The organism is Pseudomonas sp. RL_15y_Pfl2_60 (assembly GCF_963970595.1).
GTDB lineage: Bacteria > Pseudomonadota > Gammaproteobacteria > Pseudomonadales > Pseudomonadaceae > Aquipseudomonas.
In genome coordinates, this window is the sequence record NZ_CAXAOE010000003.1 from 228941 (window position 1) to 286611 (window position 57671).

The 57671-nt window shown below is 55.9% G+C and carries 49 protein-coding genes (2 of these 49 running past the window's edge); 22 read left to right on the forward strand and 27 right to left on the reverse strand.

The window, feature by feature from the left end; translation table 11 throughout:
* On the forward strand, positions 1 to 1132 hold the 3' portion of the coding sequence (locus tag AACY26_RS09990; protein WP_339513549.1) for a BCCT family transporter. It extends 530 nt beyond the left edge of the window; 1132 of the gene's 1662 nt are visible here — the last part of the coding sequence; its start codon lies off the left edge, out of view; the stop codon is at positions 1130 to 1132.
* A gap of 76 nt (positions 1133 to 1208) precedes the next feature.
* On the opposite strand, the gene AACY26_RS09995 is transcribed toward AACY26_RS09990, so the two are convergent.
* Both AACY26_RS09995 and AACY26_RS10000 read right to left on the reverse strand, forming a co-directional pair.
* A complete protein-coding gene (locus tag AACY26_RS09995) occupies positions 1209 to 1946 on the reverse strand; it encodes a 3'-5' exonuclease (RefSeq protein ID WP_339513551.1) in 738 nt (245 codons plus the stop codon).
* Positions 1943 to 3877 (reverse strand): DUF294 nucleotidyltransferase-like domain-containing protein, encoded by a 1935-nt coding sequence (locus AACY26_RS10000; protein WP_339513553.1) that lies wholly within the window; start codon positions 3875 to 3877, stop codon positions 1943 to 1945. The genes AACY26_RS09995 and AACY26_RS10000 overlap by 4 nt, the downstream gene beginning before the upstream one ends.
* A gap of 416 nt (positions 3878 to 4293) precedes the next feature.
* Here AACY26_RS10000 and zigA point away from each other — a divergent pair, with 416 nt between their 5' ends.
* Positions 4294 to 5499 (forward strand): zinc metallochaperone GTPase ZigA, encoded by a 1206-nt coding sequence (zigA, locus tag AACY26_RS10005; protein WP_339513555.1) that lies wholly within the window; start codon positions 4294 to 4296, stop codon positions 5497 to 5499.
* Between the two features lie 157 nt (positions 5500 to 5656).
* Here zigA and AACY26_RS10010 read toward each other — a convergent pair whose 3' ends face one another.
* A complete protein-coding gene (locus AACY26_RS10010; RefSeq protein ID WP_339513557.1) occupies positions 5657 to 6010 on the reverse strand; it encodes an NADH:ubiquinone oxidoreductase in 354 nt (117 codons plus the stop codon).
* Between the two features lie 119 nt (positions 6011 to 6129).
* Between AACY26_RS10010 and AACY26_RS10015 the strand changes: the two genes are divergently transcribed.
* Positions 6130 to 7119, forward strand: coding sequence for a CobW family GTP-binding protein (locus AACY26_RS10015; protein WP_339513559.1), 990 nt, complete (start codon positions 6130 to 6132; stop codon positions 7117 to 7119).
* Between the two features lie 31 nt (positions 7120 to 7150).
* Complete coding sequence (locus tag AACY26_RS10020; protein ID WP_339513561.1) at positions 7151 to 8035, forward strand: alpha/beta fold hydrolase; 885 nt, start codon at positions 7151 to 7153, stop codon at positions 8033 to 8035.
* A 12-nt stretch (positions 8036 to 8047) separates the two neighbouring features.
* Here AACY26_RS10020 and AACY26_RS10025 read toward each other — a convergent pair whose 3' ends face one another.
* From AACY26_RS10025 to AACY26_RS10045, 5 genes are all read right to left on the reverse strand, one after another.
* Positions 8048 to 8458, reverse strand: a complete 411-nt coding sequence (locus AACY26_RS10025; RefSeq protein ID WP_339513563.1) for a DUF3301 domain-containing protein — start codon at positions 8456 to 8458, stop codon at positions 8048 to 8050.
* Between the two features lie 87 nt (positions 8459 to 8545).
* The gene (locus tag AACY26_RS10030) at positions 8546 to 9028 is read right to left on the reverse strand and encodes an acyl-CoA thioesterase (RefSeq protein ID WP_339513565.1); all 483 of its coding nucleotides are present in this window, start codon (positions 9026 to 9028) and stop codon (positions 8546 to 8548) included.
* 121 nt (positions 9029 to 9149) lie between these two features.
* Positions 9150 to 9908, reverse strand: coding sequence for an SDR family NAD(P)-dependent oxidoreductase (locus tag AACY26_RS10035; protein WP_339513567.1), 759 nt, complete (start codon positions 9906 to 9908; stop codon positions 9150 to 9152).
* A 280-nt stretch (positions 9909 to 10188) separates the two neighbouring features.
* The gene (locus AACY26_RS10040) at positions 10189 to 11556 is read right to left on the reverse strand and encodes a glutamine synthetase family protein (protein WP_339513569.1); all 1368 of its coding nucleotides are present in this window, start codon (positions 11554 to 11556) and stop codon (positions 10189 to 10191) included.
* A gap of 52 nt (positions 11557 to 11608) precedes the next feature.
* Positions 11609 to 13000, reverse strand: coding sequence for an aspartate aminotransferase family protein (locus AACY26_RS10045; protein WP_339513571.1), 1392 nt, complete (start codon positions 12998 to 13000; stop codon positions 11609 to 11611).
* Positions 13001 to 13134: 134 nt separating this feature from the next.
* Between AACY26_RS10045 and AACY26_RS10050 the strand changes: the two genes are divergently transcribed.
* Positions 13135 to 13914, forward strand: a complete 780-nt coding sequence (locus tag AACY26_RS10050; protein WP_339513573.1) for an SDR family NAD(P)-dependent oxidoreductase — start codon at positions 13135 to 13137, stop codon at positions 13912 to 13914.
* 63 nt (positions 13915 to 13977) lie between these two features.
* Positions 13978 to 14628 carry a GntR family transcriptional regulator gene (locus AACY26_RS10055; protein ID WP_339513575.1) on the forward strand — a complete coding sequence of 217 codons (651 nt, stop codon included), beginning with the start codon at positions 13978 to 13980 and terminating at the stop codon, positions 14626 to 14628.
* Positions 14629 to 14790: 162 nt separating this feature from the next.
* On the opposite strand, the gene AACY26_RS10060 is transcribed toward AACY26_RS10055, so the two are convergent.
* The 4 genes from AACY26_RS10060 to uvrD all read right to left on the reverse strand — a co-directional run bounded on the left by AACY26_RS10060 (position 14791) and on the right by uvrD (position 19810).
* Positions 14791 to 15198 (reverse strand): SMI1/KNR4 family protein, encoded by a 408-nt coding sequence (locus tag AACY26_RS10060; RefSeq protein ID WP_089360143.1) that lies wholly within the window; start codon positions 15196 to 15198, stop codon positions 14791 to 14793.
* 273 nt (positions 15199 to 15471) lie between these two features.
* Positions 15472 to 16311 (reverse strand): Tim44 domain-containing protein, encoded by an 840-nt coding sequence (locus tag AACY26_RS10065; protein ID WP_339513578.1) that lies wholly within the window; start codon positions 16309 to 16311, stop codon positions 15472 to 15474.
* Positions 16312 to 16497: 186 nt separating this feature from the next.
* A complete protein-coding gene (locus AACY26_RS10070; protein WP_339513580.1) occupies positions 16498 to 17592 on the reverse strand; it encodes a TRAP transporter substrate-binding protein in 1095 nt (364 codons plus the stop codon).
* Between the two features lie 28 nt (positions 17593 to 17620).
* Entirely contained in the window at positions 17621 to 19810 is a 2190-nt protein-coding gene (gene uvrD / locus AACY26_RS10075) for a DNA helicase II (RefSeq protein WP_339513582.1), read from the reverse strand.
* 300 nt (positions 19811 to 20110) lie between these two features.
* Here uvrD and AACY26_RS10080 point away from each other — a divergent pair, with 300 nt between their 5' ends.
* Positions 20111 to 20785 (forward strand): hypothetical protein, encoded by a 675-nt coding sequence (locus tag AACY26_RS10080; protein WP_339513584.1) that lies wholly within the window; start codon positions 20111 to 20113, stop codon positions 20783 to 20785.
* A gap of 2 nt (positions 20786 to 20787) precedes the next feature.
* Here the strand turns inward: AACY26_RS10080 and zwf are convergent, their stop codons facing one another.
* Positions 20788 to 22227, reverse strand: a complete 1440-nt coding sequence (zwf, locus tag AACY26_RS10085; protein ID WP_339513586.1) for a glucose-6-phosphate dehydrogenase — start codon at positions 22225 to 22227, stop codon at positions 20788 to 20790.
* Between the two features lie 174 nt (positions 22228 to 22401).
* Between zwf and hexR the strand changes: the two genes are divergently transcribed.
* Both hexR and AACY26_RS10095 read left to right on the forward strand, forming a co-directional pair.
* Complete coding sequence (gene hexR, locus AACY26_RS10090) at positions 22402 to 23271, forward strand: transcriptional regulator HexR (RefSeq protein WP_339513588.1); 870 nt, start codon at positions 22402 to 22404, stop codon at positions 23269 to 23271.
* A 219-nt stretch (positions 23272 to 23490) separates the two neighbouring features.
* Positions 23491 to 23715, forward strand: a complete 225-nt coding sequence (locus tag AACY26_RS10095) for a PA3496 family putative envelope integrity protein (protein ID WP_339513590.1) — start codon at positions 23491 to 23493, stop codon at positions 23713 to 23715.
* A 282-nt stretch (positions 23716 to 23997) separates the two neighbouring features.
* Here the strand turns inward: AACY26_RS10095 and AACY26_RS10100 are convergent, their stop codons facing one another.
* Positions 23998 to 24981, reverse strand: coding sequence for a LysR family transcriptional regulator (locus AACY26_RS10100; RefSeq protein ID WP_339513591.1), 984 nt, complete (start codon positions 24979 to 24981; stop codon positions 23998 to 24000).
* A 206-nt stretch (positions 24982 to 25187) separates the two neighbouring features.
* On the opposite strand from AACY26_RS10100, the gene AACY26_RS10105 reads away from it, so the two are divergent.
* From AACY26_RS10105 to AACY26_RS10120, 4 genes are all read left to right on the forward strand, one after another.
* Complete coding sequence (locus AACY26_RS10105; RefSeq protein WP_087518845.1) at positions 25188 to 26603, forward strand: acetyl-CoA carboxylase biotin carboxylase subunit; 1416 nt, start codon at positions 25188 to 25190, stop codon at positions 26601 to 26603.
* Between the two features lie 11 nt (positions 26604 to 26614).
* Complete coding sequence (gene oadA / locus AACY26_RS10110; RefSeq protein ID WP_339513594.1) at positions 26615 to 28420, forward strand: sodium-extruding oxaloacetate decarboxylase subunit alpha; 1806 nt, start codon at positions 26615 to 26617, stop codon at positions 28418 to 28420.
* Between the two features lie 172 nt (positions 28421 to 28592).
* Positions 28593 to 29501 (forward strand): glutaminase B, encoded by a 909-nt coding sequence (glsB, locus tag AACY26_RS10115; RefSeq protein ID WP_339513596.1) that lies wholly within the window; start codon positions 28593 to 28595, stop codon positions 29499 to 29501.
* A gap of 49 nt (positions 29502 to 29550) precedes the next feature.
* Entirely contained in the window at positions 29551 to 29856 is a 306-nt protein-coding gene (locus AACY26_RS10120) for an NIPSNAP family protein (protein ID WP_339513598.1), read from the forward strand.
* A 41-nt stretch (positions 29857 to 29897) separates the two neighbouring features.
* Here AACY26_RS10120 and AACY26_RS10125 read toward each other — a convergent pair whose 3' ends face one another.
* Complete coding sequence (locus AACY26_RS10125; protein WP_339513600.1) at positions 29898 to 30704, reverse strand: NYN domain-containing protein; 807 nt, start codon at positions 30702 to 30704, stop codon at positions 29898 to 29900.
* A 185-nt stretch (positions 30705 to 30889) separates the two neighbouring features.
* Between AACY26_RS10125 and AACY26_RS10130 the strand changes: the two genes are divergently transcribed.
* The gene (locus tag AACY26_RS10130; RefSeq protein WP_339514097.1) at positions 30890 to 32161 is read left to right on the forward strand and encodes a serine hydrolase domain-containing protein; all 1272 of its coding nucleotides are present in this window, start codon (positions 30890 to 30892) and stop codon (positions 32159 to 32161) included.
* A gap of 69 nt (positions 32162 to 32230) precedes the next feature.
* On the opposite strand, the gene AACY26_RS10135 is transcribed toward AACY26_RS10130, so the two are convergent.
* On the reverse strand, positions 32231 to 35143 hold the full coding sequence (locus AACY26_RS10135; protein WP_339513603.1) for an autotransporter family protein: 2913 nt from the start codon (positions 35141 to 35143) through the stop codon (positions 32231 to 32233).
* Positions 35144 to 35284: 141 nt separating this feature from the next.
* Here AACY26_RS10135 and AACY26_RS10140 point away from each other — a divergent pair, with 141 nt between their 5' ends.
* On the forward strand, positions 35285 to 35695 hold the full coding sequence (locus AACY26_RS10140) for a GFA family protein (RefSeq protein ID WP_339513605.1): 411 nt from the start codon (positions 35285 to 35287) through the stop codon (positions 35693 to 35695).
* 18 nt (positions 35696 to 35713) lie between these two features.
* Here AACY26_RS10140 and AACY26_RS10145 read toward each other — a convergent pair whose 3' ends face one another.
* The 3 genes from AACY26_RS10145 to AACY26_RS10155 all read right to left on the reverse strand — a co-directional run bounded on the left by AACY26_RS10145 (position 35714) and on the right by AACY26_RS10155 (position 38757).
* On the reverse strand, positions 35714 to 36172 hold the full coding sequence (locus AACY26_RS10145) for a GNAT family N-acetyltransferase (protein ID WP_339513607.1): 459 nt from the start codon (positions 36170 to 36172) through the stop codon (positions 35714 to 35716).
* 54 nt (positions 36173 to 36226) lie between these two features.
* Positions 36227 to 37219 (reverse strand): asparaginase, encoded by a 993-nt coding sequence (locus tag AACY26_RS10150; protein ID WP_339513609.1) that lies wholly within the window; start codon positions 37217 to 37219, stop codon positions 36227 to 36229.
* Positions 37220 to 37323: 104 nt separating this feature from the next.
* Positions 37324 to 38757, reverse strand: a complete 1434-nt coding sequence (locus AACY26_RS10155; RefSeq protein WP_339513611.1) for an alanine/glycine:cation symporter family protein — start codon at positions 38755 to 38757, stop codon at positions 37324 to 37326.
* 157 nt (positions 38758 to 38914) lie between these two features.
* On the opposite strand from AACY26_RS10155, the gene AACY26_RS10160 reads away from it, so the two are divergent.
* A complete protein-coding gene (locus AACY26_RS10160) occupies positions 38915 to 39727 on the forward strand; it encodes a helix-turn-helix domain-containing protein (protein WP_339513613.1) in 813 nt (270 codons plus the stop codon).
* Positions 39728 to 39745: 18 nt separating this feature from the next.
* Here the strand turns inward: AACY26_RS10160 and AACY26_RS10165 are convergent, their stop codons facing one another.
* Both AACY26_RS10165 and AACY26_RS10170 read right to left on the reverse strand, forming a co-directional pair.
* Positions 39746 to 41014, reverse strand: a complete 1269-nt coding sequence (locus AACY26_RS10165; RefSeq protein WP_339513615.1) for a dicarboxylate/amino acid:cation symporter — start codon at positions 41012 to 41014, stop codon at positions 39746 to 39748.
* A 317-nt stretch (positions 41015 to 41331) separates the two neighbouring features.
* A complete protein-coding gene (locus tag AACY26_RS10170) occupies positions 41332 to 42756 on the reverse strand; it encodes an aspartate ammonia-lyase (protein WP_339513617.1) in 1425 nt (474 codons plus the stop codon).
* 244 nt (positions 42757 to 43000) lie between these two features.
* Here AACY26_RS10170 and AACY26_RS10175 point away from each other — a divergent pair, with 244 nt between their 5' ends.
* Positions 43001 to 43912: a LysR substrate-binding domain-containing protein gene (locus tag AACY26_RS10175; RefSeq protein ID WP_339513619.1), complete on the forward strand. Its 912-nt coding sequence runs from the start codon at positions 43001 to 43003 to the stop codon at positions 43910 to 43912.
* Between the two features lie 124 nt (positions 43913 to 44036).
* On the opposite strand, the gene AACY26_RS10180 is transcribed toward AACY26_RS10175, so the two are convergent.
* The 3 genes from AACY26_RS10180 to AACY26_RS10190 form a co-directional block, all read right to left on the reverse strand.
* On the reverse strand, positions 44037 to 45137 hold the full coding sequence (locus tag AACY26_RS10180) for a polyamine ABC transporter substrate-binding protein (RefSeq protein WP_339513621.1): 1101 nt from the start codon (positions 45135 to 45137) through the stop codon (positions 44037 to 44039).
* Between the two features lie 2 nt (positions 45138 to 45139).
* Positions 45140 to 46198, reverse strand: a complete 1059-nt coding sequence (locus tag AACY26_RS10185; RefSeq protein WP_339513623.1) for a histone deacetylase family protein — start codon at positions 46196 to 46198, stop codon at positions 45140 to 45142.
* A 146-nt stretch (positions 46199 to 46344) separates the two neighbouring features.
* Complete coding sequence (locus AACY26_RS10190; protein ID WP_339513625.1) at positions 46345 to 47337, reverse strand: AraC family transcriptional regulator; 993 nt, start codon at positions 47335 to 47337, stop codon at positions 46345 to 46347.
* A 310-nt stretch (positions 47338 to 47647) separates the two neighbouring features.
* Between AACY26_RS10190 and purE the strand changes: the two genes are divergently transcribed.
* From purE to AACY26_RS10210, 4 genes are all read left to right on the forward strand, one after another.
* On the forward strand, positions 47648 to 48139 hold the full coding sequence (gene purE, locus AACY26_RS10195; protein WP_339513627.1) for a 5-(carboxyamino)imidazole ribonucleotide mutase: 492 nt from the start codon (positions 47648 to 47650) through the stop codon (positions 48137 to 48139).
* Between the two features lie 22 nt (positions 48140 to 48161).
* On the forward strand, positions 48162 to 49244 hold the full coding sequence (locus AACY26_RS10200; protein WP_339513629.1) for a 5-(carboxyamino)imidazole ribonucleotide synthase: 1083 nt from the start codon (positions 48162 to 48164) through the stop codon (positions 49242 to 49244).
* Between the two features lie 173 nt (positions 49245 to 49417).
* A complete protein-coding gene (locus tag AACY26_RS10205) occupies positions 49418 to 49663 on the forward strand; it encodes a GlsB/YeaQ/YmgE family stress response membrane protein (protein ID WP_339513631.1) in 246 nt (81 codons plus the stop codon).
* 142 nt (positions 49664 to 49805) lie between these two features.
* Positions 49806 to 50342: a DUF3299 domain-containing protein gene (locus AACY26_RS10210; protein WP_339513633.1), complete on the forward strand. Its 537-nt coding sequence runs from the start codon at positions 49806 to 49808 to the stop codon at positions 50340 to 50342.
* Positions 50343 to 50386: 44 nt separating this feature from the next.
* On the opposite strand, the gene AACY26_RS10215 is transcribed toward AACY26_RS10210, so the two are convergent.
* Positions 50387 to 51673 (reverse strand): glycosyltransferase, encoded by a 1287-nt coding sequence (locus AACY26_RS10215; RefSeq protein WP_339513635.1) that lies wholly within the window; start codon positions 51671 to 51673, stop codon positions 50387 to 50389.
* 310 nt (positions 51674 to 51983) lie between these two features.
* On the opposite strand from AACY26_RS10215, the gene AACY26_RS10220 reads away from it, so the two are divergent.
* The gene (locus AACY26_RS10220; protein ID WP_339513637.1) at positions 51984 to 53258 is read left to right on the forward strand and encodes an OmpP1/FadL family transporter; all 1275 of its coding nucleotides are present in this window, start codon (positions 51984 to 51986) and stop codon (positions 53256 to 53258) included.
* A 93-nt stretch (positions 53259 to 53351) separates the two neighbouring features.
* On the opposite strand, the gene AACY26_RS10225 is transcribed toward AACY26_RS10220, so the two are convergent.
* Entirely contained in the window at positions 53352 to 54485 is a 1134-nt protein-coding gene (locus AACY26_RS10225; RefSeq protein WP_339513639.1) for a T6SS immunity protein Tli4 family protein, read from the reverse strand.
* Positions 54482 to 57671, reverse strand: partial view of a phospholipase D-like domain-containing protein gene (locus AACY26_RS10230; protein ID WP_339513641.1) — the 3' portion only. 89 nt of this gene lie beyond the right edge of the window; only the last 3190 of its 3279 coding nucleotides appear in the window; the start codon falls outside the window, past its right edge — the gene reads right to left on this strand; the stop codon is at positions 54482 to 54484. Before AACY26_RS10230 ends, AACY26_RS10225 begins: the two co-directional genes overlap by 4 nt.

Here is a 57671-nt window from a genome sequence, read left to right on the forward strand (position 1 = left end):
CCCATTGGGCGGCGCGGTAGGTGATGCACAGGCGGCTGCGAAACTGGGCATGGCGGCGACGATTTTCCACTGGGGCCTGCACCCTTGGGCAATCTACGCGATTGTGGCCTTGGCGCTTGCGCTGTTCTCGTTCAACAAGGGCTTGCCGCTGAGCATCCGCTCTATTTTCTACCCGCTGCTGGGTGAGCGCGTGTGGGGCTGGCCGGGTCACCTGGTTGATATTCTCGCGGTATTTGCCACGTTGTTTGGTCTGGCCACATCCTTGGGTGTGGGTGCTGAGCAAGCACTGGCAGGGCTTAACCACTTGTTCGGCATGCCGCTTACCGACACCAGCAAGGTATTGTTGATCGTTGGCATCACCGGTATTGCCTTACTGTCTGTTTTGGCAGGGCTGGATAAAGGCGTTAAGGTTCTTTCCGAGATCAATATGGGCCTGGCGCTGCTGCTGCTTGGCTTCATCATTGTGGTCGGGCCTACGCTGGCGATTTTCACCGGCTTCTTCAGCAATCTGGCGGCGTACGCCACCTACCTGCCTGCGCTGTCGAACCCCTTTGGCCGTGCGGATGCCAACTTCACCCAGGGCTGGACGGCGTTCTACTGGGCATGGTGGATTAGCTGGTCGCCATTCGTGGGTATGTTTATTGCCCGTGTGAGCCGTGGTCGTACCGTGCGTGAATTCCTGATTTCGGTGCTGCTGGTGCCGTCGCTGGTTTCGGTATTGTGGATGACTGCATTTGGCGGCACTGCAATTGGCCAGTTTGTGACCGAGGGCTTTGCCGGGGTCAAGGATGCTGCACTTGAGCTGAAGCTGTTTGCCATGCTGGCTCACTTGCCCTTGGCTGAAATCACATCCTTTATCGGTATCATTCTGGTCATCGTGTTCTTTGTCACCTCATCGGACTCAGGTTCGCTGGTAATCGACACCATCACCGCAGGCGGTAAGGTCAACGCACCGGTTCCGCAACGTGTGTTCTGGGTGATTACCGAAGGCGTAGTGGCGATTGCCCTGCTGCTTGGCGGGGGGTTGGGTGCCTTACAAGCCATGGCGGTGTCAACGGGACTACCGTTTACCGTTGTGCTGCTGGTGGGTTGTATTGCCATTGTCAAAGGCTTGATGTCCGAACCGCGTTAACGCGTTCAGGCTTCAAGCAAAGGCGCCCCGGCAACGGTGGCGCCTTTTTAATGGATGGAGTTTGATCAAGCAGCCATTAGCACCACAAATCACCAATGGCTGTATCCGGCGAGTAATTCGTGGCTATCTGCGCTTGCAACAGTTCAGCCGTGGCCAGTGCATCGGTCAATGCATGGTGCGCCTGATAAAGGGGTAGGTTGTAGCGCAGGCGGCTGTCTGCAAGGCGAATCGAGGTGGGCTGGCGTCCACGCAAACGATCCCACCAGCTTGGCTTACGCTGGCTGCCATGAATCCTGGCCTCAAGTTCCATGGTGTCAATGACTGGAAAGTGCAGGCTTTCACCAACGGCTTGTTGCAGCGCGTGATCGAGGAATGATCGTTCAATATTGCGGTAATGCACGACCACCACACAGCCCGACATGGCCTCCAGCAACTCCCCCAGAACCTGCTCAACACGCGGTGCATAGCGGATGTCCGAGTGGGTAATGTGATGGAAGGTAATCGATTCGCTACTCAGTTCTGATTTTGGCTTGACCACCCAATACCGCGCCTGGCTGCAGTGAATGCGCTGGAGGTTGAACGGAATCAAGCCAAGACTGACGATGCAATGATTTTGCGCATCAAGGCCTGTGGTTTCGACATCCAGCGCGAGCAGTGGTACCTGATCGAGCGGGGTATCAGCGCTGACCATAGGTGCTCGATAAAATCGCGCTAAGCGTGGGTCGCGGGCGTGTTCGGCCAGCATTTGATACTGCTCTTGCCACTGCGCGGCCAGTGGCTTTGGCGCTGGCTCGCGAGGCAAAAACACGCTCATCGTTGCGCCCCTGAAGGCTTGGGTTTTTGCGGCGCATTGTAGGGGTAGCGAAAACGCATGAAGTTTTGCGCCTGGCTCAGCACCTGAAAGGCTTCCTTGAGATTGTGCCGTTCAGTCGAGGTGAATTTTTCCGGCTCAATATAGTTGTCTGCTTCTTTACCTTCGGTCAGGGCCAAGGCTTGGTGGCGGATGCGCACCAGCGACAAGAACTCCAGTGCATAACGCAGATGACTGATGGCTTCTGGCGTGATCAGCTTGGTTGCAGCGATCGCGTCCAGGCGGTCCAGCGAGTTCTGAGCTTTTGAGCCACAGGCCAAGGCGTGTACACGTATTAAGTCGGTCAGGGGTGCCGTGCCGCGACCCTTGAGATTGATGATGTGCTTTTGTTGGCCGTCGGTTTCCATCACGAACTGTCGGAAGAACCCAAGCGGCGGTGTACGGTTCAAGGCATTACGGGCCAGGGCTGCAAGGAATCTTGGACTGTCGCTTGCACGTTCAGCCAGCAGATCCTTAAGTGTTTCAACCAGTTCGGCTTCGCCGTAGAGGCTATCGAGATCAAAGAAAATGCTGCTGTTGAGTAGTTTTTCCGGATTTGGATTGTCGATCCAGTCGTTGAAGTATTGCTTCCATACATGCAGAGGTTGGCGCCATTTGCTGTTGGTGGCCATGATGCCGCCTTTGCAATAGGTGTAGCCGCACGCTGCCAAGCCATCGCTGACAAAGGTTGCCAGCTTGAGGAAGTACTCATCATGCAACTTGGCGTCGAAGCTGTCGTCGAGCACCAGGGCGTTGTCCTGGTCGGTAACGATCAACTGTTCATCACGTGCCATCGAGCCCAAGGCCATAAAGCTATAAGGCACCGGCGCGGGGCCCAATTCTTGTTCAGCCAGTTCCAGCAAACGCTGGCTGATACTGCGCCCAACCCCCGACATGGCGCTGCCGATCATGTGTGCGCTGGCATCCTCGTTGGCCATGCGGATGAAGGTGGCGCGTATATCGGGTAGCAGTTTCTCCAGCTCATCAACGGATTGTTTGTTGAATACGTTATTGACCAGATACAAGCTGCTTTGTGACTCGTACTTGATGATGTCGGCCAATGTCACGACGCCAACCGGGCGGCGTCGATGCACCAACGGCAAGTGATGAATGTTATTACGCAGCATGCACAAGATGGCCTCAAACACAGAATCATCTGACTGCAACGTGATTGGATTCTTGGTCATCACCTCGGCGATCGGCGTATCGGCGGACAAGCCTTCAGCGACCACGCGGGTGCGAAAGTCGCGGTCGGTAATGATGCCAACCATGACGTGCATTGCCTGATTGGCAACCGATGTCAGGCGTGAGTTTGGCCACTCAACGGTTGGATCAACGATCAGCACCGAGGAGACGTTGTGCGCATCCATTACCTGTGCGGCCTCGCGCACCGTGGCGCTGATATCAACGGTCACTGCAGGGCGATCGATCAGCTTGCGCACTTTGATCTTCATCAGGTCATTGGTTTTGCCTTGCGAACTGACGGCTGCTTTTAGTCGAGACTGTCCTTCTGCCTCGACAAAGTCAGCAAAGCTGTCGTTGTTTTCACACAGCTTTTCGAACACCTGGCCTGAGATGAAATAAATCAGGCTGTCTTCAATTGCCCGTGCGGGGAAACGCACCTTGTGGTTACGCAGCAGACCAAATTGGCCAAAAATATCCCCTTCGGTCAGGCGGTTGTACAGCTCACCGGTGCGCCGATAAACTTCGACTGCGCCGCTGCGAACGTAATGTAAGTCTTTGATTTCAGAACCAAAAGTAAATATGTCGGTTCCAGCTTTGTAATATCCGACTTCAGTATTTTGCGCCAGCTCATCAAGACTTTCATCGGGCAACCCTTCAAAGGGAGGGAACCGGCTCAGGTGATCGCGTATTTCCAATAATTCAATTTGCATGCAAACCTCGGCATTGTCCTTCTTGCTTCGGGTGGCTTGAGTGCAGGTGCAAACCTTCGGCTGCCCTGTACTTGGCATCTAGACATTCTAGAGCAAGCGCCTGTTCAACCTGTAATTAACTTGCTACCAGGCAATACCTGGCCTGTCCTGTCAGCAGGCCCGTTTGCTGGGGTTCCACGTGGAACCCCTATTAATCCTGGGCTTCAGCATCTTTTGCCTTGTTCACTGGAGGCGGTGTCGTTCGCGGGCTCATAAAGTTTTTGATTAATGTTATGTTATAACGTCTAATGCGTTATTAAAGTATGCACAACCCTGGGATCCTGTCGGCCAAGGCCGCAGCGCTCAGAGCTATAGATACAACTGAAAACAGCGCCGCAAAGTGCGCCTGGTTAGCCAGAACAATGAGGATCCGCACCATGCCTAATCGTCTACCCGTCACCGTGTTATCCGGATTTTTAGGAGCAGGTAAAAGCACCTTGCTTAACTATGTGCTGAAGAATCGCGAAAACCTGCGGGTCGCGGTGATCGTCAATGACATGAGTGAAATCAACATTGATGGCGGTGAAGTCCAGCGCGATGTCAGCCTTAATCGAGCCGATGAAAAATTGGTCGAGATGAGCAATGGTTGCATCTGCTGCACGCTGCGCGAGGATCTGTTGGAGGAAGTAGCGCGCCTGGCTCGCGATGGTCGTTTTGATTATTTGTTGATCGAGTCCACCGGCATTTCCGAACCGCTTCCGATTGCAGAAACCTTCACCTTTCGCGATGAGCAAGGTCAAAGCCTGGCTGACCTGGCGCGTCTGGATACCTTGGTCACTGTCGTTGACGGGGTTAATTTCCTGCGTGATTTCCACCAGGCTGAAAGCCTTGCCAGCCGTGGCGAGTCGCTGGGCGAGGATGATGAGCGAGCGATCACCGACTTGCTGGTGGAGCAGGTTGAGTTTGCGGATGTGATTCTGATCAGCAAGACCGACCTGATCAGCCAGGCCGAGTGTGAAGAGCTGATGGCAGTCTTGCGCGGCCTCAATACCCAGGCCGAGATTCTGCCAATGAGCATGGGTGAAATCGCCCTGCACAAGATCTTGCACACCGATCGTTTTGACTTTGAACGTGCAGCGCAGGCACCGGGCTGGCTGAAAGAGTTACGTGGTGAACACAGGCCAGAAACCGAGGAGTACGGTATCGCATCGACGGTATATCGCGCACGCAGGCCATTTCATCCACAGCGTTTTTTTGAGTTTGTCAGCGGCGAATGGAGCAACGGTCGCTTGCTGCGCTCCAAGGGCTACTTCTGGCTGGCCAGCAAATTTCAGGAGGCTGGCAGTTGGTCGCAGGCTGGAGGTCTGCTGCGTCATGGTTTCGCCGGGCGTTGGTGGCGGTTCGTTCCGCAAGATCAATGGCCCGTGGATGATGAATCGACCCAGGCTATCCTCAAGAACTGGGACAGCAAATGCGGCGATTGTCGTCAGGAGCTGGTGTTTATCGGGCAGGATATCGATCTGCCAAGGCTCAATGCAGAACTCGACGCCTGTTTGCTGACTGATGCAGAGATGGCGTTGGGCAGCGAGGCGTGGCTGCAGCTACCAGACCCATTTGGCCCTTGGTTTGCAGACGTCGCCTAAGTGCGGGAACACTTTTTAGCAGGCAAAAAAATAGGCTGCTTTATGAGCAGCCTCAAGCACCTTAAAAGTGTCAGTGCGTGATCTGACACCTGGAGTTTTGGTACCTGTGATTATTTAATACGGATTAGATGACAAGCTGATTACAGCGCCCAGCAACTCAGCGCGCCATCCATACGCCTTTGCTTTGCTTTTCGCAAAACGGCTTGAGGAATGCGCTGTCGCTGGCGACGCCGTAGTAATGAATATCTTGCTTGTATAGCGTTCCGCCAACAGTCGCGTTGCGGCATACGCCGTAGGCACCGGCTGGGCATTGCTCAACAAAGTCGACAGCAACTTTCTGGCCCTTTAGCTCTGGCTTGCAAAAGCCTGTGCGAAACAAGTTGGTTGGGATGCTACGGTTTTGCTGGCAAACTTTGACATCCAGTCGTTGCGCCTGGCTATGCACAACACAGGCCTCACCCCAGGCCAGGCTTGATACTACGCACAACAAAACGGCTGCTAGGCAACGCATTGAATACCTCCCCGAACTAGTTGCTGGCGACTTTATCACGCTACTTTTTATGCGTCTGCGAGATGATGCCGCTAGCCTGATTAACAGGCACTCCGACAGCGGTTGAACTGAACGAAATGATGCTTAAAAACATTCCGACTCACCTGATCGCCGGCCCCTTGGGTGCGGGCAAGACCAGCTTGATCCGCCAGTTGCTGGGGCAAAGGCCTGTGGGCGAGCGCTGGGCCGTGTTGATCAATGAGTTTGGCCAGATAGGTCTGGATGCAGCCTTGTTAACCACAGACACTGATGGCGTAGAGCTCGGTGAAGTGGCGGGTGGCTGCTTGTGTTGCGTCAACGGCGTACCTTTCCAGGTTGGGTTGGGCCGGTTGCTGCGCAAGGCCAAGCCAGACCGGTTATTTATCGAGCCTTCCGGCCTTGGTCATCCCCTGCAATTACTTGAGCAGTTACAAGCCGCGCCTTGGAAAGATGTGCTGGCCGTGCAGCCGCCGGTGCTGGTGCTTGATGCCCAGGCCTTGGCCCAAGGTGTTGCCTTGCCTGAAAGCCAGCAGGCAACCCTGAGCAGTGCCGGGTTGATATTGCTCAACAAGTCGCAGTCCCTAACTGCTGTAGACAAGACGCGGATACTCAGCCAACTGCCAGAACGGCCGATCATCTGGACTGAGCAGGCTCAACTACAGTTGCAGCAACTACCAGGCTCGGTCGCCCAAGGCTCCACTGCTAGCAGTGCCGCCGTATTGCCGCAAGGCTCGGCGCCGCTGGTTGAAGTATGGCGGGAAAGTGACCAACCGATTCGCCAGGTTCACCATCAAGCAGAAGGCTGGAGCATTGGCTGGCGCTGGCATCCAAGTCAGCAGTTCGAGCTAGCGCGCTTGGAGCAATGGTTGATGGCGCTACCTTGGCGGCGGGCCAAGCTGATTGTGCAGAGTAACGCCGGTTATTGGTCTGCCAATGCATTGGACAATCAGCCGGTGCGTTGGCAGCAATCCGAATGGCGCAAGGACTCACGTATTGAGTTGATCTTCAAGCAAGAGCAGGACATCGATGCACTTGATCATGGCCTGCGCGGCTGCCTGATTGCAGTTCACCCAAAAGAGGCGAGCCGTTAGACTGCGTGTCCGAATCGGTAAGGCAATAACCATGCAGTTGTTTCCCTGGTCCCACGCAAACTCCGCTGGCTTCACTTCACGCGGTTGGTACACAAAGCCATCGGGTAAGCCTGTGCTGCACTTTCTGCATGGCAATGGCTATTGTGGGCGTGTCTACGAGCCGATGCTGGCGTATCTGTCTGAGGACTTTGATCTTTGGCTGTGCGACGCCCAGGGCCACGGTGAGAGCGATCACGGCGGCCGCTTTCATGGTTGGAACCGTAACGCCGAACTGGCGGTTGAGGCGTGGAATACCGTCGGTCGCGAGTGTTTCGCCGATGCGCCGCTATATGCCGCCGGGCACAGCTTTGGCGGTGTGCTAACCAGCCTGATCCTGGCTCAGCATCCAGCGTTGTTCAAGCGTGCGGTCTTGCTTGATCCGGTGCTGTTTTCGGCGCCGATGATTGGGGTCATGGCGTTGTCGGATGTGGTCGGGCTGAGTCGTCGCACCGGGATGGCTGCAAAGGCGGTCAAGCGGCGTAAAGTCTGGCCAGATCGCGCTACGGCCCATAGCTTGTTGCAAGGGAGAGGAATGTTTCGGGGCTGGACCGATCAAGCATTCAGCGCTTACATCAAGCATGCTCTGAAAGACACCGATGCAGGGGTTGAACTCAAATGTCAGCCAAGCCGCGAGGCCGATATTTTCAGCTCCTATCCGCGCCGGTTATGGGCATCGCTGGCAAAAATAGTGACGCCGACAGACGTTATTTACGGCCAGCGCAGCTATCCATTCGTGGCTAAGTCAGTGGTGCATTTGTGTGCCAGCAACGGCCATGTACGCGGCCAGATTGTCGAGGGCGGCCACTGTTTTATGCAGGAGTTTCCGCAAGCCAGCGCCGAGCGCGTCAGTCAGTTCTTGCTCGCGCAAGGCGCCTGAGCGCTCTGAGCGTTATTGCGGGGGTGTGCGCCGCTCACGGCGCCATTGATCAAGCTCAATCACCTGCGGAGGCTGACGCACAATCTGCTGGCTTTCGCTTTGTGGTTCGCGAAATGGATGTGGCGCAAGTTCAATGCTGCCAAGGTTAGGCCCGAACATGATGACTTGGCCGGCGTGCCGTTGTTCACCCGTGACGGTGAATTCGAAGCCATAAACACGGGCGATACGCTTGCGCCCCTTGGCGTCTTTTAGCAGGGCGATCTTGCGAAATGCGACGTTTTCATCAAGCAGATCAATGTCGGCTTTGTCGCAGTATTGCTTCACCAGAATCAGCGTGCGTTCACGTAACCCATGGGCATGCCAAAACCAGGCGCCGATGGTGGCGAGCAGCATCAGCACGAAGATATTGCCAAGGGTCAGCATGGTGAAGCTCCAGTTGAGCGGGGCAGGGCAGACAGAGGTGTATCTTGCCAGCCAGGCCCGGCGTTGTCTGCTGTTGGATTACTTGGCCTAGCCTTGTTCCTTGAGTTGCTTGTAGCGGTGTTCCATTTCCTGGCGAATTGCACGGCGTTGCTGGCCCTTGGTGAAGCGGCGCTGTTCTTCGGGGGTTTCTGGCTGGCGCGGCGGTACTTTCATCGAGCGCCCCTGCTCATCGACCGCGACCATGGTGAAAAAGCAACTATTGGTGTGGCGTACCGAGCGTTCGCGAATATTCTCCGTCACCACCTTAATACCGACTTCCATTGAGGTGGTGCCGGTAAAGTTGACCGAAGCGAGAAAGGTCACCAGTTCACCGACGTGAATCGGCTCGCGAAAGGTCACCTGGTCGACCGACAGGGTCACGACATAGCTGCCTGCGTAGCGACTGGCGCATGCATAAGCCACTTCATCCAGGTACTTGAGCAGAGTGCCACCGTGGACTTTGCCAGAGAAATTCGCCATGTCTGGGGTCATCAGCACGGTCATCGACAGTTGCGCATTTCCGGGAGCCATTGGCTGAGAGTCCGTATAGGTCAGGAGAGGTGATTCAAGCATATTGCAGCTGTGAATCAATAGTCAGTAGGTATTGGCGAGCCGCGCGCCACAGTCGCGGCGCGCGGTTGCTGGATTGCGCTTATTTTCCGGCGGACAGACCAAAGTCGATAGCCATGTCGGCACCGGTGATGGCTTCAGCTTCTGGCTGGCAGAGAAACCAGATCATCTCGGCGACTTCTTCCGGACGCAGGAAACGCGCCTCGCGGCCTTGTGGGTATTGGCTGAGCAGCTCGCGCTTGTAGGCATTCGGGCTGCCGTTGCCGTAGCGCTCGGCCTGATAGTCGAGCATTGGCGTGGCGATGTCGCCAGGCGAGACGGCATTGACCCGCACCCCGAATTCAGCGAGTTCAAGGGCCATGGTCTTGCTGAGCATCACCAGCCCGGCCTTGCTGGCACAATAGGCGGCTGAACCACGGTATGCCTGGCGCCCGGCGTCACTGGCAATATTGACGATACAACCGCGACTTTCTTTCAGGAACGGAGTCGCTGCCTGGCTCAGGTAGAAGGCTGCCTTGAGGTTGACGCCCATTACCAGGTCGAAATCTTCCTCGCTGAATTTCTCCACCGGGCCTTCGCGCCAGACACCAGCAGCGTTGATCACCGCATCAATACGCCCCGCGCTGGCGAGCACGGCGGCAATCAGGTCATGACAATTCTTGGCGCTACGCAGGTCTGAGGTCGCGCTGTAATCCAGCGGCACCAAGGTATTGAGTGAATGTAAGCCACTTTTGTCGACATCAGTGGCAGTCACTCGCCAGCGACTTTGCGAAAAGCGCTTGGCGATGGCCCGGCCGAGTCCGCCAGCGGCGCCAGTGATCAGGACGACAGGTGTGCTCATAGTGACATTCCTCTAAGTTGGGGTCGTTCCATGTTGTTGCAGTCAGGCAACATGATGCGTGCCATAGGCCTTCTTGAGCAAATTTTGTGCACGCATCTGGCCTTACGATCTTGAGCATATAGGTTGCAGGGCGTTTTGACTGGCTGCAGCGGTTTAAATTCCAGCAAGCTGATCCAGGGCAACGGCGAGGGTTTTACTGCGCGAGGTTAGCGTGTCTTTACTGGCGAAGCATGTCGTCGCGTTCTGATTGCCATGATGGTTGACCTTGCTGGAGTTGAACTCAGGCGTGGGTCAGATACCAGCGCCAGTCCTGCTCGCCGACTTCACCCATGAACTGGCTGAACTCTTGCCACTTGATGGCAAGATAAACCTTGAGAAATTCCTCGCCCAAGGCCGTTTTCGCCCAGCTTGAAGCTTCCAGTGAGCGCAGTGCTGTCAGCCAGTCGGTCGCCAGTGCTTCGTGGTTTTGTTCGTAGCCGTTACCGATCACTGGCGACCCCGGATCGATTTGCTCCTGGATGCCTTTGTGGATGCTACCGAGGATTGCCGCAGCGGCCAGATAGGGGTTGGCATCGGCGCCACAGATACGATGTTCGATATGCCGGCTATTGGCCGGGCCACTTGGTACGCGGAAGGATACGGTGCGGTTGTTGACGCCCCAGCTCTTCGCCAGTGGCGCGTAGCTGTTGGCCGCAAAGCGGCGGTACGAGTTGGCGTTCGGGCAAAATATCGCGAGCGTCTCGTTGAGCGTTGCCATCATGCCACCCACCGAATACTTGAGCAGATCGGTGCCGTGCGGATCGTCGCTGGCATAGAGATTATTGCCCTGCTCGTCGGCGAGGCTGACATGCAGGTGCAGCCCACTGCCCGACGAGTCGCCAAAGGGCTTGGCCATAAAGCACGCCTGCAAGCCATGACGGCTGGCAACGCCCTTGACCAATCGCTTGTAGCGCATCCCTTCATCAATCGCCTGCAAGGCATCGAAGCGGTGTTCAAGGGTTAATTCAAGTTGGCCCGGCGCGAATTCCGAGATCGCCGTGCGCAGCGGCAAACCTTGTGCCTCGCAGGCGGTGTACAGGTCATCGAGGAAGGGTTGCAACTGTTCAAGTTCATACACGCCATAAACCTGCGGCACTTGTGGTCGCACGCCGTTGCTCTGCAGTGCAGCCTGCGGCCGACCATTGGCGTCGCGCTGCTTATCCAGCAGGTAGAACTCCAGTTCAACTGCCATGACCGGGTGATAACCCTCGGCCTTGAGCCGGTCTATTGCCCGGATCAGCACATGGCGCGGGTCTGCCGGTGCAGCCGGTAAGCCGCGCTCGGGATGCATGCTCACCTGTAGTTGAGCGGTTGGTACGTTGCGCCATGTCTGCAGGCACAGGCTGCCCGGCAGCGGATAAGCCCAGCAGTCAGCGTCGGCGACTTCCCAGACCAGTCCGCTGGACTCGACATCTTCACCATTGATGGTCAGCGCCAGAATCGAGCTCGGCAGGGCGCGACCGTTTTGATACATCGCCAGTAGCTCATCGCGGTGTAACAGCTTGCCGCGCGGAATGCCGTTGGCGTCGAACAGCATCAATTCGATGCTGCGCACCTGTGGATTTTTTTCGAGGAAGTCTTGGGCTTCATCAATCTGGGCAAATTGCATGCTTTTCTCACAGAAGGTGCAGGGCAGCATTGATTAGTTGGGTGATGCGGGCTTATTCGCGGGCACCGGGAATTGCCAGCAGTTCAGTCAGTGCTTCATTCAAGGTGCTGATGAGCCGGTCCACGTCGTCGGCGCTGGTGTCCGGGCAGCACAGCGTCATGTTGTGGAACGGGGTGATCAGAATGCCCCGGTTGATCAGATACAGATGCAGGGCCATTTGCAGTTCATCGTGGAATGCCGCTTCGGCCTCGGCCCCGGTTTTCGGCGAAACCGCGCAGAACTGGAACTCGCTGCGTGCACCCAGCTCGGTCACCGACCACTGCAGCTTGTGCTTGTTGATCAGCTCGCGGAAGCCATCCGCCAGACGCTTGGCCAGTGGCAGCATTTGGGCGTAGGCGGCTGGCGTCATTACTTGCTCGAGGTTGGCGCGCATGCAATGCATAGCCAGTGCGTTGGCCGAAAGGGTGGTGCCCATGCCGCTGTGGCCATGGCCCGGGTTGTCTTCGCTACCGCCTTGCTGTACCTGTTGCATCGCCTCGGCCATCGGTGCGCTGCAGCCGAAAATCCCGCAGGGCATGCCGCCGGCAATTGGTTTTCCGACCACGAAGAAGTCCGGGTCAAGCTTCCACAACTGCGTGCAGCCACCTATGTCGGTAGAGATGGTGTGCGTCTCGTCTATGATCAGCAGGCTGTTGTACTTACGCGTCAGTTCGCGGCACTTGTGCATAAAGCCCGGCTCGGGCAAGACCATGCCGATGTTGGTCATTGCCGGCTCACACAGCAGTGCACAGACATCACCCTGGGCAAGAGCGGCTTCCAGCGCTTCGACGTCATTGAATGGAATTGAGCGGCTGAATTGCGTGAGGTCATAGGCCTGGCCAACCAGTCCCGGGCGATGCACGGTTTCACCGTTGCGGCTGCGCACCATTACGTCATCCACGGTGCCGTGATAGCAGCCATCAAACACCAGCAATACCTTGCGTTTGGTGATAGCCCGCGCCCAGCGCAGCACGTAGCGGTTGGAGTCGGTTGCGGTGGCTGTAACTTGCCAATACGGCAGGCCAAAGCGCTCGGCCAGTAACTCACCACAGACCACGGCATCTTCGCCGGGCAGCATGGTGGTCAGGCCGCGCTCGGCTTGTTCGGCCATGGCGCGGGCTACTGGCGTAGGCGAATGGCCAAACATGCTGCCGGTGTCGCCTAGGCAGAAGTCGGTGTATTCATGACCATCAACGTCATAGAAGCGAGCTCCTTTGGCGCGCTCGACAAACAGTGGTACGGGGGTCGACCAATCAGCCATCCAGTGCATCGGCACGCCACCGTACAGTGAGTTGCGTGCGCGCTCCGCCAGTGCGACAGACTTGGGGTTACGGGCTAGAAATCGCTCGCGCTCACGCTGGCTGAATGCTTCTACGGCGGATGGGCTGATGCCGCTGGCTGTCATGATTGAACACCTCGTTCTAATTTTTAAACACCTTATATTTGTGATCACAATTATGTCAATCTATGTTTAATTGACTGCACAAGTGTGGTTCTATTGCCCATATTTCACTAAATATGTGATCACAAAGGTGTGAGATGACCGAATCGGCATGGCAAGGACAGGTGGCGCTTATCAGTGGTGCAGGCAGCCCGGACGGAATTGGTATTGCCATCGCCAGGCGCCTGGGGCGTGAAGGCGTCAAGTTGATCATCACCGCCAGCAGCGCTCGAATTGCCGAGCGCGTGGCTGAGCTGCGTCTGGAGGGGTTCAGTGTAGAAGGCAGCCCGGCCGACCTCACCGATCAGCTCCAGGTCGAGCAACTGGTTAGCTGGGCCGAGCGTGTCTGGGGACGTATCGATATTTTGGTTAATAATGCTGGCATGGCGATGCAGGGCAGCCCTGAACCCTTCTCGGAGCTGGCGAGTACCGACCTGGCTACCTGGAACTTGTCGATCGCACGTAACCTGACCACAGCATTCCTGTTGATTCGTGGTGTTTTACCCGGCATGCAGGAGCGTGGTTACGGGCGCATCGTCAACATCAGCTCGACCACCGGTACCCGGGGGAGTAATCCGGGTGAGTCCGCATACAGCGCGGCCAAAGCCGGGATGATCGGCATGAGTATGGGGCTGGCGTTGGAGGTCGCCAAGCAGGGCATTACAGTCAATAGCGTTGCGCCCGGCTGGATTGCAACCGGCTCAACCACCCAGGAAGAAGTCGAGGCGGCCAGGTACACACCAATCGGTCGTGCCGGTAAGCCCCAGGAGGTGGCCAGCGCCGTGGTATTTTTAGCCTCCCCGGAAGCCAGCTACATCACTGGAGAAGTGCTGGTGGTCGATGGCGGTAATTGCATCATCGAAAACAAGGCCCCTTAACCATGAATAACTGCTTGTTGACCTTCAGCCAGTTGCCCGCGCCGCCCATTATCGAGGTGGTTGATGAGTGACAACCTACAAGAAACGCTTTACCAGAACATCCGCCAGGCGCTGCTAAGCGGGCAGTTTATGCCGGGCGAGCGCTTGAAGATTCGTGATCTCGCCGCGCAGTGGGGTTCCAGCCCGATGCCTGTTCGCACCGCACTGCAACGTCTGGTGTCCGAGGGCGCACTGGAGGGCGCGCAGCAGCGTTCGGTGCGTGTGCCGTTAATGACCAGTGAGCGTTTTGAGCATATCTTGCAGGTTCGGCTTAACCTCGAAGGTCAGGCTGCCGAGTTGGCTGCTGAGCGCATTGGCACCGAGCAGATTGCCTGTTTTAGCCGGTGCATTGAGCAAATGGACTTAGCGCTGCAGGCCCGTGACCTGGGCAAATACCTGCATGAGAACAGCCAATTTCACCTGATGTTGTATAGCGAGTGTGGCAACCCGATTCTGTTGCGGATGATCGAGTCGCTTTGGCTGCAAGTCGGGCCGTTCTTCAACCGGCTGTTTACCGAGGCCGACCTGGCGCCGCGCCTGAATGACTTTCACCGCCATGCGCTGCAGGCACTGGAGGCCGGTGATAGCCAAGGCGTGCGCCATGCAGTCGAGCAGGATTTAAGTTACTTCGGGCGTTTCTTGCTTAACCTGCTGGCGTTGGAACCTGCTGAATAATCAGCCAAGTGCCTAATGATTCGCGTTGCTCACTCCTTCGGGGTCGCAGCATGGGCTGCCCCGGCAATACCTAGCGCAGTAGGTTTTCAGGGGTTCGCTAAGCAAAAAAGCCCTTGAAGCGAATTGCTCGAGGGCCTTTGCCTGTTATGTGGCGAATGCTAATCAGCTTTCCAGCCAGACATCGCGGACCCAGTGCCAGACCGATTCCCAGTTCTCTTCACTGAGTTCTTCGGTGTCCTGCTCCCAGAGAACTACGGTGCCATCTTCTTCAACGCAGTAGTAATTGCCGCGATCTTCGCAGATCGGCACCAGTTCCCGGGGAACGCCCAGCGACCAGGCAACCGAGGCAACTTCGGGCAGGTAGGTGTGTGATTGCGGGTCTGTTGCAGTAACAGGCTCAAGGCGGCCATAGACTACATCGCTGACCTTGAGCAGGAATTCACGTAGCTCATAAGGCAGGTGGATCAGGATTTGCTCCTGAATCTCGACTAGCAATTCTTCATCAGGCAGCTCAAGCGGCACTGGAACCGGTTCGTTCAGTTCGCGTAGTTGATCAATAACTTCTTCCACGGGCGGGCTCCTGGACGGTTGATGGCTAGCTGTAGGATTGCAGAGCTGGGATCGCTTCGGCAATGGGCGCTTTATACAGTAGCCAAGCGCAGGCAAACAGCCTAATTGTGCATGCAATTTTGCCGAGTGGAATATGTGCCGGTTTTGATTTCGAGGTCGCTGCGCTAAAACCGCGGTCGGTTCAGTGGCAGTGTGATCCAGTCCGGGGCTGGTGCGCTGCAACCGCTGGTAGCTTTGCGCCACTTCAGAAGGTTGCAACGCCCAAGGCTGGATTTATGCGTTCTGGCGGATGCCTGCAACAATCCACGGCTGGTTCTCGCCAGTGACCCGCTCAAGACGCCAGCTTTCGCTAAAGGCCTCACCTTGATCGAAGCGCGAAGTTTTGGCGATACCGCTGAACGTCAGGGTGGCGATGGTCTTGTCGCTCTGGTCATCGACACCATCAAGCTGCACCACGAGGTCGTCGATATAGGTGGCCTGGAAGCCATCACCCAAATCGGCCCGCTCACGCTTGAGGAACTCAAGCAACTGCGGCGTTACGAACTCGCTGATCTGCTCCATTTCATTGGCGTCCCAATGCTGTTGCAGGTTCATAAAGTGTTCACGGCCAGCGGCGATAAAGTTTTGCTCGATGAACCACGCAGGTGCATTGATCACCGGCTTGGCCGCAGCCTTATTGCCGAAGATCGAAGCTGCAGGTGCGTTATTACCTGCCATTTCACGCTGCATGGGCGCGCCATTAGCTGTTTGTGGCTGGCTGGCCTGACGCCGCGCGGCGAGAAAGCGAAAGATCAGAAAGGCGATCAGACCAATGATCAGGAAATCAAAGATCTGCATGCCCTGGAAACCATCGCCCATAAACATCGAGGCTAACAAACCGCCCGCAGCCAAGCCGGCCAACGGGCCAAGCCAGCGCGAAGCGCCGCTTGCTGCAGCGGGACGGCCAGCTGCGGCTGCACCGGCATTGGGTTGTGATTGCGGCGCAGCCTGGCGGGTTTGATGACTAGGCGCCGAGCCGAATGATTTGCCGCCGCCAAAACGCTTGGCGTCGGCGTGGAGGCTGAAAGTCATGGCCATGCAAAGCACCATGGCGAGGCTGATGAAACGTTGCATGTGGATGTGTCTCTTGGTGGTAAACAAGTATTGAGTCTATGCGCGGGATACTGCGCCAGCGGCTGCTGGATGACTAGCGAGAGTATGTTTCGGGTTTTTTCTGCGCTGAGCACTCAATGCAGGGGCGAGGCACCGATGCCCTCAACACATTATGTGCACAGAGCATCGGCTTAAGAAGGCTCAGTCTCAGCGCCAGTTGTACAGCTCTTTTTCAGAGACTTCGTGCATTGGCGTGACCTGTTCCTGGAAGGCCTTCATTGAATTCCAGATGCGTGTGTTCAACTCACTTTGCCCGGCCAGTTCATCCAGTACCGCGCTGGATTGCTCTTTCATTGCAGCGAGTACTTCATCGGGGAAGCGCTTGAGCTCTGTGCCTTGCTTCTTCAGCTCAACCAGGGCTGTGGCGTTGTGATAAACGTAGTCGTCCATCATGTCCTGGTTCGCGGCCAGCGTGGCTTCGGTGAGGATGGCGCGCAGGTCTTGCGGCAAGCTGTCGAGGGCTTTCTGGTTAACCAGCAATTCCAGCACTGCTTGCGGCTCTTGCCAGCCTGGGAAGTAGTAATACTTCGCCGACTTGTTCAGGCCAAATGCCAGGTCGTTGTACGGGCTGACCCAGTCGGTTGCATCAATCGCACCGGTTTCCAGTGCGGTGAAGACTTCGCCACCCGGCAGGTTGACCGTGGTAGCGCCTAAACGGCTGAGCACTTCACCACCGAGCCCCGGCATGCGGATTTTCAGGCCCTTGAGGTCGTCGAGCGAGTTGATTTCCTTGTTGTACCAGCCGCCCATCTGCATGCCGGTATTGCCCACGACCATGGGTTTGACGCCGTAGGGCGCATAGGCTTCGTCCCAGAGTTTCTGGCCGTCGCCCTTGCTCAGCCAGGCATTCATCTCGCTGGCGGAGAGGCCAAAAGGCACGGCAGTGAAGAACTGCGCTGCGGGGACTTTCCCTTTCCAGTAATACGCCGCGCCGTGGCCAAGCTCAGCTGTGCCGCGTGAGACGGCATCAAAGACTTCAAGCGCGGGTACCAACTCGCCTGCGGCGTAAACCTTGATGCTCAGGCGCCCATTACTCATGGTCGCTACGCGTTCTGCCAGGCGTTCGGCCGCCGTGCCAAGGCCGGGGTAGTTCTTGGGCCAGGCGGTGACCATCTTCCAGTGGAAGCTTTGGGCTGGCTTACTGGTTTCAGCAGCGGTGGTCTTGGCTTCTTCTTTGCAGCCAGCCAACCCCATGGTGGCCAATAGTGCGACGGCAGCGCCGAGCAAATTGCGGCGATTCATTGTTTCTTTCCCCTGTGTGCGGCTGTTTTTATAACGCGTCTAATTTGGCGTAGCTGAGCATCAGCCACTTGCTGCCTTCATCTTCAAAATTAACTTGTACCCGTGCCTGCGCGCCGGAGCCCTCAAAGTTGAGGATGGTGCCCTCGCCGAATAGCGCATGGCGCACACGTTGACCGAGGCTGAATGCGGTTTGTGGGATTTCACTGCCAGCGAACATCGAACTGCTGCTGGTGCCCTGGCTGCTGCCACCGTACGGACGGCTGACGCTGTTGGACAGGCGCACTTCCTGGATCAATGCAGGCGGGATTTCACGCACGAAACGCGAGACTTTATTGTAGGTCTCGCTGCCGTACAGGCGCCGCGTTTCGGCGTAGCTGATCACCAGTTTTTGCATGGCACGGGTGATGCCAACGTAGGCCAGGCGGCGCTCTTCTTCGAGGCGACCGGGTTCTTCAAGGCTCATCTTGTGCGGAAACAGCCCTTCCTCGACGCCGACCAAGAATACCTGCGGAAACTCCAGGCCCTTGGCGCTGTGCAGGGTCATCAGTTGGATGCTGTCTTCATGCTCGGCGGCTTGGGTATCACCGGCCTCAAGCGAGGCATGGCCGAGAAAGGCTTGCAGCGGCGTTTGCTCGTCATCTTCGTCGTTCTCGAAGCTGCGCGCGGCGCTGACCAGTTCCTCAAGGTTTTCAATGCGGGCCTGGGCCTTTTCGCCTTTTTCAGCTTGGTGGTAAGCGATCAAACCACTTTGCTCGATAACGGTCTGGGCCATCAGGTGCAGCGGCATTTCCAGCACTTTGGTGGCGAGGTTCTCAATCAGTTCGATAAAGCCTGCCAACGCGCCAGACGCCCGCCCCGGAAGCAGTTTGCCAGCAACCATCAACTGGATGGCTTCCCACATCGCTACATCATTGCTGCGGGCAAACTCGCGGATGGTTTCGACGGTTTTTTCGCCGATCCCGCGTGCCGGCACGTTGATGATCCGTTCCAGTGCCGCATCATTGCCACGGCCATCAAGCATGCGCATGTAGGCCATGGCGTTCTTGATTTCGGCGCGTTCGAAGAAGCGTTGGCCGCCATAAATGCGGTAAGGGATTTTCTCGCGCAGCAGCGCTTCTTCAAGCACCCGCGATTGGGCGTTGGAGCGGTACAGAATGGCGATTTCGCTACGCTTGAGGCCGTCTTTGCGCAGCGCATCTTCAATCGACTCGACCACATAGCGCGCTTCATCGTGTTCGTTGAAGGCCGCATAGAGGCTGATGGGCTCGCCATCGGCGTCTTCGGTCCACAATTCTTTACCCAGGCGCCCTTGGTTATTGGCGATCAGCGCATTGGCTGCCTTGAGGATGCCAGCCGTGGAGCGGTAGTTTTGCTCCAGGCGGATAACTTCTGCGTCGGCAAAGTCGTTGGAGAACTGCTGGATGTTTTCGATCTTGGCGCCGCGCCAGCCGTAAATCGACTGGTCGTCATCACCCACCACCATAAAGCTGTCGCCGCCTTTGGCAAGGATGCGCAGCCAGGCGTATTGCACAGCGTTGGTGTCCTGGAATTCGTCCACCAGGATATGTCGGAAGCGGCGCTGGTAGTGCTCCAGCAGGCCCGGCTTGTCGCGCCACAAGTCCAGCGCACGCAGCAGCAGCTCGGAGAAGTCGATGACCCCAGCCCGCGCGCAAGCTGCTTCATAGGCTTCGTAGATCTTCAGCATGGTAGCGAGGAACAAGTCGCCACCGGGCTGGGTGTGTTGTGGGCGCAGGCCTTCGTCTTTCTGGCCGTTGATAAACCATTGCGCCTGGCGTGGTGGCCAGCGCTGTTCGTCCAGGCCAAGCTCGCGAATTACCCGCTTGACCAAGCGTTGCTGGTCGTCGGAGTCGAGAATCTGGAAGTTTTCGCTCAGGCCAGCTTCCTGCCAATGAGCACGCAATAAGCGATGGGCCAAGCCGTGGAAGGTGCCGACCCACATGCCAGCCGGGTTGGCGCCGAGCATCTGCTCGATACGCGCCCGCATTTCGGCGGCGGCCTTGTTGGTAAAGGTGACCGACAAAATGCTGTGGGGCGAGGCGTTTTCAACCTGGATCAACCAGGCGATACGGTGCACCAGCACGCGCGTTTTACCGGAGCCAGCACCAGCCAGGACTAATTGACGGCCAAGGCTGGCCGCTACGGCCTGGCGTTGTGCGTCATTCAGGGAGTTGAGGAGAAGCGAGAGATCATCATGCATCGCAGCATTCTAGGGGGCTGGCGCACGTAGGGCAAACCACTGTTCAAGCAATCAGTCCGGGGTTTGCGCGAATAACGTGAAAATGCGTCTGTTATGAGCCGATTCAAGCCATTTTCACGGCCTTTGGGAAGTGTCAAATAGGATCATTCATTTGCTATCGATTGGTCGGTTACGGCAAGCACAAAGTTGTGATGTTAATTGGCAATTCGCCGAGTTGAATGGGAGTCAGGCGTGCTGATTGATCCCGGCTCAGGCGTGACAATGAAATGATTAAATAGAGTTGGCTTTAAGGAAGATGCCATGTCCGGTTCTGCGCAGATCAACGTTGCTGTACGTCTATTGATGGCCTGTAGAGGCAGAATTCCACGGCCATTTAAGCGGGCGATACTCGGACGAATCCGGCCCAAGCAGGCTGCGGAACTCATCACCCAGTTGTCGACCGAGCAATTCTCCCGCCTCACCCAAAGCATGCCCATGCCGCTGATTGCCCAGGTGGTCAGGTACCTGCAGCCACAGGCCATACGCGATGACTATATGATCCTGCCCGAGGAGTTCCATATCGAGCTGACCCAGGAGTTGTGCAGGATTTCCGCATTCTCAACAGCGGCGGACTTCGCCAACTTTCTCTCTGCGGCGCAATTGAAACTGTTGTTCTTTGCGCTTAATAACGAAGCCTATGTGGTGTCGATTCTCGAACACATGCAGAACCTGCCGGTTGCCGGGCAGGGGCTGCGTGGTTGTTCCACAGACTTTTTATCGCGTTTGGTCGAAGAGGCTGCACAACGGCGCAATATGGAGGCTGTGGCGCGGGTAATCGGCATGCTGTCTATGCAGCGCCAGGCCAGTGTTTGCGCCAGGCTCAGCCCACTGGCATTGATTCAACTGCTGCCAAAACTATTGCCCTTGAGCAACAATCAGTTGAGCCGCTATTTGCCGCCGAAATTAGTGGAGGTTATCGAGGCGCGGCCTCACTGAGCTTACATCCACTTACGACCATGGCGCTCAAGCAGGTGCTGCACTTGTTCTGGCCCGTTGCTGCCTGCGGGATAGGGTCGCGGATGCTGATAATGCTGTTGCCAGCCCTTGATGATCGGGTCAATCCAGCGCCAGGCAGCCTCGACCTCATCACGGCGCATAAACAGTGTTGAGTCACCTTCAATCACATCAAGCAGCAAGCGTTCATAAGCATCCCAGCGGCGCTGTTGCTTGAATGCGGTTGCCAGGTTCAGATCAAGCACGACCGGTTCAAGCTTCATGCCTTTGCCTGGGTTCTTGGCCATCATGTGCAGGCTGATGCGCTCCTCCGGTTGCAGGCGAATCAGTAGCTGGTTGGCATCACCCTCGCCAAAGAGTGCATGGGGCACGGGCTTGAATTGAATCAAGATTTCCGAGGTCTTTTCACTCAGGCGCTTGCCAGTGCGCAGGTAAAACGGCACCCCGGCCCAACGCCAATTTTCGACTTGGGCCTCAATCGCGACGAAGGTTTCGGTATCGCTGTCGTTATCGACATTTTTTTCGAAGTAATACGCCGCAACTTGCTGGTTGCCAATTTGGCCGGCGCTGTATTGCCCGCGCACGGTCTTATCGCGAACATCCTGGCCGGTTATTGGTTTCAGGGCTTCGAGCACCTTGACCTTTTCGTTACGCACCGACTCCGCGTCAAAGCGCACCGGAGGCTCCATGGCAACCAGACAAAGCAGTTGCAGCAAATGGTTCTGGACCATGTCGCGCATTGCCCCGGCGTGTTCGTAATAATTGCCGCGATTTTCGATGCCAAGGGTCTCGCAGACGCTGATTTGCACGTGATCGACGTGCGCGGCTCGCCAGATGGGCTCAAACAGCATATTGGCAAAGCGCAGTGCCATCAGGTTTTGCACGGTTTCCTTGCCCAGGTAATGGTCAATGCGAAACACCTGAGACTCGTCGAATACGCAGCCCAGCGACGCATTGATGGCTTGTGCCGACTGCAGGGAATGGCCGATGGGTTTTTCCAGCACGATGCGCGAATAGGGGTCGGCCAGGCCTGCGGTTTTCAGGTAGGCGGCGATGGCTTCAAACAAGTTGGGTGCAGTGGCGAGATAGTAAACCCGTATCCGTGCGTTGGTGTCGCCCAGGTAGCGCTTCAAGCGAGTGAAGTCGGCACTTTGCGAGGCGTCCATGGCGAAGTAATCGAGGCGGGCGCTGAAGGTTTGCCAGCATTGCGGGTCGAAGTCTGCCTTGGCGATTTGTACACGGCAGTGGCGCTGCGCGAGTGCTTTGTAGTCATCACTGCTGTGTTTGCTCCGCGCCAAGGCGATGATTCGCATATCGGCGTGCAAGCGACCGTCGCGATGCAGGTGATAGAGCGCTGGAAGCAGTTTATGCAGGGCCAGGTCACCGGTGCCGCCAAAAACCAACATGTCACAAGCAATACTCAAAATCGCAACTCCAGCTCGGTTAAACAGTGCGGGACAGGCATTCATGTAGTATAACTACAAAGTCACTACACCAATGATTACATCGCCGTGTCGTTAGGCCTGCACCCTGTGCGGTTTCCCCCCTGGCCAGGTCCCTGACGACTCATATGCCTGTTAAATACCGAGTCTACTCTTGTGAATTTGTTGCAGCACATCACTCAATCGCGCCATTTGCTGCGTAAATCCGAGCTTAAAGTGGCTGATCACGTGCTACTTGATCCCGCCGCTGTCATGCATAGCTCCATGGCCGAGCTTGCGCACAGCGTAGGCATCAGCGAGCCCACAATCGTGCGATTTTGTCGGGCGATCGGCTGTACCGGTTTTCAGGATCTCAAGCTGAAGCTGGCGCAAAGCCTTGCTGCAGGTGCCAGTTTTGGCCAGTTTGCCATCCATGAAGATGACTCGGTCTCTGACTTCAGTCTGAAGATCTTCGACACCACCCTGCACACCTTGATGGAAGTGCGTGAAAAGCTCGATCCGCAAGCCTTGCAGCAAGCAATTGCAGCCTGTGCCAATGCCCAGCGAGTCGAGTTTTACGGCTTTGGTGCATCGGGTGCGGTGGCGGCTGACGCCCAGCACAAGTTTTTCCGTTTGCTGCTCACTGCCGCCGCGTATTCCGATCCGCACATGCAGGCGATGTCGGCAGTCACGCTCAAGCCCAACGACGTAGCGATCTGTATCTCCCAGTCGGGGCGCTCCAAGGACCTGCTGGTAACGGCCAATCTGGTGCGTGAAGCCGGTGCCACGCTGATCACCTTATGTCCGAGCCAGACGCCTCTGGCTGACCTGGCCAGCGTCAACTTGGCGGTAGATGTCCATGAAGACACCGAAATCTATACCCCGCTGACTTCGCGTATCGCTCACCTGGTCGTCATTGACGTACTCGCCATGGGCGTTGCCATGGCCCGTGGCCCAGGCCTGGTCAATCACCTCAAGAGCGTTAAGCGCAGCTTGCGTAGTCTGCGTTTGTCGCCCAAGTCGGTGCGAGCCTCCGAGGATATCTGAGCCCTTCTCGCTCAGGACGGCAAATCCCACTGCATGGGCTGCAGCGCCTCTATCTCGGGGCGGGTATTGTGTGGCATCGGCTGCTGGATGCTTTGTTCTAGGGAGTGTTGCGCGCGGGTTGCTTCGTCTCTGTTCACCGCAACTTCACTGTTTTGCCGCAAAGTTGTCATGTTTTATGGCGAATCTGAGGCTCCTGATATTCAGTCTGGGAGTCTGATCATGTCGCGCTATATGGATGAATCGCAGCCGTACGTTAACAGCCAGGCCAAAGCTCGGCGTAAATTGGTTGATCAGCGCCGTATGGAATACCGTCGTGCCATTGAGAGCTACTCCGAGCAGCGCCTGCTGCAACAGGAGCTGTCCGATTACCCTGAATTGATTGCCGTCAACTATATCGCTGCCTCGCGTGAGCTAGGCCGTGCAGTTGCGCACCCAGCACACTAGGGGCCTCTGAAAAAGGTAGCGAGCGATGATAGGACAAGGCGCAACGACCAACGGGAGTAACAGCCAAAGGCTGGCCCGGAGGGCGAGCGCCAGCGAGTCAAAACTGCGAAAAAGCGACCGGGGGCGCGCTCGACTTTAGTAGCCTAAATGAGCATTTGATTCGCGTTGCTCACCCCTTCGGGGCTGAACTAAAGTTCGTTCAGCCCCGAAGGGGTGAGCAGTTTTTTAACGCAGCAAGGGCTGCCCCCGTAATATCGAGCGTAGTAGTTTTTCAGAGGCTCCCTAACCGTTCGAGCCAATGCCGGGGGCAACTGCTTCTGGCTTTGCTTGCGGCAGGCTGAAGCGCTCAGCCAACAAGGTGATTTGGCTGCGTTGGTTGCGCACAAAGGTGAAGAATTCCTGCGCCACGGGTGACAGATACTTGCCGCGCGGATGGACCACGCACCAGCTGCGCAGCAGAGGTAGCTCGCGCACGGGTAACTCTTGCAGCACCCCGCAGTCGAGCTCTCGGCGTACGGCATGCCTTGGCAGTAGGGCGATGCCCAAACCCGCGATGACCCCCTCTATTTGCCCTTCAAAAGACCCAAACTCCAAGGTATTGGCGAAGTGCGCACGCTTCTGGTGGCAATACTCTTCGCAGGCTTTGCGGGTGCCCGAGCCCAGCTCGCGGGTCAGTAGCGGGTAAGTCGTCAGTGCTTGCAAATCCAGCGTTTGCTCCGTGCACAGTGGATGGTCGGCTGGTGCTACCGCGATGATCGGGTTGTTCAGAAAGGGTAAAAACTCCAGTGCCATATCGGTTGGCACCTGCGACAAGATCAACAAATCATCGCGGTTTGCGCTGAGTCGCTTGACTGCCTGGGCGTGATTAACCACGGTAAGTTGCAGGTTAATTTCCGGGTATTGGCGGCGAAATGCAGCGAATAAGTGGGGAATGAAGTATTTGGCGCTGGACTCAACCGCCAAGCTCAGTTGGCCTTGCAGCGAGCCCTGCAGGTTACTCAGTTGCATGTCCAGGCTTTCCAGTCGGCCAAAAATATCTTCGCTGGCGCGCAACAAGGCTTCGGCGGCTTCAGTGCGGTGCAGTTTTTTAGCGACGTAATCAAAAAGTGGCTGGCCGATGAGCTCTTCCAGTTGGCGAATTTGCAAACTAACGGCTGGTTGGGTCAGCGACATTTCCTCGGCAGCGCGGCTGTAAGACTGTTGCTCACAGACTGAGCGAAACACCTGCATTTGGCGAAGTGTCATTCGCATCAATGATTTACGCATGGTTTTCTGCCTTGCTCTAGTGGTTTTGTGGCCTCGATCAAAGCAAAAAGCCAGGCCGGAAAACCTACATATAAGTTTTTACTTATGAGTAATCAAATAATTATTGATTTTAGGTAATTGATTAAGCGGCGTAGGGTTAAGACACAACCGCTTACAAGAACTGGATAGAGCGGCGTTCGTTAGGCCAATGCTCGAGGGCAATACTTGTGATCAAGAAAATCCTGATTGCTAACCGTGGCGAGATTGCCGTGCGCATCGTGCGTGCTTGCGCCGAGATGGGCATTCGCTCGGTGGCAGTCTACTCCGACGCTGACCGCATGGCGCTGCACGTCAAGCGTGCCGATGAGGCACACAGCCTAGGCGATGACCCGCTGGCGGGTTATCTGAATCCACGCAAGCTGGTCAATCTGGCGGTCGAAACAGGTTGTGATGCCCTGCACCCCGGCTATGGATTTCTTTCGGAAAACGCCGAACTGGCTGACATTTGTGCCGAACGAGGGATCAAGTTCATAGGTCCAAGCGCTGAAGTGATCCGGCGCATGGGCGACAAGACCGAAGCCCGGCGCAGCATGATCAAGGCTGGCGTGCCGGTGACACCCGGCACCGAAGGCAACGTCGCCGATATTACCGAGGCACTGACTGAAGCCGAACGCATTGGCTATCCGGTGATGCTCAAGGCCACATCCGGCGGCGGCGGTCGTGGTATTCGGCGCTGCAACAGCAAGGCCGAGCTTGAGCAGGCTTACCCACGGGTGATTTCCGAGGCGACCAAGGCCTTCGGCAGCGCCGAGGTCTTCCTCGAAAAATGTATCGTTAATCCCAAGCACATCGAAGCGCAGATTCTCGCGGACAGCCACGGCAATGTCGTGCATCTGTTTGAGCGCGACTGCTCGATTCAACGGCGCAACCAGAAGCTTATCGAAATCGCGCCCAGCCCCCAGCTAACCCCCGAGCAACGCGCCTACATTGGCGACCTGTCGGTGCGTGCGGCGCAGGCTGTGGGTTATGAGAATGCTGGTACCGTGGAGTTCCTGCTCGCCGAAGGCGAGGTGTACTTCATGGAGATGAATACGCGGGTGCAGGTGGAGCACACCATCACCGAAGAAATCACCGGCATCGACATTGTTCGCGAGCAGATTCGTATCGCCTCGGGCTTGCCTCTGTCGGTCAAGCAGGAAGACATTATTCACCGTGGCTTTGCCCTGCAGTTTCGGATTAACGCCGAAGACCCGAAGAACAACTTCCTGCCCTCGTTCGGCAAGATCACCCGTTACTACGCGCCTGGTGGACCTGGCGTGCGTACCGATACGGCGATCTATACCGGCTACACCATTCCGCCTTATTACGACTCGATGTGCCTCAAGCTGATTGTTTGGGCGCTGACTTGGGAAGAGGCCATGGACCGCGGCTTGCGCGCCCTGGATGACATGCGCGTGCAGGGGGTCAAGACCACCGCTGCCTATTACCAAGAGATTCTGCGCAATCCGGAATTCCGTAGCGGTCAGTTCAACACCAGCTTCGTCGAAAGCCACCCGGAATTGACTGAATACTCGATCAAACGTAACCCGTCGCACCTGGCCATCGCCATCGCCACTGCAATTGCTGCCCACGCTGGCCTGTGAGGAATTGAGAAATGGTTAAGAAAATCACTGTTACCGACACCATCCTGCGCGACGCTCACCAGTCGTTGCTGGCCACGCGTATGCGCCTCGACGACATGCTGCCAATCTGCGCCAAGCTCGATCAGGTCGGTTACTGGTCGCTGGAAGTCTGGGGCGGCGCCACATTCGATGCCTGCGTGCGTTTTCTCAAGGAAGACCCGTGGGAGCGTCTGCGCCAACTCAAGGCTGCGCTGCCTAATACACGCCTGCAAATGTTGCTGCGTGGCCAGAACCTGCTCGGTTACAGGCACTACAGCGATGATGTGGTCAGGGCGTTCGTCGCCAAGGCGGCAGTTAACGGCATCGACGTGTTCCGCATTTTTGACGCGATGAATGATGTGCGTAACCTGCGCGTATCCATCGAAGCCGTCAAGGCGGCGGGCAAGCACGCTCAAGGCACTCTCAGCTACACCGTAAGCCCGGTGCACACCACGCAGGCTTATGTGGATCAGGCCAAGGCCATGCAGGCCATGGGCATCGACTCAATTGCGATCAAGGACATGGCTGGTCTGTTGACCCCATACGCCACGGCCGACTTGGTCAAGGCGCTGAAAGATGAAATCGATCTGCCGGTCTTTATCCACAGCCACGACACCGCAGGCATGGGTTCCATGTGCCAGCTCAAGGCGATTGAAGCCGGTGCTGATCATATCGACACCGCTATCTCCAGCTTCGCTTGGGGCACCAGCCATCCGGGCACTGAGTCGATGGTTGCTGCACTGCGCGGCAGCGAGTACGACACCGGCCTCGACCTGGCGCTGATCCAGGAAATCGGGTTGTACTTCCACGCGGTACGCAAGAAGTATCACCAGTTCGAAAGCGAGTTCACCGCAGTCGATACCCGCGTGCAGGTCAACCAAGTGCCAGGCGGGATGATGTCCAACCTCGCCAACCAGCTTAAAGAGCAGGGCGCGCTAAACCGTATCAACGAAGTATTTGCCGAGATTCCAAAGGTTCGTGAAGACCTTGGTTTCCCGCCGTTGGTGACGCCAACTTCGCAAATTGTCGGCACCCAGGCGGTGTTTAACGTATTGGCCGGTGAGCGCTACAAGACCATCACTAACGAGGTCAAACTCTACCTGCAAGGCCGTTACGGCAAGGCGCCGGGCAAGGTCAACGAGACGCTGCGCAAACAGGCGATCGGCAGTGAAGAAGTGATCGACATCCGTCCGGCCGACCTGATCAAACCAGAGCTGGCCAAGCTGCGCAGCGAAATCGGTGCGCTCGCCAAGTCGGAAGAAGATGTGCTGACCTACGCCATGTTCCCGGACATCGGCCGCAAGTTTCTGGAAGAGCGCGAAGCCGGCACATTGGTGCCTGAGGTCTTGCTGCCAATCCCTGACGGCACTGGCGTCGCTGCTGCGGGTGGTGAAGGGGTGCCGACTGAGTTTGTGGTCGATGTTCACGGTGAAAGCTACCGCGTTGACATCACCGGCGTTGGCGTTAAAGGCGACGGCAAGCGTCACTTCTATCTGTCGATTGATGGCATGCCCGAAGAGGTGGTGTTCGAGCCGCTTAACGACTTCGTTGCGGGTGCCGGTGGTAAGCGCAAACAAGCCGCTGGGCCTGGCGATGTCAGCACCAGCATGCCGGGCAACATCGTTGACGTCCTGGTTAAAGAGGGCGACAGCGTCAAGGCTGGCCAGTCGCTGCTGATCACCGAAGCGATGAAGATGGAGACCGAAGTGCAGGCGCCAATCGATGGCACGGTCAAAGCGGTTCACGTCGCCAAGGGCGACCGGGTTAACCCGGGTGAAGTGTTGATCGAGATCGAATAACCACGACCAGGCTGCTCGCCGCGCTTTCAGCGGTGCAGAATAAGTTTCTCTGTGGGAGCCTTAGGGCTCCCTTTTTTTGTCCGGGTTTTGTTGTTGAGTGTGATTGCGTGTAGCCGGGATGCGTCTAGCAACTGTAGGCTGGATGCCGTTTAGACTAATCACGAGTGAGCTGATGCAAGCGCTGTTAGACGAGATCATTGAGCAAACCCGCCCGTTGATTGGCCAGGGCAAAGTTGCCAATTATATTCCGGCATTGGGCGGGGTTGAGCCGAACCAGTTGGGCATTGCCGTCTACAGTAACGACGGCGAGTTATTTACTGCCGGCGATGCGCGGACGCCATTCTCGATCCAGAGTATTTCCAAGGTCTTCAGCCTGGTCCAGGCGGTCAGCCATTCGGGTGAAGCGATCTGGGCGCGCCTCGGTTACGAACCTTCCGGGCAGCCGTTCAACTCGCTGGTGCAGCTAGAGTTGGAGCGCGGCATTCCGCGCAACCCGTTTATCAACACCGGCGCCTTGGTGATCTGCGATATCAACCAATCGTGCTATGCCGCGCCTTCGCTGGCCATGCGGGACATGGCGCGACGCCTGTCCGGCAACCCTGGCGTGGTGATCGACAGCGTGGTGGCAGCCTCGGAATACGAACACCGGGCACGCAACGCCGCAGCGGCTTATCTGATGCAGTCGTTCGGCAACTTCCATAACGATGTCGACTCAGTACTGCGCAGCTACTTTAATCACTGTGCCTTACGCATGAGCTGTGTGGATCTGGCGCACGCCTTCAGCTTCCTGGCCAACCAAGGGATCAACAGGCTTACTGGCGAGCGGGTGATGAGCCCACGCCAAGTGACTCAGATTAACGCGATCATGGCCACCAGCGGCTTGTATAACGAGGCGGGTACCTTTGCATACCGTGTTGGCTTGCCCGGTAAAAGCGGGGTTGGCGGCGGCATCATTGCTATCGTTCCTGAGCGTTATTCCATTTGCGTGTGGTCGCCAGAGTTGAACCCTGCCGGTAACTCGCTGATCGGACTGGAAGCGCTGGAGATGCTCAGTGACAAGATCGGCTGGTCGGTTTACTAAGCATTCCGGGCGCTAGGCAACTGATCAATAATCACTCCAAGGAAAACCAATGGTTACCTGTTATCTGCGTTACATCATTGATGCCTACAAGCAGTCTGAGTTCGAGCACTATGCGCGGCTCTGGATTCCGCTGGTCGAGAAATTTGGTGGCCAGCATCACGGTTATTTCCTGCCGGGAGAGGGCGCCAATAACGTTGCTTTGGCCTTGTTCAGCTTTCCCAGCCTTGCCGCTTACGAGCAGTACCGCAGTGACTCGGCAACAGACGCAGACTGCCAAGCCGCTTTTCGTTACGCAGAAGAAACCCAGTGCATTGTGAGTTACGAGCGCAGCTTTTTCAGGCCTGTGCTCAAGTAAGCTAACTCATGCCTGCTTGATCGTGGGCAGCCATGCAAGAATTAGTGATCGGGTTTTTTATTCCTGACATAAAGCGCTTCGCCGCCTGTTGCACTGGCACCGCGTAACTGCAATTCGAAGCGTTTGGCCTGGCTGCGAATCAAGTCACTCAGTTTTTTGTAGCCATATAAGCGTGAGTCAAACGCTGGGCGCAGTTTGCTGATGTTCTGGCCGAGCGCCCCCAGGCCAACCCAACCGTTTTCATCATCAATGTCGTCGATGACATTGGCGATAAAGTCGACAGGGACTTTCTGCACTTTGGTTTTTGCATCTGGCTTTTTCGGTTCTGAGGCCGCGACATCCTGGTTGTGGGATTGGGTTTTATCGCCGCTCTCAACGGCTTCAGACGCACCTGCGCGAAGAATCTCAGTGTAGATGCACTTGTCGCACGCCGAGACAAATGGTGAAGGTGTTTTTTCCTCACCAAAGCCGTACACCATCAAGCCTTCTTCACGCAGACGTGCTGCCAGGCGTGTGAAGTCACTGTCGCTGGAAACCAGACAAAATCCGTCGAAGCGCCTCGTATAGAGCAAGTCCATTGCATCGATGATCAATGAGCTGTCAGTGGCGTTCTTGCCCTTGGTGTAGGCGAACTGCTGGATAGGTTGAATGGAGTGGTCGAGCAAGACCTTTTTCCAGCCACCCAATTGTGGGCCGGTCCAGTCGCCGTAAATGCGTTTGACACTGGCAATACCGTATTTGGCAATTTCCTCGAACAGGCCTTCGACGATTGCAGGCGGTGCATTGTCAGCATCGATCAACACCGCAAGATGTGTTTGCTGGCGTGGAGTTGGAGTTCTATTAGCCACTGTTGACCCCTAATTGAACGGAAGGGAAAACATACGTCGAATGCATGCCGGGCGCCACAATTGTATTTATGGTGGGTCATGGGCGCTCTAGTCTGGCTCTTATGAGGACAGGCCAGTTATTTATCGCTATGGTTTAGACACCAACACTCTGTCCAATTGTCCAAAAACAAGGATCAGCAATGTCGATGAAAATGCGAGCCGCCGGCGGTTTATTGACCATGACTGCGGGGCTTTTGATCAGCGCCTGTGCGCAGACTGCCAGCACTGAAAACGACGCTACCAATGCATCGTCCACGCCCGAGAAACATCAATATATTGGCCGCGCGCAAGATTTGTACGATTTGCCGCCGCTGTATCAGCCGGGCACTTATCGCAATATGGATCAGCTGTATTTCACCCGCGATGTCGCCCGCGGTGACCAGGTTTATCCGTTGCCGCAGCAGCCCAATATCGACGTCACATACCAAGCCGATGGCGCCGAGCAAACCACTGATGACTTTATGCGCCGTAACCGGGTTGGCGGTCTGTTGATCATCAAAGACGGCAAAGTAGTGCTGGAAAAATATGGCCTTGGCAACGATGCCGATACCCGCTGGACCTCATTCAGTGTGGTCAAGTCGATCTCGTCCACATTGGTAGGCGCTGCTGTGCAGCAAGGTCGAATCAATGTTAAAGCGCCCATTACCCAATACCTGCCAGCGCTCAAGGGCGGAGCATATGACGGCGTTACCGTCGAGCAGGTGTTGCGCATGAGTTCTGGCGCTGACTGGAATGAGACCTACCGCGACCCGACTTCGGATCGCCGCAAGATGTTCGAGTTGCAGCTATCAAATACGCCGGGTTCGCTGGTCAAGCAACTGAGCCAGCTCAAGCGCAAGTCGAAGCCTGGCACTGTTTTCAAATACAGCACCGGTGAGTCGCACCTGCAGAGCGAGTTGGTTCACGCGGCCACGGGCATGACCACCAGCGATTATCTGTCTGATCGGATCTGGGCGCGCATGGGCATGGAAAAGTCTGCCTACTGGCAGCTAGATGCGCAGGCAGGCCAGGAGATTGGTAGCAGTGGTTTTTCCGCAACGCTTAAAGATTACGGCCGCTTCGGCCAGTTCATCCTCAATGATGGCGTTATTGATGGCGAGCGTATTCTGCCCAAGGGTTGGCTGGATAAGGCCACCGAAGTTGATCCGGCGTCTTACCTGGCCCCGGGCAAGCTCTACGGCGGAGATTACATCCTCGGTTACGGTTACCAGTGGTGGCTGTTCCCAACGGGCAAAGCGGCGCGAGCGCAGCACGACGGCGCCTTCGAGGCGCAGGGTATCTTCGGCCAGTTTGTGTATATAAACCGCAAGGAAAACCTGGTCGCAGTAGTCTGGAGTGCCTGGCCAGAACCTGAAATGGACAAGCAAGAAATGGAAACCTACGACTTTATTGCAGCGGCAATCAAGGCGCTGAAATAACGCGAGGCTCAAGCCAAAAGGGGCAGATCTTTGGTCTGCCCCTTTGTTATGCACATCTGATATTTGCTATTAAAAACCTAGCTGCCACTGCACTGTTAATGCATGGTTGCGCGAGTCATTACCGAGTTGGCCAGTGTAGGCCAGGCCGAGGTTTTGCCTGGCGCTGATGCCGACGTCAAAACCCGCTTCCACGAGCATGCTATTGCGGTCCAAAGCGCTGCCTTCAACGCTGAACGCTGTACCGCCAGTGAGGAATGACTGGCGCGTGTTGCTATCAACATCACCATAAACATGGCGCCAGCCGACGCCGAGACGCGGGGTGAAGCTCATGCCGTTGTCCAAAGTGTCGAAACGGGCGATGCGCACACCCAAGGTGCTGGTCATGTTGTCTTGGTCTTGTGACTCAACATGCAATGCGGCCGGGCCACCTTTTTCGTTGTAGCTGTCGCGCTCATAGCGTTGATAGCCGAGGTTGGCGTAAGGCTCTGCCTGCAGTTTGCCGCTGTTGATGGCGTAGCCGAGTTCAGCGAAGGCTTGCAGGCTATCGGCGTCGTAATCACCGCGAACGCTGTCGTTGAAACCATTGAAGTTGACCTCACGCTTGCTGTCGCCGTCATGGCTGCTGTACGCCGCACCGAGGCGCAAGTTATAGGCGCCGCTTTGGCGTAAGGCGTAAGTGCCAATGTGGTAGCTGTCGACGCTGCCATCCGCATCTGAGCCTGCGTCGATATCGGTGTTCGAGTAACCGGCCAGTACCCCTAAGCGCCATTGACCATTAAGGGCCCAGTCGGTGCCGATCACAGCACCGCCGGTATTCTGGTCGATATCGTGGCTGCCATTGTTGCCGTCGAGCGTACCGTTACTGCCCAACGCCTGTACCCAGAGCCGGCCTTGAGCATTGGGATCATTAAGGTTGCGGGCTTCACTGGGCAAGCCGTTGGCGGCAAGCAGCGGGCCGTCTTGCAGGTCGATCGCGCTTTGCAGGTTACCGCTCATGCCGCCACCGAGTTGCTGCATGGCGCCGAGCATGGCGCTGCCGATCTGGCTGCTGCCTGCCAACGTGGCATTGGCCAGGCTGGCGTTGCTGGCGCCAGATAGTTGTTCCAGACCTGCGCTGGCGCTGCTTGCGTCGCTGCTTAGCAAGGCGTTGTAAAGTGCCGGGTTGCTGCTGGCGGTGATGCGCTGCGCGGCGTTTGCAGCATTTGCGCCGCTGGCCAGATCGCTGAAGGCAACATCGTTGCGTTGCAGTTCGAGTTCGACACTAGTGGCCGTGTAGGACAGCGTTGGCGTGAGAAAGGCAAAATTGCTGCTGACGCTGGCAAACTCACCCGTTACACCTTCGGTTGCGTTAACTACGCTGTAGCTACTTTGTTTTGGATAGTCGCCACTGCCCGCGAGAACATCCAGCTTGGCGCCGTTGACCTGCGCGCTGCCATTGACCTGTACGGGCGTGTGGCTGCCGTCCGCCGCGACGGCGAAAGCGAGTGTTGAGCCCGCTTCCAGATTGAGGTTTTGCACCTGGCCTGCGCCGCTGTAGGTGGCGCCTGACTTAACGTTCAAGGTACCGCCGATCTGGCCTTGGTTGATCAGCCCGGCGCCGCTCTGAACCTCACCGCCTTCGCTGAAGTCATTGCTGGTGATGGTCCATATACCCTGTTTAACCGCTAGCCATTCAAAGTTCTGGCTGTTGCCGAAGCTGCCGCCAGCAGCATCGTCCAGGCTCAGGCTGTCACGGCCTTCACCGCCATCGACCAAACCGACAAACTGGCTGTGCGTGCCCAGCGTCAGGCTGTCATCTCCGCCGCCGAGATCCAGTGCCAAGCCGCTGGCGCCGCTAATCAGGCCATTATTGATCACGTTGTCGGCCTGATCGCCGATAATGCGTACGCCGTCGCCATCAAGGCCGAGGATGCTGCCGTGGTTTTCGAGGAAGGTGGCGAACGGGGCGCCACCGGTTGCGCTGTCATCGATCAGGATAGCATTGGCGGCGCCGCTGATGGTTGCGCCTTCACGGTTGATAATGGTGCCACCGCCCATGGCGATACCTTCGCCCGTATTCGCCGCGCCGTCTTTCTCGCCGCCCGCGCCCGTGCCTTCAATGATGCCATGGTTGTCGATGTAGCCTTGGCCGTCGATATCCACGCCATCGCCGTCGCCATTGGCTGCAATGCCGTTGTAGCTGCCGGTTATGCGCCCGTAGTTGGTGACCTTGCCGTCGCCGTCAGAGCCGAAGCCCGAGCCGTTGCGACCGATGATTACGCCATCTTGGTAGTTGATCAGTTCGGCGCCGATGTCGGTGGTGATGCCATGGCGGCCACCGCTGATCAAGCCGTGGTTTTCCACCTTGCCACCGCTTGATTCGTCGAAGTCGATACCGTCGAATTTGGCTTCGTCGTCGGTCATGTCGCCGCTGCTGATCTCGCCATAGTTGATCACCGTGGCGTTGGCACCGAGGCGCATCGCATCTTCAACCACGCCATGAATGACGCCTGTTTCGCGGTTTAGGATGTCAATTTTTACATCGGTCTGCAGCGCTTTGAGCATGATTGCCCGGTCGCCTTGCGAGGTGATGGTGCCGGCGTTGTCGATGCTCACCGTACTGCCGGCGAAGTCGCCGTCGATGCGAATGCCTTGCTTGGCCGCATCAATGGTTGCACCTGCGCGGTTGATGATCTGGTAGTTGCGTGCCGGGCCGTCGCCGTCATCGCTATCGATGCCGCGATCCTTGCTCGATTGCAGAATACCGCTGTTATCGATGGTCACACCTGCGCCGCTGGTATCGCCTTTGAGCAACACGGCGGGGTCTTTTTTGGTGATAACGCTGCCGCTGCCGCTGATGATCAGGCTGCTTTCACCGGCCAGTTCCTGGCTGTCGGTGACGGCATCGCTGATTGTCTGGTCAGCTGCCAGCGCTTGGGTACTGACTCCAGCGAACAGGCTGAGGGCGATGCAACGGGCAAGGTGGGTCGGTCGAAAATGCATGGCGGCGAGCAGTCCTTGTTATTAGGCATAGCCGCTTTTTATAACTGAGACATCTTACAGTTTTGTAACAGCTACTTAATTGGAATAGTCGATCAGCCGCACTCAGCTAAAGTTTATGTCTTCATAGACTGGGAGCTGGATATGTCTGAGCAAATAATCAAAGGGGGTTGCCAGTGCGGCGCGGTGCGTTATTCGCTGGAAGGCGAGCCGCTGATGGCTGCGATCTGTCATTGCACAATGTGTCGCCGAGCGCATGCGGCGCCGGCCGTGGCCTGGGCAATGTACCAGCAGGATCAAGTTCACTTCACTCAGGCGCAGCCGAAGCTGTACGCTTCATCGGCAGATGCGCAGCGTGGTTTTTGTGAGCACTGCGGCACGCAAATTTTGTTTAGCGCAAGCTTTCTGCCGGGCTTGATTGATATCACCGTCGGCAGCCTCGACGACCCGCAAGCGTTTACCCCGACATTGCACTATTGGCATTCAGAGCATCTGTCGTGGGCCGAGTTTGCCGATGGCCTGCCGCGTTATCCCGAGCTGCCACCTTTCGAGTAAGGCGCAGTTGACTGAGGCTTACTTGAATTGCTTGCGGTACTGGATAAAGCCAGAACGCTCGGCAATGCGCTCGTAAAGCAGCATGGCTTTGCTGTTGCTCTCATGCGTGAGCCAGTAAGCGCGTGAGCAATTGGCCTGTTGCGCTTGGGCGTAGACAAATTCGATCAACTGGCGTCCGCAACCATTGCTGCGCACATTCTTGTCGATGAATAAATCCTGCAAATAGCAGTAGTCGCCCACGGTCCAGGTTGAGCGGTGGTAGACCCAATGAACCAGGCCGATCGCTTGGCCGTCGTGCCAGGCCAGTGCGGCATTGACTGGTTCATCAGGATCGAGAAAGCGCTGCCAGCTAACGTCGCTAGCCTCGGCTGGAATCTCGGTCATGTAAAAGCGTTGGTAACCTTGCCAAAGTGGCAGCCAAGCGGCGTGGTCTTCGGCGCTGACCGGGCGAACTTCGACTTCGATACGGGCGGCCATGTGCTGTCCTCCTGTCAATTATTATTGTTGTTTGAGTGCGCGTTTGCGGGCTGGTTACTCGGCACGTTCACCGCACAGGTCAAGGCTGAACCAGTGCTCGACCTCATGTTGCTCAAGGCCGGCACCCAGCAAGGAGAATAACTTGCCCAGCGCCGCTTCGCGAGTCATGCCGCCGGCAGAAACCAGCCCGGTGGTTTGCAGTTGGCTACCGGCAGCATAGACGCCAAATTCAACATGGCCTTGCGGGCACTGGCTGATTGCCGCGAGCACTACGCCCCGATCATGGGCGCTTTTAAGCGCCGCCAATAGAGGAGCGTTGTCCGAAGGCCCGGTACCGCTGCCGTAGCACTCAAGTAGCAGGGCTTGTACGCCGCTGCCAAGCAGTGCGCTGATGTGTTCAGCTTGTATGCCGGGATACAAAGGCAGTACTGCAATGCTGACCGGGTGGCGTGGCTGGCGATAATCAATGGCCTGGGGTATCTGCTCGGCTCGCGGACTGACGCGCTGGCGCGGTAAAACAGTGAATGCATCAAAGGCATCACTTTGCAGCTTGCTGACCCGGGCGCCATGCATCAATGCACCGTTGAAATACACCTGCACGCCCTTGGCCTGACCTTGATGCAGCGCGCGCATGGCGCCGAACAAGTTGCCCCAGGCATCGCTACCTTCGGTGCCTGCAGGCAGCATGGCGCCGGTCAATACCACTGGCACCGGCAAACCCAGCAACAGGAAGCTCAAGGCGGCGGCGCTGTAGGCCAGGGTGTCTGTGCCTTGCAGCACCAGTGCGCCATCGCAGCCGTGCTGCTCAATGCCTTCAATAATCGCATTTACCATTGCCAGCCAGTTGGCTTGGCTCATATTGGCGCTGTCGATGGGGGGCAGTAATTCGCTGAAAATCCACTCCGGTAGCTGGCCTTGGTCTTCTTCAGATTGTTGCGTACGAACACGGGCTTCAAATCCGGATGCCGGGGCCAGTCCATCGGCGCTTTGCTGCATGCCAATGGTGCCGCCGGTGTAGATCACAAGGAGTTTTTTGCAAGCGGCCATGGTCGCTCCTCAATAAATGCGGGATAACAAAAGGGGCTAGCAAGCCCCCTTTTGTGGTTACAAATAGTGTTACAGACCGTTCCCTGAGCCTGCCTGGGGTCGCCTTAAGCTGGATTGGTGACAGCAGTCTTCTCAGCGCTGTTCTGGGCTTTTAGTTGCGCCCAAACAGCCGGGTCGAGATCCAAGTCACTAAACTCGTTGGGATCGAATACCGGAGACTTAATTCCTGCTTTCATCTGCTTGTCGTAGTCACGCATCAAACGCAAGCCAACTTTGAACAGCAGCGCCAAAGCCACCAGGTTGCAGATAGCCAGCAAGCCCATGGTCACGTCGGCGAAGGCGAATACAGTACCGAGGTCTTGTACCGAGCCCCAGAACACCAGCACTGCAACCATAACCCGGTAAACCATGACTGGCATACGCTTTTGGGTGAAAAAGCCCAGTGCGTTTTCGCCCAGGTAGTAGTTGTAGATCAGGGTGGTGAACACGAACAGCAACAATGCCACGCTGATAAATACACGGCCCCATTCACCAACCACGCTGGCAACAGCGGTTTGTGTCAGCAGAACCCCGGCCATTTCACTGCCTGGCTGATACACGCCAGAGAGCAGAATGATCAGCGCGGTGCAGCTGCACAGGATGATGGTGTCGATAAATACACTGAGCGATTGCACGATGCCCTGTGCGACCGGGTGCGGAACCTCGGCAACTGCGGCGACGTTCGGTGCGCTGCCCAAACCTGCTTCGTTGGAGAACAGGCCGCGCTTGACGCCCATGATGATGGCGGCGCCAATACCGCCTGCAAACGCAGGTTCAAGGCCAAAGGCACTGCGGAAAATCAGGGCGAATACATCCGGGATGCGATCAGCGTTGCTGCCGATAACAAACAAGGCCATGGCGATGTATGAGAATGCCATCACCGGCACCAGGATGTCGGCGAACTTGGCGATACGCTTGATGCCGCCAAAGATGATCATGCCGATCACGGCCATCAGCACCACGCCGCTGATATAGGTCGGCACGCCGAAGGTGTCGTGCAGCGAGCTGGCGACTGTGTAGGACTGCACCGCGTTGAAGCCGAAGCCGAAGGTCATCAGCAGCAGGATCGAAACGACGATGCCCAACCAACGCTGGCCCAAGCCATGCTGAATGTAGAACGCTGGGCCGCCACGGTAGCCGCCGTCGGGTTCGCGGCGCTTGTACAACTGGGCAATCGAACACTCGAAGTAGCTGGTTGCCATGCCGACCAGCGCCACGACCCACATCCAGAAGATTGCGCCTGGTCCGCCAAGGATAATCGCTACCGATACACCGGCAATGTTGCCTGCGCCGACGCGTCCGGCTACGGACAGCATCAGGGCCTGGAACGAGCTGAGTTGGCCTGGCTGGCGTTTGAATGCCTCGGCAAAAATGCTGAACATGCTGCCGAAATAGCGGAATTGGACGAAGCGCGAGGCGATGGTGAAGAACAGGCCAAGGCCGATCAGCATCACGATCAGCAGCTTGCTCCAGATGAGGTCATTGAGTAAATCGAGCATAAGGGCAGTCACTCTTTGTTGTTCTGATTGAAGTTGGCCTCTGCGGACCTTTTTCAATGATTGTAGATGCGAATGTTTCAAACAATTTCGCAGGTTGCAGTGATGTGATGCTATTTGATGCTACTATCGCGTCACTTACTTCGACTGGAACAGCCGCATGTCGGATTCGTTTGGCGCCAACCTCAAGCTGCTGTGCAGTCACTACCGCTCAATTGCCGAGGTGTGTCGCAAACTCGCGATCAATCGGGCGCAATTCAACCGTTATCTGGCGGGCCAGAGCAGGCCGACAGTCCATAACCTGAAGCGTATCTGCGATTTTTTTGGGGTCGAGGACTATGAATTGGTCCTGCCGCAGGAGCAGTTTGCCCGGCTGATTGGGGCTCGCGATAACAGTGCGGCAAGTGCATCGGCCGGCGCGCCACTGCTTGAGTTGTTCGAATCGCTTAGCGAGCACTCAAACGACCTGTCACGCTATTGCGGCTACTACTTTGAATACTCCAATTGCATGTCGGTGCCGGGGCAGATCTTGTTGTCGCTGGTGCACTTGCGCGAGGAGCGTGGCAGTTTTGTATTTGAACGTCAGGAGCGCCAAGAACGTGCGCGCGGCGGCGGTGCCGAGGATTGGGTGCGTTGCCGCTATTTGGGCGCTGCGTTCTATCTTCAGGATCGGGTATTTCTGATCGATTACGAAAGCCTCACCGGCAACGAAATGAGCCAGACCATACTGATTCCCAGCTTTAAAAGTCGCATCACTCGTTTGAATGGCCTGAAGACTGGCGTCTCCAGTGGTGATCAGCGCACACCTGCCTGTACGCGCGTGGTCTGGGAGTTTCTCGGTACAGACATCAACCGGGTTAACACCTATCGCCAGGTGATGCTCTATGCACCCGATGATCCGCGTATTGATGATGACGTGCGCCAACGCTTGGCTGGCGCACGCATCCGCCAGGGGCTATTCGAAATCGAATAAACCCCATTGCGCTAGCTGTTACTGGGTGCCGTCGTGGTTGGGGCTGTTGTAAATCTCGACATCCAGCTCTTTTTCGCTGCGGCCAACCAAGGTTGTGGTCATCAAGTCGCCCGCGACGTTGACTGTGGTGCGCGCCATATCGAGGATGCGGTCAATACCGGCAATCAAGGCAACACCCTCAAGCGGCAGGCCCGCAGCGGTCAGCACCAGGCCAAGCATAATCAAGCCCGCGCCAGGTACACCGGCTGTACCGATGGACGCCAGCGTGGCGGTGAGGATGATCATCATGTACTGGCCCGCGCCCAGGTCAACGCCGAAGGCCTGGGCAATAAACAGCGCCAGCACACCTTGATAGATCGCCGTGCCATCCATGTTGATGGTGGCGCCAACCGGTAGCACGAAGCCCGCCACGCCCTGTGACACGCCGAGGTTCTTGCGCGCGCACTCAATCGAGATTGGCAGGGTGCCCGAACTGCTTGAGGTACTGAATGCAACCGCCAGTGCAGGCGCAATACCACGCAGGAAGCGCATTGGGCTCAAGCGCGCGAGCAAACCAATCAGGCCGCCGTAGACCAACACCACATGGGCGATACTGGCGAGGTAGATCACCCCTATTACTTCGGCCAGTGGCAGCAGCACTTCAGCGCCGTGACTGCCCACTACACCGGCGATCAAGGCAAACACGCCATAGGGTGCAAGGCCCATGATCAGGTCGGTCAGCTTGTAGAAGGTCTCGGCCAGACTATCGAACAGTTTGATGGCCGGGGCGGCTTTTTCACCGACCAGATTCATGCTCACACCAATGGCGATGGCGAACACGATGATCTGCAGTACGTTGCCTTCGGCAAAAGCGGTCACCGGGTTGCTTGGCACCAGGCCAACCAGGATCGAGACCAGCGATGGCGCCTCTTTGGCAGCCTCTTGACCGCTGGCAACCATATTGAGGCCGTCACCCGGGGTGAATACCGCACCAAACAACAGGCCGATACTGACCGCGAATGCGGTGGTGACCATGTAGATAGTGATGGTTTTGATGCTGATCCGCCCGAGCTTGGCGGAGTCCTGCATGGAGGTGATGCCCGACACCAGCGAAACAAACACCAGTGGCACGATCAACATCTTGATGGCATTTAGGAAGAGGGTGCCGATGGGCGCCAGAACCAGTGCGTCTTCTTTGAAGATCGCACCTGTGGCAACACCGAGCACCAGGCCAATCAGTATCTTGTGCCACAGTTGTAGGCGTTTCCAGCGGCCCAGCGGTGTCGCGGTTTTAGAACTCTGAGTCATGCGTTTCACCATTTCAGTAACTGTTGTTGAGCAGACCGTCTGTGCGATCTTGAGGAATGCTCGTAACCTGCATAGCTAGACCAACGAAGTCATAGTGATGATTGATCTGTTGGCTGTTCACCTGCTGGCCACGCGCGAATGGTTAACCTGCATCTGGCCACTGGGCGTTCAGCCGCATGGACTGAGTCCAGATGTGCAGGGAAATACAGTGAGCGGTGACGGCAGGGGAATACAAAGGGCGCGCAGTTTACCGAGCGTTCGCTGCGTTTTCTCCCTAAGTTTTCCCCTGATTGAGCACTTTCGTCGGAAAGTTGAGGTTAGGCCTTAAGCGGTACCAGGCGCGGAGCAATCATGTTTTCCGGACGCAGGATGTCGTCAAGGGTGCCGTCATCCAAGAGTTTTTCTTCGCGCACCAACTCCAGCACGCCGCGGCCGCTTTCCAGGGCGAGTTTGGCGATACGGGTGGCATTTTCGTAACCGATATACGGGTTCAGCGCGGTAATCAGGCCGATGGAGTTTTCCATCAGTTGACGGCAATGCGCTTCGTTGGCGGTGATCCCGACGATGCAATGCTCGCGCAGCATGTCCATGGCGCGTTGCAGCAGGCGGATTGAGTCGAAGATCTTGTAGGCGATCAGCGGCTCCATGACGTTGAGCTGTAACTGGCCGCCTTCAGCCGCCAAGGTCAGCGCCAGATCGTTACCAATCACTTCAAATGCCACTTGGTTGACCGCTTCCGGGATGACCGGGTTGACCTTGCCCGGCATGATCGAGCTGCCTGGCTGACGTGGCGGCAGGTTGATTTCATTGATGCCGGTGCGTGGCCCGCTGGACAGCAAACGCAGGTCGTTACAGATCTTCGACAGCTTCACTGCGGTGCGCTTGAGCATACCCGAGAACAATACGAAGGCGCCCATATCGGAGGTGGCTTCGATCAAGTCAGCCGCTGGCACCAGAGGCTGGCCGCTGATTGCCGCCAAACGCTCGACCGCGAGCATCTGGTAACCCGGATCGGCGTTGATGCCGGTGCCGATCGCAGTGCCGCCGAGGTTGATTTCAGTCAACAGCTCTGGCGCCAGGCTGCGCAGGCGTGCGAGGTCTTCACCCAGGGTATTGGCGAAGGCGCGGAATTCCTGACCAAGGGTCATAGGCACGGCGTCTTGCAACTGGGTACGGCCCATCTTCAAGACGTGGGCGAACGCTTCACCTTTGGCGGCGAAAGCATGAATCAGGCTGTCGAGACTGGCCAGCAAAGTGTCGTGGCCAAGCAACAAGCCCAGGCGAATCGCGGTTGGGTAGGCGTCGTTGGTTGACTGCGCCATGTTCACATCGTTGTTTGGATGCAGGAAGCTGTACTCGCCTTTTTGCTTGCCCATGGCTTCGAGCGCAATGTTGGCAATGACTTCGTTGGCGTTCATGTTGGTTGATGTACCGGCGCCGCCTTGAATCATGTCGACCACGAACTCATCGTGGAAATCGCCGCGGATAATCCGGGCGCAGGCTTCGCTAATCGCCGCGTGCTTTGCTTCGCTGAGATGGCCCAGTTGGCAGTTGGCGTCGGCGGCTGCTTGCTTGACCATCGCCAAAGCGGTGACCAGCTTCGGATAGTGGGCCAGCGGTACGCCAGAAAGACGGAAGTTGTTTACGGCGCGCAGGGTTTGAATGCCGTAATACGCTTCGCTTGGGACTTCAAGGGTGCCTAGCAGGTCTTTTTCAACGCGGAATGATGCAGCAGCGGACATGATTGAGGTGATCTCTGTATTCGGCGAGAGGTATCGCCATGCCTTATAGGGTAAGGACTTCACCGATATTCAAGCCAATGCTGTTAAACGCTATGCTATGCGTAATCGGCATAATGTCGATGTGACTTGCAAAGGCTGGCAGACGTTGTGCGAAGACCTGCGAGGGAAATATTTGCCGTTTTACGGGTGCTCGAAGCTGACCTGTGGATAACTTTTAAAGCGTTAACCTGATGTTGGGGGATTGATGAATCTGGAAACCAAGTGGCTGGAAGACTTTGTCGCGCTGGCGACCACGCGCAGTTTCTCGCGTGCGGCGGAGAAGCGATTCGTCACCCAGCCAGCGTTTAGCCGGCGGATTCGCAGCCTTGAGTCAATGCTTGGGCTGACCTTGATCAACCGCTCCTGCACACCGATTGAATTGACCGAGGCCGGACAGCTGTTTCTGGTGACGGCGCGCAGTATGGTTGAGCAATTAGGCGAGGTTGTGCGGCATTTGCATAATCTTGAAGGCAAGCAGGGCGAGGTGTTGCAAATCGCTGCCGCGCACTCACTGACCCTGGGGTTTTTCCCTGAATGGATCGCTCGCTTGCGCCGTGAAGGTTTGCCGCTCAATACCCGGCTGGTGGCGACCAACGTGGGTGAGGCGGTGCATTCGTTGCGTGAGGGCAGTTGCGATTTGATCCTCGCTTATTACGATCCTGATGCCGCCTTGCAGATGGACCCGGAAATATTCCCTTCGTTGTATATGGGCAGTACCGAGATGCTGCCAGTTTGCGCAGTCGATGAGCAGGGGCAGCCGTTGTTTGATCTCGACAGTGGCCAAACGGTGCCGTTGCTGGCTTATACCGCCGGTGCGTTTCTTGGGCGCTCGGTGAATCTGTTGTTACGCCAGCGTGCGTTGCGATCGACCACGGTGTATGAAACCGCAATGGCGGACAGCCTCAAAAGCATGGCGCTGCAAGGCATGGGCGTGGCCTGGGTGCCACGCTTGAGCGTGACTGCCGAGTTGCTGCGCGGAGAGCTGGCGGTGTGTGGGACGCAGGCGTGGCAGGCGCCGCTGGAGATTCGCTTATACCGTTGCGCCTTGGTGCGCAAAGCCGCGGTGCGCCTGCTTTGGCGCAAGCTGGAAAGCGGCGAAGTCGGGCAGCCGAAGTAGGGTGGGCGACGTTTTTCCGCCCACCATCAGCGGTTGTGGATATTTCTGCGATTGGCCAGGCGCCGGTGGACAAGCTTGGCGTTGTCACACCCTACGCGGAAGGTGCGACAACCTCGTTTGAGCCTTAGGTCCCTGACTTGATCTTGGTCCAGGCGCGGGTGCGCATCCGCTCGGCTTTCTGCGGCAGCGGCTGGAGCACGTACAGGGTTTTCTGCGCTTCAGCGGTAGGCGTCAGCCCTGCATTATCGCGGATTTCAGATTTCATCATCGGCAAGGCGGCCTTGTTCGGGTTTGGGTAGCCGAGGAAGTTGCTGGTCGATGCAATCACTTGTGGGTCGAGCAAGGTGTTGAGGAATTCATGGGCTTCTTCAACGTTTTGCGCGCTGGCCGGTATGGCGAACGAGTCAAACCACAGTGGCGCGCCTTCTTTCGGTAGGCGCCAATCGACCACTACGCCGTTACCCGCTTCTTTGGCGCGGTTGGCGAACTGATAGAAGCTGCCCGAGTAACCGACGGCTACGCAGATATTGCCATTGGCAATGTCGGTCATGTATTTGGCCGAGTGGAAATAGGCAATATTCGGGCGGATTTTCATCATCAGGTCGGTGGCTTTGTCGTAGTCCTCCTTCTTGGTGCTATTGGGGTTGAGCCCCAGGTAATGCAAGGCGATTGGCATGATATCGCCGGGTGAGTCGAGCATCGCCACGCCACATTGCTTGAGCTTGGAGATGTTTTCTTCTTTGAAAATCAAATCCCAGCTATCGACCGGAGCATCGGCGCCGAGCGCCTCTTTAACCTTGGCCGGGTTGAAGCCAATGATTACCGTACCGTACATGTAAGGCACGGCATGCTCGTTGCCCGGATCGTTGGTCGCCATTAGCTTTAACAGCTCTGGGTCGAGATTTTTCCAGTTGGACAACTTGCTCTTATCGAGCTTCTGGAACACGCCTGCCTTGATTTGAGTGTCTAGAAAGGTGTTGGACGGCACCACCAGATCGTAGCCAGAGTTGCCGGTAAGCAGCTTGGCTTCCAGTGATTCATTGGTGTCGAACACGTCCCAGGTCAGCTTGATCCCGGTGCTTTTGGCGAAGTCTTTCGGCACCGACGGCAAAATATAATCGGCCCAGTTATAAACCCGTAACTCACGCTCAGCTGCGTGTGCTGCGCTGGCCAACATGGCTGTACCGCAGAGTGCGGCACCAATCAGGGTGCGGATTTTCTTCATGATCATGCGTCCTTCTTCGAATTATTAGGTCGGCAGACATTTTCAAAACCTTCCAACACATTGACTGCGTTGACGCCAATGGCTTCGACGGCATAGCCGCCTTCCATGACGAACAGCGTTGGTAAGCCCATTGCAGCAATCCGCTCGCCCATGCTCAGGTAATCCGGGCTGTCGAGTTTGAATTGCGAGATTGGGTCTTCTTTGTAGGTATCGACACCGAGCGAGACAATGACCACCTCGGCGTCGAATGCGTTTATCCGCTTGCAGGCGTCATCCAGGGCGGCGCCCCAGCTGTCCCAGGCACTGCCGGCAGGCAATGGATAGTTGATGTTGAACCCTTCACCCGCGCCTTCGCCATGTTCATCGGCATGGCCGAGGAAGAAGGGGAATTCAGCCAGCGGATCACCATGGATCGAGGTGAACAGCACATCGCTGCGTGAGTAGAAAATAGACTGAGTACCGTTGCCGTGGTGATAGTCGACATCGAGAATCGCCACCCGCTTGGTACCTTGGTCGATAAAGGCCTGTGCGGCAATGGCGGCATTGTTGAGGTAGCAATAGCCGCCCATCACATCGCTGGCAGCGTGATGGCCTGGTGGTCGGCACAAGGCAAATGCGCTCTGTGCGCCGTTTGCAATTTCGCGCTGGGCGGTGAGTGCGACCTGTGCGGCGCTGTAAGCCGCTTGCCAAGTACCTGCGGTAATGGGGGCGCCAGCGTCAAAGCTGTAGTAACCGAGTTGCCCGTGCAGGCTGGTTGGCAGGCGTTGGCTCAGGGTGCGCGCCGGCCAGGTGTAGGGCAGCAGATCCCCGTTTCCGTCTTGCTCTTGCCAGCGCGCCCAAGCCCCTTCGAAAAAATTCAGGTATTCGGCGGTGTGAATGCGCTCTATGGGCGCGCGGCCAAAATCCTGCGGCTCGCGAATCTCACCAATATTGCGATCCTTAACGCGCTGGAGAATATGATCAGCACGCTTGGGCATCTCAAAGCAGGGCATCAATTTGCCGTCGATCAACTCGCAGCTGCCGTGATGGAGGTGATGGTCGTCGCTGTAAATGGTGAGCATGATGGGAAGCCCTGCAGTTATTTGTTATGGCTCCATTGTTTGCCTGCAGGACGCCTGGGTGAACGCTGACAACGGCCAAAAGGGGATCGATATGGCCAAATTTTGCGACCGCTGCGAGCCTTTTCCTGCCTGTGGCGGGCTACCGTTCAGACTCTGAAATGGCTGGGCGCAACGCCGCTCCAGCGCTGGAACGCGTGGCGGAAGCTGGCTGTTTCACTAAAGCCGAGCTCTTCGGCAATCCGGTAGATGGGCCAGTGTTCCTGGCCCAATAACTCCTTGGCACGGGCAAAGCGCAGCTCATCAAGCAGCTCCTGGTAGTGCGTGCCCAATGTATGCAGATGACGACGCAGGGTTCGTGGCGAGCAGTGCATTTGCTGCGCCAGTTGTTCCAAACCGGGTGGATTGGGAAGCTGCGCTTCTATTTGCTGGCGTACGCGGTTTAGCCAGGCTTGCCGGGTGGAGAACTCGGCATTTTGCTGGCGACAGCGCACCAGCATTTCTTGATGAGTGACCGGATCGGCCAGGGGCAGGCGCTTATGCAGCAGCTCTGCGGGGAAGGAGAAGGCATTTTGCTTGGCATCAAAGCTAATCTGTTGGCCAAAGCTGGATGCGTAAAACGCCACATAGTCGGGTTGTTGATGGGTGAAGGTTGCGCTGGTCACGCTTATGGGGTCACCGAGTAAGTCGTCGCACATCAACTTCAGTGAAGCCATGCACATCTCGACATTAAACACTTCAAGTTGCTTTAGCTGCTTGTAGTCGCTGGCGCTAATCCACGCAAGGTCGTTCTCGACATGCAAATTGAGTTTGAAATAGGTACCCAACAGCGCCGGGTAGTCGAACATAAAGCGCAGGGCGTCACCTAAGGTTGCACTCGACAGCGCGGCGTAACCGAGCAATCCATAGGCTGAAACATGCATGCGTCGGCCCAACTCAAGGCCAAGGTCGCTGCGCAGGGCCAAGCCGTTGGCACACACTTGCAACTCTTGATGACGGGTAATACGCGTATCGCTGCTGTCCAGTGCCTTGGGGTCAATGCCGCTGTCAGCCAGCAGCGCTTCGATAAGCTCGGGCTGATTAGCAAAATATTTGAGGGTCAATGAGACCACATGCAGTGTCGTTAAGTGGGCCTGCAACATTGCTGCGTCCGTATTTATTGTTTGAATACAGGTTAAGCAAAATATACGCCGAGTTTGACGACAATCTGCGGAATATCAGCGTTCTGGTAGATAATTGCCGTTTTGGCCTATATTTGTTGCGGTCAAAGTATGACCAACGGTAAGGGTTAAAGCCCCATTCTCCGGTGTTTACACGCGTTTTTTTGCGGTACACTGCGCGGCCTTCGGCCGGCGGCACCCGGCCATATATCGCAAACAAGCCACGCTGGTTAAACCGCGTGGCTTGTTAGTTTTTGACGCGCCAGCTGGCGCCAAAGCAAGAGGCACAACGATGAGCACACTGGTAGGCGTGATCATGGGCTCCAAGTCCGACTGGAGCACCCTTAGCCACACCACCGAGATGCTGGATAAGCTGGGTATCGGTTATGAGGTGAAAGTTGTTTCAGCTCACCGCACCCCGGACTTGCTCTTCCAGTATGCCGAGCAGGCCGAGTCTCGTGGTATCCAGGTGATTATTGCGGGCGCTGGCGGCGCTGCACATTTACCGGGCATGTGTGCGGCTAAAACGCACCTTCCTGTACTGGGCGTGCCGGTGCAATCGTCGATGCTTTCCGGTGTTGATTCGCTGCTGTCCATCGTCCAGATGCCAGCCGGCGTGCCGGTTGCCACCTTGGCGATAGGCAAGGCGGGTGCAGTTAACGCGGCGCTGCTGGCAGCGAGTATTCTTGGCCATCAACACCCTGAGTTTCATGAGGCGCTGAAGAAATTCCGTGCCGAGCAAACTGAAACTGTTTTGGACAATCCAGACCCGCGCAACGCTTGAGTCGATCTAAAAGGGCTGTGTTATGAAAATCGGTGTAATCGGTGGCGGCCAGCTGGGCCGCATGTTGGCCTTGGCGGGCACTCCGCTGGGCATGAACTTCGCATTTCTCGACCCGGCGCCAGACGCCTGTGCACAGGCATTGGGTGAGCATATTCGCGCCGATTACGGTGATCAGGATCATTTGCGTCAGCTGGCCGATGAAGTGGATCTGGTGACCTTTGAATTTGAAAGCGTCCCGGCTGAAACCGTTGCCTTCCTGTCGCAGTTCGTGCCGGTTTATCCGGGGGCGCAAGCCTTGCGCATCGCCCGCGATCGTTGGTTTGAGAAGTCGATGTTCAAGGATCTTGGTATCCCGACCCCGGATTTTGCCGACATCCAATCGCAAGCGGATCTTGATGCCGCAGTCGCCAGCATTGGCCTGCCCGCCGTGATGAAAACCCGCACCCTGGGTTACGACGGCAAGGGGCAAAAGGTGCTGCGCAGCGCTGACGATGTTGCAGGCGCATTTGCCGAGCTCGGCAGCGTGCCATGTTTGCTCGAGGGTTTCGTGCCATTCACGGGCGAAGTTTCGCTGGTGGCTGTGCGTGGTCGCGACGGTGACACCCGTTTTTACCCTCTGGTGCACAACACGCACAACAGCGGCATTCTCGGCCTGTCGATTGCCAGCACCGATCACCCGCTGCAGGCGTTGGCTGAAGATTACGCCAGCCGCGTGCTGGATAAGCTCAGCTACGTCGGTGTGCTGGCCTTTGAGTTCTTTGAAGTCGATGGCGGCCTCAAGGCCAATGAAATCGCTCCGCGTGTGCATAACTCTGGCCACTGGACGATTGAAGGTGCTGAATGCAGCCAGTTTGAAAACCATCTGCGCGCCATTGCAGGTTTGCCGCTGGGTTCAACAGCCAAGGTTGGCGAGAGCGCCATGCTCAACTTCATTGGCGAAGTGCCGCCTGTGGATAAAGTGATCGCCATCGCCGACTGCCACCTGCATCACTACGGCAAAGCGTTCAAGGCTGGACGCAAGGTCGGCCACGCCACAGTGCGCAGTAAAGATCGCGCCATACTGGATCAGCAAGTCGCCGCCGTACAGGCCCTTATCGACGCCTGATAACCGGACCTGGCGCTGTGCAACGCAGCGCCAGGGGAACCTCCATTGGGATTGGCCGTCAGATGGCTGAGCGCCATAGTTGTTCTAGACTGTGGTTTGAGCGCCAGTATCGTCCAGTGATGATACCCACTGCTTGAACCTGAAGCGCAATCACTTGAAATGGAGAGCAAGCCATGGGAATTATCGGCACAATTTTTATCGGTCTGATTGTAGGTCTAATTGCACGCTTCCTTAAGCCTGGCAATGACAGCATGGGCTGGATCATGACCATCCTGCTGGGTATCGGCGGATCGCTGGCAGCCACTTACGGCGGTCAGGCGCTGGGCATTTATCAAGCAGGCCAGGGCGCTGGCTTTATCGGCGCAATCGTTGGTGCGGTGGTACTGTTGTTTATCTACGCCATGGTTAAAAAGAACTGATTCAAGACTTAGTGGTCATGCAAGAAGCCGCCGCGTGCCAGCACATGGCGGCTTTTCTATTTGTAGCGTCGCTATTGTCATAGCTTGCATGCGTTGGCGTGCGGGATAAACTGCAGGCCTGCTTCTCGCCGAGATACTGTTGATGTTGCGTTTGATATTACTGCCGCTGTTGCTGGTCAGCAGCTTGGCCTTTGCTGAGCTACCTGAAACTGACTGGCTGGAGTTGATGCCTGCCGAAGACCAGCAAGCCTTGGAAGACATGCCGGAAATCACCCACGACAGCCCAGAAGACGACAGTACCTTCTATCAATCGGGCGGCCTCAAACAGCATGATGCAAAGCTTCCCGCCGTGATGTACTCGGCTAAAACCGTCGCGGCGTTTAACGGCAAGCAGATTCGGCTTGGCGGCTATCCCGTACCACTCGAAAGTGATGCCGAGGGGCGCAGCACGTTGTTCTTCCTTGTGCCCTATCCAGGCGCCTGTATTCACGTGCCGCCGCCGCCGCCGAACCAACTGGTGCTGGTGCGCTATGCAAAAGGTATCGCGTTGGAAGACATCTACGCGCCGCTGTGGGTCAGTGGTGAAATCAAGGTCGAGAGCGTCAGCAACGATCTTGCCGATGCGGCCTACGCACTGGATGCCAGCGAAGTGAGACTGGTCGAAGAAGCAGACCTCTGACCCAACTTATGGCGCATTTCAGCAGGCTTGTGTCTGTGGATAAGTTAGCTTTCGCTTTTGTTCTTCGCCGCAATCCACTGCGACATGTACTGCGTGCTCTTGAGCGTGTGGTGGCGGAGCATGCCACCGATGAAGTTATCACGGCGATGCGCGTCCAGATTCTCGCTTAGCTGGGCCAGCCGGTTGATCAATTCGCGTCCAAGGCGCTGGCGATCAAAGCGCTGTTGCAAAATCGCAGTGCCTTGCGCCTGGGCCTGCAGCCAGTGGTTTTCATCTTCATACAGCGCCACGGCGGCATCGACAAATGCGCTCGCGCAACCCACCACCGCTCCGCCCCAAGGCATCTCACCGTGCATCCCTTCGCTGCCAATTGCGGTAGTGATGCTCGGTGTGCCGCATGCCATTGCATCCGCGAGCTTGCCTTTAATTCCCGCACCAAAGCGCAGCGGCGCCAGGCACACCCGCGCTTGGCCCATGACTTGATGTGCGTCATCCGCCCAGCCCAGCACATGAAACCCTTGCTTGGGATTGTGCAGCGCAGTGGCTTTGGGCGGAGGATAGGCGCCGTAAACATGCAACTGAGCGTGCGGCAGCCGTTGGCGAACCAGCGGCCACAGCGCGTGCTTAAGCCACAACACCGAATCCCAGTTAGGTGCGTGGCGGAAATTGCCGATGCTGATGAAGTGCGCACGCTCAGCAAAAGGTGCGGGCTCGCTCGCGCTGGGAATTAGCATCAGGGCACAGTCATGCAGCAGTGTGGTTGGTACCGAGAACGCCTGTTGCAGTAATCGCATCTCGAATTCAGAGATCATCAGGCTCAGGTCACTGCGAAAGATTGCGGCGACCTCGCGCTTGGCCGTATCTGAATTGGCCATGACCTCAAACAGTTGGCCAGGGTCTGCCGAGACCGCGTCTACGCTCTGTTTGTCGGCTTCATTCGAGCAGGCTTGCTGGGCAACTTTCAGCAAGTGATGACGCGCTTCACGCAAACTGTGCAAGTCGCATGTGTCCAGGACTCTCATGGCTTCAGGGCAAGCACGTTCGACTCGCCAGGCGAACTGCTCCTCGGTAAAGAACCGGTCGAACAGCACCATGTCGGGCTGCAGTTCAGAGAGCCATTGGTCAAAGCTGTCGCAGTTAAGCGCAATTTGTACCTCAGCAATGCCCAGCTCAGCTAAGTCCGCGCGGTGCTCGGACAGCGCGGCGGCACTGGCGAAGGTCACTCGCCAACCTTGCGCGCGAAACAGTTCCAGCAACTCCATCATCCGGCTACCTGCGGCTGATGAACGTGGTTCTGGCCAGACATAGCCGATAACAAGGATGTTTTGCATGAGCAGAGAAGGGAGCCGGTTGCCGAAAGTACGGATTGTAACGGAGTTGGGCTGTGAGGTTTCCACGCTTCGCTTGGCGATCTACCTGTATTTATCTGCAGGGGCCGTGCAGATATAAATTTAATGCAATCGAGACTAGTAAACTCGACTTTTTTGACTATGTTTTACCCTAAAATGCGAGCAATCAACGGATACTGGCTTGCTGGAATACTCAGGTTCACCCAATGCTCCGAGCTGAACGAGAGCGATATTCCGCAAGTAGATTAAATCAAATGGTTAAGTGGTTTTAAACATACAAGGATATCTAGCCATGTTGCGCAAAGTTTTATCGTCTATCGCGCTGTTAGGCATTGCAGGAAACGTGTCGGCAGGCGGCATCATGGTCTATGAGGTTGGCCAAGAGGGCGCAGGCTTAGCCAACGCGGGCGCGGCTGTGTTGGTCACGGACCCCAGTATCCTGATGAACAACCCTGCTGGCCTGACCGCCTTGAAAGGCACCCAGGTCAACGCCAATGGCCAGTTGATGCTGGGCCACATCAATTTCTCGCGTGATAACGATAATACGATTGATGGCAACGAGGGCGGCAACGCCTTGAAGTACTTTCCCGGCGGTAGCGTTTTTGCCAGCCACCAGATAAATGATCGAGCCACTGTCGGATTCGGCATGGTGGGCAACTTTGGCTTGGCAGTGAATTATGACGATGATTGGGCAGGGCGTTACTTCACCCAAAAGTCATCGATCATTGGCGTCGCGTTCCAGCCTACGCTCTCCTACAAACTCACCGATGATCTTTCAGTTGGTTTTGGTCCGCGGGTTGTATTTGGCCGGTTCATCACGGAGGTGGCGGTAAACAATAACCCGCTTGGTATCGGTAATGCGGAAGATGGCCAGCTTAAATATCAGGATACGGACTGGGGGCTTGGGGTCACTGCCGGGCTTATGTATGACCTGAGCGATCGCACTCGCTTGGGACTGTCCTATGTCAGCTCGGTCAAGCTCGAGTTTGAAGACCAGCCGGATTTTGATGACATCAGCAACCCACTGCTCAACGTTGCCTTGGGCCGGATCAATGCTGATCAACTAAACGTCGACATGACCATCCCGCAATATGCCTTGGCGAGCATCTCCCACCAGCTCAATGACCACTGGACGATCCTCGGAAGTGCTGGCTGGCAAGACTGGAGCGAGTTCGGCAAGATCGGTGTCGAGGTTGACGGCAATCCTGATGGGTCATCTGTATCGCGCCAGGTTGATCGCAAATATAAAGACACTTGGCACCTGTCGCTCGGTGCACAAAATCAAATGACTAACAAACTGCGGATCAACATGGGGGTTGGTTACGACAGCTCCGCTGTCGACGATGATGATCGCACCGTCGATGTCCCAGTTGGCGCTGCCTGGCGCTTTGCTACTGGCCTTAACTACAAGGTCGATGAAAGCATGTCAGTCAACCTGAACTACACCCTGATATGGATGGATGACCTGAGCGTCGAGCAGAGCAAGAGAAATGGTCAAACCATCTCTGGCGAATACAAGAAAGCAGCGATTCATGTTCTTGGCGGCGGTGCTACCTGGCGCTTCTAGAGCACCCGTCACAATTGCCACAGCGCCGAGCGATCAATGAACGAACGCTCGGCGCTGAACAATGGCTGCAATAGCCGTTACAGCCCCAGTGTATTACTCGCCCAAGGTCAGCTTCATGCTTTTGGTCAGCGCTTTCAGGCTGGGCATAAGTGCTTCAGGCGGTGGTGTCAGGCCTGTTAAATCGTCGGTGCCTTGTTTAAAGGTCTTGGCTTGTATCGCGATCAGGGGTTTAGTCAAGCCGCCGATATGAGCCAGGCCAAACCATGCACGCTCCTTCTCTGCCGAGCCCGGCTTTGGATCAAGTCGCCAGCCGTCCATACCCACCAATTGCCTGTCGAAGTACAGCGACTCAATAAACGATGTTTTCTCCCAGTTTTCTCTGTCGTAGCCGGGGTTGTAATCGGTGTTGTAGGTGCCTGAGGTGGCCTTCATGTACGGGTCACCAGCAGAAGCATTGAGAATGGTGAATATCACGTTGGGTTCACGGGTAAAGCGCAGGCTGTTTTTGATACTGTACTTGGTTTTGCCATCATCGTGGATAAAACCATACGGGAAGCAAAAGCCCGGGCCTTTTGGCACTTCATACAAATCGCGTGGTTGAAAGCGTGCGATAAGGTCTTTAATGCGCTGTGATTTATTTTTATCGTTGCTTTTAAGCGAGAAATAATAAATACGATTCTTACGCCAAAGTAAGACATCGTAGATGGTAGATTTACCTCCAAGAAAGTAGGCGTCAGGGATATCTAGGTCGTGTTCATAGGCATGAGCAAGAGGGATATCGTGCTCTATTTTGGATATGTTTTCCTCCCAGCTTTTAATAGCATCTTCGATGCCTTCAGTGCTTTTCATGTTTTTTAATTCTAAGAGTATTTCATTTTTTCTCGCCAATTCTTTTATCAAACTTTTTTGGTATTGGCTGCGAGATTCTTTCGCGTATCTAGCAGCGCTATCAAGCACCGATCGCTCAACGATATCACTTACATAAATTACTAGGTTGCTATAGTCATAACTAGCATGTTCTCGATCACTAAAGACATGTTTAGAAAAGACGTGCCCACCACCACCGGTTATCCTTGCAACATAATTTGTATGAAAAGTTGCCCATTGCATGTCTTCTGGTACATCAAAGGTTAATCGGCCAATACATTCTTGGTGAACTGTGTCTGCTTGAGCCAGGTGAATTGGCAGCAACCAGCAAAAGCCTAGGCTCAATAATAATTTGTTCATGTGCGCTGGCCTTTGTCATTTTTGCTATTGGTTGTCATTGCAAGCGAGGCGTCATGCTCAAGCCCTTGCTGTTTCTGGTTTTGTGCAAGTAACGTCAGGTTGATACCTGAATCGTTGTTCTCTCCCCGTGTCCAGTTGATGGGTAGCGCGCAGATAAAGCCTTGTACACCAATTGGAGGGGAGAAACTTTTGACCGGTGTAAGAGAGCTTGAGCGCCAAAAAATTTCCTCATAAGGCATCGGCTCATATAATTCGCCTCTGCCATCTGGTGATTGGTAAACCCAAGTCGGCCAAACAGGCGTAGGGAAACCGTCTTCATAGTCTTCCATTTGCGGGGATACAAGCGGCTGAAGCTGGCTAATATTTTGTGGAATAAAATTGAATGATGTGTTGTAAATATCAGTATTTTTGCTTGAACGGGCCTGTATAGCTTGCCATGTTTTCTTCGCTGCCGGTTGCTCCAAATAGTTCTCTAACTCGCAGGCAGACTTAATAGAAGATGGCTTAGTGAGGCTTAACCCAAAATGTTTTTTCCAGAGGTCGATTCGCAATTGTTGAACAGCCTTGCTGACGGGCACTGCGTTTTCACCATCTAACTTGGCTTGAACAGGGGTGCTGTCGCGCACGATTACGGCCAGTTCTGAATCGCGGTCACCTTGTAGGCTGCGATCATTGATATTGGCGCTGCCTAGAATGGCAACTCGGTCGTCTGCTATCAATAATTTACTGTGGATATAGATTTGCTCGGTGACGACGCGACCGTTCAAGGTGTCCCAGTTACGTAAGTTGAGCAGGGTCAGGTATTGGCTCCAGTCTTGTTGCTCATAAACGGGGCGGTCCTTTCTGTCTTTGACCTCAATACCTTCAAGCGCTTCGGCTTTTGTGCGGCCTCGTTGCATCTGCTCATGCAGCGCCATATGTCGCTGAATACCCTTAACCAAGCTGTACTCACCAAATACTAAACTCTGCATGGTCAGGCTGACTTGGTGCATGATATTTAGGGTGTTCAATGTGCCTTCCGGGTGAACGGGTAACACCATATAAACGTGAAAAGGAAGTTCTTCATCAATGGCGCGACCGATGCGATTGACAAGGGATTGACCAATATCATTGAGCAACCCACTTTGCTCTTCTCCCAGTTTTTGGGTTACCCAGCCCGTTGCATTACTACTGAATATTGCCCACATGTCAGTTAAAAATTGCTTTGCTTCTGCACCTGGGTCTTGGGCTATAGAGTCAATTTCTTGCCAGTTAAGCTGCCAAATATCCTCGGCTTCTAGGGCTTCACGCAGACGAACACGAGCGACTAAATTTTGCGGCAAGGTCATTGGGTCACGTAGGCTTGCCATCGGACCAGATAGTTTTATACCTGGAAAATGTTCTTGCTCCTCACCAAAGGCGCTTTGAAAGAACTGGTTCTCAATATAGATAAACTGTTGAGCGCTGGAGATGGCTTGCTGCATGGCGCTTTTACAGTTGGCTTGCATGCCGCCGGTATCAATACCGGGTGGCAACGGTAGGTTAACTCCAGCTTTGCTGCGACCCTGCTGTTCTTGCTGGGTCATGCGTGCTGATGCGCTGCGCAGCACTTGCACACTCACGCCAGCAGCTTTGACGGCAGGTGGTTGCGGCAGTTGTTCAGGGGTTTGGATGAATACAGGCTCAGGCTTGCTAAATTTAATATCCAGTAAACCATCGACGTTAAGATGGTGTTCGAGATTTACGCCTTTAATAAGACGATTCAGCCAGATCATGATTGTCTCTAATGCTTTGCTGACAACTGCGGTGTTCTGAATTGATGGGGTGTCGGCAATGTAGGCTTGTTGTCCATTCCAACGATCAATAAAGTTGCGGGAAAGGTCGTAGACCGATGGCCCTTCAATTCGGCTGTGCACATCTTGCCAGGGCATGCGCGGCTGGTCTGCATCCAAGGTTGTATTGTTTGGGGATGCCAATGGCTGAGCATCCTCACTGAGGAAAGGATATGGCTGCTGATTTTCCCATGATTGGTTCTGCAACATTCCATAAATAAACCAAAGCACCGAGTTGGCTAGTTCATTGACGTTGCCCATGACATCTCCAGGCAGATCTTCATAGGTGCCTTTACTGATAATTTTCAGCACATGGCCTAGCTCTGTAGTGCTCATCCATTCGTTGATGAGCACAGTGCTTTTAATTCGTAATGACTCGGTGATGTTGTTTCCAGCAAGTTGCAGCTCATCGAGCCAGTTTATCAAGCGTGTTTTGAATGACTGCTCTAACGCTTGTGTGTCTAGGTTATCGCGGATCAGTTGAGCAACTGCTTTGCAGGTTTTTGCCAGAAGCTCGCGCTTTGTTTGCGCAATTGAAGCTGTAGCTTGATCAATACTCTGATTCGCACTTTCGAGTGCTCGGCCAATATCTTGGACCCAGCTCAATGCAGGGCTTTCCATAAAATTGGAAAGATAGTTTGCGCCATTCAACGCATTGGCCCTGCTTATGGGAATCGACATTTCAAGACTCAGGCTGCTGTCAATTCGACGCACTACATCAGGCACTAACTCAATACTTGCAACAGGTTTGGACAGGTCAAATAGCGTCGCCAGCATCAAGCCGTTTGCACTGACATGATCTTGAAGCTTCATCCATCCCAGTTTGGGTAGCCCTGGGTTGTAAGCATCGTTGCCTTTGCGAGTGCTGGCGTCGAGGCTAAAATTGTTGTCGTCTCTGCGCCCGTAGGCAAGATCAATACCGCCGACGTAGCCGATGCTATTGTCAATCACTACTGATTTTTGATGATGCGAGAAGGCAACACCCATGCCTTTCATATCGCTTTGTTGAATCGCAGGTGTACAAAAAGCTCTTGGGCCGCCAGTCAAGCCTGCATTTAGCTGGAAAATGGCCAGCATGGTTTCGAAGTCATAAGTGCCCATGGCGGCACTTGGGCTCAGCCAAGGCATTACATAGACTTTCAGTGAAGACGAGCGTTTTAGGGCTTGATAGAGGCACTGCCAAAGACTGCGTTCGCCATCAAGTAGTACGTCATAGTTGACCTGCCAGCCGGTAATGAAAATTGATTGATTAGCTTGGTCAATCGCACTCGCAAGGTTTTTGAAATAGTCCTCGCCCGTGGTAAAAAATTTAACCTCATTGCCCGTGCGCTTCGGGGCAAAAAGTCCTTGGCCTTTGAGGAAATAGTCCGGTGCG

Bases quoted from the DNA above. Each gene is read 5' to 3' on its own strand.
- AACY26_RS10190 (WP_339513625.1), bottom strand. From the start codon at position 47,337: ATGTTGCAGGCCCACTTAACGACACTGCATGTGGTCTCATTGACCCTC.
- AACY26_RS10185 (WP_339513623.1), bottom strand. From the start codon at position 46,198: ATGCTCACCATTTACAGCGACGACCATCACCTCCATCACGGCAGCTGC.
- AACY26_RS10200 (WP_339513629.1), top strand. From the start codon at position 48,162: ATGAAAATCGGTGTAATCGGTGGCGGCCAGCTGGGCCGCATGTTGGCC.
- AACY26_RS10055 (WP_339513575.1), top strand. From the start codon at position 13,978: ATGAGTGACAACCTACAAGAAACGCTTTACCAGAACATCCGCCAGGCG.
- AACY26_RS10165 (WP_339513615.1), bottom strand. From the start codon at position 41,014: ATGACTCAGAGTTCTAAAACCGCGACACCGCTGGGCCGCTGGAAACGC.
- AACY26_RS10050 (WP_339513573.1), top strand. From the start codon at position 13,135: ATGACCGAATCGGCATGGCAAGGACAGGTGGCGCTTATCAGTGGTGCA.
- oadA (WP_339513594.1), top strand. From the start codon at position 26,615: ATGGTTAAGAAAATCACTGTTACCGACACCATCCTGCGCGACGCTCAC.
- AACY26_RS10000 (WP_339513553.1), bottom strand. From the start codon at position 3,877: ATGCAAATTGAATTATTGGAAATACGCGATCACCTGAGCCGGTTCCCT.
- AACY26_RS10040 (WP_339513569.1), bottom strand. From the start codon at position 11,556: ATGCAATTTGCCCAGATTGATGAAGCCCAAGACTTCCTCGAAAAAAAT.
- AACY26_RS10215 (WP_339513635.1), bottom strand. From the start codon at position 51,673: ATGCAAAACATCCTTGTTATCGGCTATGTCTGGCCAGAACCACGTTCA.
- AACY26_RS10080 (WP_339513584.1), top strand. From the start codon at position 20,111: ATGTCCGGTTCTGCGCAGATCAACGTTGCTGTACGTCTATTGATGGCC.
- AACY26_RS10160 (WP_339513613.1), top strand. From the start codon at position 38,915: ATGTCGGATTCGTTTGGCGCCAACCTCAAGCTGCTGTGCAGTCACTAC.
- AACY26_RS10025 (WP_339513563.1), bottom strand. From the start codon at position 8,458: ATGCTGACCCTTGGCAATATCTTCGTGCTGATGCTGCTCGCCACCATC.
- AACY26_RS10010 (WP_339513557.1), bottom strand. From the start codon at position 6,010: ATGCGTTGCCTAGCAGCCGTTTTGTTGTGCGTAGTATCAAGCCTGGCC.
- AACY26_RS10135 (WP_339513603.1), bottom strand. From the start codon at position 35,143: ATGCATTTTCGACCGACCCACCTTGCCCGTTGCATCGCCCTCAGCCTG.
- AACY26_RS10020 (WP_339513561.1), top strand. From the start codon at position 7,151: ATGCAGTTGTTTCCCTGGTCCCACGCAAACTCCGCTGGCTTCACTTCA.
- AACY26_RS10120 (WP_339513598.1), top strand. From the start codon at position 29,551: ATGGTTACCTGTTATCTGCGTTACATCATTGATGCCTACAAGCAGTCT.
- AACY26_RS10155 (WP_339513611.1), bottom strand. From the start codon at position 38,757: ATGCTCGATTTACTCAATGACCTCATCTGGAGCAAGCTGCTGATCGTG.
- AACY26_RS10030 (WP_339513565.1), bottom strand. From the start codon at position 9,028: ATGGCTCCCGGAAATGCGCAACTGTCGATGACCGTGCTGATGACCCCA.
- AACY26_RS10150 (WP_339513609.1), bottom strand. From the start codon at position 37,219: ATGGCCGCTTGCAAAAAACTCCTTGTGATCTACACCGGCGGCACCATT.
- AACY26_RS10130 (WP_339514097.1), top strand. From the start codon at position 30,890: ATGAAAATGCGAGCCGCCGGCGGTTTATTGACCATGACTGCGGGGCTT.
- AACY26_RS09995 (WP_339513551.1), bottom strand. From the start codon at position 1,946: ATGAGCGTGTTTTTGCCTCGCGAGCCAGCGCCAAAGCCACTGGCCGCG.
- AACY26_RS10210 (WP_339513633.1), top strand. From the start codon at position 49,806: ATGTTGCGTTTGATATTACTGCCGCTGTTGCTGGTCAGCAGCTTGGCC.
- AACY26_RS10140 (WP_339513605.1), top strand. From the start codon at position 35,285: ATGTCTGAGCAAATAATCAAAGGGGGTTGCCAGTGCGGCGCGGTGCGT.
- AACY26_RS10145 (WP_339513607.1), bottom strand. From the start codon at position 36,172: ATGGCCGCCCGTATCGAAGTCGAAGTTCGCCCGGTCAGCGCCGAAGAC.
- zigA (WP_339513555.1), top strand. From the start codon at position 4,294: ATGCCTAATCGTCTACCCGTCACCGTGTTATCCGGATTTTTAGGAGCA.
- AACY26_RS10175 (WP_339513619.1), top strand. From the start codon at position 43,001: ATGAATCTGGAAACCAAGTGGCTGGAAGACTTTGTCGCGCTGGCGACC.
- AACY26_RS10220 (WP_339513637.1), top strand. From the start codon at position 51,984: ATGTTGCGCAAAGTTTTATCGTCTATCGCGCTGTTAGGCATTGCAGGA.
- AACY26_RS10095 (WP_339513590.1), top strand. From the start codon at position 23,491: ATGTCGCGCTATATGGATGAATCGCAGCCGTACGTTAACAGCCAGGCC.
- purE (WP_339513627.1), top strand. From the start codon at position 47,648: ATGAGCACACTGGTAGGCGTGATCATGGGCTCCAAGTCCGACTGGAGC.
- AACY26_RS10070 (WP_339513580.1), bottom strand. From the start codon at position 17,592: ATGAATCGCCGCAATTTGCTCGGCGCTGCCGTCGCACTATTGGCCACC.
- AACY26_RS10225 (WP_339513639.1), bottom strand. From the start codon at position 54,485: ATGAACAAATTATTATTGAGCCTAGGCTTTTGCTGGTTGCTGCCAATT.
- AACY26_RS10035 (WP_339513567.1), bottom strand. From the start codon at position 9,908: ATGAGCACACCTGTCGTCCTGATCACTGGCGCCGCTGGCGGACTCGGC.
- AACY26_RS10065 (WP_339513578.1), bottom strand. From the start codon at position 16,311: ATGCAACGTTTCATCAGCCTCGCCATGGTGCTTTGCATGGCCATGACT.
- AACY26_RS10180 (WP_339513621.1), bottom strand. From the start codon at position 45,137: ATGAAGAAAATCCGCACCCTGATTGGTGCCGCACTCTGCGGTACAGCC.
- AACY26_RS10205 (WP_339513631.1), top strand. From the start codon at position 49,418: ATGGGAATTATCGGCACAATTTTTATCGGTCTGATTGTAGGTCTAATT.
- AACY26_RS10100 (WP_339513591.1), bottom strand. From the start codon at position 24,981: ATGCGTAAATCATTGATGCGAATGACACTTCGCCAAATGCAGGTGTTT.
- glsB (WP_339513596.1), top strand. From the start codon at position 28,593: ATGCAAGCGCTGTTAGACGAGATCATTGAGCAAACCCGCCCGTTGATT.
- uvrD (WP_339513582.1), bottom strand. From the start codon at position 19,810: ATGCATGATGATCTCTCGCTTCTCCTCAACTCCCTGAATGACGCACAA.
- AACY26_RS10045 (WP_339513571.1), bottom strand. From the start codon at position 13,000: ATGACAGCCAGCGGCATCAGCCCATCCGCCGTAGAAGCATTCAGCCAG.
- AACY26_RS10170 (WP_339513617.1), bottom strand. From the start codon at position 42,756: ATGTCCGCTGCTGCATCATTCCGCGTTGAAAAAGACCTGCTAGGCACC.
- AACY26_RS10015 (WP_339513559.1), top strand. From the start codon at position 6,130: ATGCTTAAAAACATTCCGACTCACCTGATCGCCGGCCCCTTGGGTGCG.